At 73.1% G+C, this 57061-nt stretch carries 52 protein-coding genes (2 of these 52 only partly in view); 28 read left to right on the forward strand and 24 right to left on the reverse strand.

Annotated features, from left to right (window positions below; all coding sequences use genetic code 11):
• Positions 1-60: the beginning of an FKBP-type peptidyl-prolyl cis-trans isomerase gene (locus ABZ898_RS06230; protein WP_361653346.1), read on the reverse strand. The gene continues 345 nt to the left of window position 1, outside the view; only the first 60 of its 405 coding nucleotides appear in the window; it begins with the start codon at positions 58-60; its stop codon lies off the left edge, out of view.
• A gap of 370 nt (positions 61-430) precedes the next feature.
• Between ABZ898_RS06230 and ABZ898_RS06235 the strand changes: the two genes are divergently transcribed.
• From ABZ898_RS06235 to ABZ898_RS06250, 4 genes are all read left to right on the forward strand, one after another.
• The gene (locus ABZ898_RS06235) at positions 431-1186 is read left to right on the forward strand and encodes a (5-formylfuran-3-yl)methyl phosphate synthase (protein WP_361653348.1); all 756 of its coding nucleotides are present in this window, start codon (positions 431-433) and stop codon (positions 1184-1186) included.
• Positions 1187-1194: 8 nt separating this feature from the next.
• On the forward strand, positions 1195-2604 hold the full coding sequence (locus ABZ898_RS06240) for an aldehyde dehydrogenase family protein (RefSeq protein ID WP_361653350.1): 1410 nt from the start codon (positions 1195-1197) through the stop codon (positions 2602-2604).
• Positions 2601-3707, forward strand: coding sequence for an NAD(P)-dependent alcohol dehydrogenase (locus ABZ898_RS06245; protein WP_361653352.1), 1107 nt, complete (start codon positions 2601-2603; stop codon positions 3705-3707). Before ABZ898_RS06240 ends, ABZ898_RS06245 begins: the two co-directional genes overlap by 4 nt.
• Positions 3708-3787: 80 nt before the next feature.
• Positions 3788-4693 (forward strand): class I SAM-dependent methyltransferase, encoded by a 906-nt coding sequence (locus ABZ898_RS06250; RefSeq protein WP_361653354.1) that lies wholly within the window; start codon positions 3788-3790, stop codon positions 4691-4693.
• 54 nt (positions 4694-4747) lie between these two features.
• Here ABZ898_RS06250 and ABZ898_RS06255 read toward each other — a convergent pair whose 3' ends face one another.
• Complete coding sequence (locus tag ABZ898_RS06255; protein WP_361653356.1) at positions 4748-5812, reverse strand: methyltransferase domain-containing protein; 1065 nt, start codon at positions 5810-5812, stop codon at positions 4748-4750.
• Positions 5813-5935: 123 nt separating this feature from the next.
• A complete protein-coding gene (locus ABZ898_RS06260) occupies positions 5936-6835 on the reverse strand; it encodes a DMT family transporter (protein WP_361653358.1) in 900 nt (299 codons plus the stop codon).
• A 345-nt stretch (positions 6836-7180) separates the two neighbouring features.
• Here ABZ898_RS06260 and ABZ898_RS06265 point away from each other — a divergent pair, with 345 nt between their 5' ends.
• Positions 7181-7966 carry an SDR family oxidoreductase gene (locus ABZ898_RS06265; RefSeq protein WP_361653360.1) on the forward strand — a complete coding sequence of 262 codons (786 nt, stop codon included), beginning with the start codon at positions 7181-7183 and terminating at the stop codon, positions 7964-7966.
• A 54-nt stretch (positions 7967-8020) separates the two neighbouring features.
• On the opposite strand, the gene ABZ898_RS06270 is transcribed toward ABZ898_RS06265, so the two are convergent.
• Positions 8021-9097 (reverse strand): NADH:flavin oxidoreductase/NADH oxidase, encoded by a 1077-nt coding sequence (locus tag ABZ898_RS06270; RefSeq protein ID WP_361653843.1) that lies wholly within the window; start codon positions 9095-9097, stop codon positions 8021-8023.
• Positions 9098-9410: 313 nt separating this feature from the next.
• On the opposite strand from ABZ898_RS06270, the gene panD reads away from it, so the two are divergent.
• Positions 9411-9833 carry an aspartate 1-decarboxylase gene (panD, locus tag ABZ898_RS06275; protein WP_361653362.1) on the forward strand — a complete coding sequence of 141 codons (423 nt, stop codon included), beginning with the start codon at positions 9411-9413 and terminating at the stop codon, positions 9831-9833.
• A gap of 488 nt (positions 9834-10321) precedes the next feature.
• Here panD and gndA read toward each other — a convergent pair whose 3' ends face one another.
• Complete coding sequence (gndA, locus tag ABZ898_RS06280) at positions 10322-11761, reverse strand: NADP-dependent phosphogluconate dehydrogenase (protein ID WP_361653364.1); 1440 nt, start codon at positions 11759-11761, stop codon at positions 10322-10324.
• 285 nt (positions 11762-12046) lie between these two features.
• On the opposite strand from gndA, the gene ABZ898_RS06285 reads away from it, so the two are divergent.
• The gene (locus ABZ898_RS06285; RefSeq protein WP_361653366.1) at positions 12047-13297 is read left to right on the forward strand and encodes a transglycosylase family protein; all 1251 of its coding nucleotides are present in this window, start codon (positions 12047-12049) and stop codon (positions 13295-13297) included.
• A gap of 4 nt (positions 13298-13301) precedes the next feature.
• Here ABZ898_RS06285 and ABZ898_RS06290 read toward each other — a convergent pair whose 3' ends face one another.
• Complete coding sequence (locus ABZ898_RS06290; RefSeq protein WP_361653368.1) at positions 13302-14384, reverse strand: DMT family transporter; 1083 nt, start codon at positions 14382-14384, stop codon at positions 13302-13304.
• Between the two features lie 213 nt (positions 14385-14597).
• On the opposite strand from ABZ898_RS06290, the gene ABZ898_RS06295 reads away from it, so the two are divergent.
• From ABZ898_RS06295 to ABZ898_RS06330, 8 genes are all read left to right on the forward strand, one after another.
• Positions 14598-15338, forward strand: coding sequence for a (2Fe-2S)-binding protein (locus tag ABZ898_RS06295; RefSeq protein WP_361653370.1), 741 nt, complete (start codon positions 14598-14600; stop codon positions 15336-15338).
• 40 nt (positions 15339-15378) lie between these two features.
• On the forward strand, positions 15379-16530 hold the full coding sequence (gene glgA / locus ABZ898_RS06300; RefSeq protein WP_361653372.1) for a glycogen synthase: 1152 nt from the start codon (positions 15379-15381) through the stop codon (positions 16528-16530).
• 54 nt (positions 16531-16584) lie between these two features.
• Entirely contained in the window at positions 16585-17805 is a 1221-nt protein-coding gene (gene glgC, locus ABZ898_RS06305; protein WP_361653374.1) for a glucose-1-phosphate adenylyltransferase, read from the forward strand.
• Between the two features lie 123 nt (positions 17806-17928).
• A complete protein-coding gene (locus ABZ898_RS06310; protein WP_361653376.1) occupies positions 17929-20247 on the forward strand; it encodes a GH92 family glycosyl hydrolase in 2319 nt (772 codons plus the stop codon).
• 166 nt (positions 20248-20413) lie between these two features.
• Positions 20414-21745, forward strand: a complete 1332-nt coding sequence (locus ABZ898_RS06315) for a wax ester/triacylglycerol synthase family O-acyltransferase (protein ID WP_361653378.1) — start codon at positions 20414-20416, stop codon at positions 21743-21745.
• 137 nt (positions 21746-21882) lie between these two features.
• Positions 21883-23376, forward strand: a complete 1494-nt coding sequence (locus tag ABZ898_RS06320; protein WP_361653380.1) for an SDR family NAD(P)-dependent oxidoreductase — start codon at positions 21883-21885, stop codon at positions 23374-23376.
• A 298-nt stretch (positions 23377-23674) separates the two neighbouring features.
• The gene (locus tag ABZ898_RS06325; protein ID WP_361653382.1) at positions 23675-23848 is read left to right on the forward strand and encodes a hypothetical protein; all 174 of its coding nucleotides are present in this window, start codon (positions 23675-23677) and stop codon (positions 23846-23848) included.
• Between the two features lie 54 nt (positions 23849-23902).
• Positions 23903-24385, forward strand: a complete 483-nt coding sequence (locus ABZ898_RS06330) for a GNAT family N-acetyltransferase (protein ID WP_361653384.1) — start codon at positions 23903-23905, stop codon at positions 24383-24385.
• Positions 24386-24409: 24 nt separating this feature from the next.
• Here ABZ898_RS06330 and ABZ898_RS06335 read toward each other — a convergent pair whose 3' ends face one another.
• Positions 24410-25762, reverse strand: coding sequence for an amidase family protein (locus ABZ898_RS06335; protein WP_361653386.1), 1353 nt, complete (start codon positions 25760-25762; stop codon positions 24410-24412).
• Between the two features lie 93 nt (positions 25763-25855).
• Positions 25856-27268: a lipase maturation factor family protein gene (locus ABZ898_RS06340; RefSeq protein WP_361653388.1), complete on the reverse strand. Its 1413-nt coding sequence runs from the start codon at positions 27266-27268 to the stop codon at positions 25856-25858.
• Between the two features lie 179 nt (positions 27269-27447).
• On the opposite strand from ABZ898_RS06340, the gene ABZ898_RS06345 reads away from it, so the two are divergent.
• Positions 27448-29523, forward strand: a complete 2076-nt coding sequence (locus ABZ898_RS06345; protein ID WP_361653390.1) for a SpoIIE family protein phosphatase — start codon at positions 27448-27450, stop codon at positions 29521-29523.
• Positions 29524-29590: 67 nt separating this feature from the next.
• Positions 29591-30454 (forward strand): DNA-formamidopyrimidine glycosylase family protein, encoded by an 864-nt coding sequence (locus ABZ898_RS06350; protein ID WP_361653392.1) that lies wholly within the window; start codon positions 29591-29593, stop codon positions 30452-30454.
• Between the two features lie 42 nt (positions 30455-30496).
• Here the strand turns inward: ABZ898_RS06350 and ABZ898_RS06355 are convergent, their stop codons facing one another.
• The 3 genes from ABZ898_RS06355 to ABZ898_RS06365 form a co-directional block, all read right to left on the reverse strand.
• Entirely contained in the window at positions 30497-31150 is a 654-nt protein-coding gene (locus tag ABZ898_RS06355) for a zf-HC2 domain-containing protein (protein WP_361653394.1), read from the reverse strand.
• Positions 31151-31334: 184 nt separating this feature from the next.
• Positions 31335-31850 carry a hypothetical protein gene (locus tag ABZ898_RS06360; protein WP_361653396.1) on the reverse strand — a complete coding sequence of 172 codons (516 nt, stop codon included), beginning with the start codon at positions 31848-31850 and terminating at the stop codon, positions 31335-31337.
• A gap of 136 nt (positions 31851-31986) precedes the next feature.
• Positions 31987-32532, reverse strand: coding sequence for a sigma-70 family RNA polymerase sigma factor (locus ABZ898_RS06365; protein ID WP_361653397.1), 546 nt, complete (start codon positions 32530-32532; stop codon positions 31987-31989).
• A 214-nt stretch (positions 32533-32746) separates the two neighbouring features.
• Here ABZ898_RS06365 and ABZ898_RS06370 point away from each other — a divergent pair, with 214 nt between their 5' ends.
• Positions 32747-33850: a CapA family protein gene (locus ABZ898_RS06370; RefSeq protein ID WP_361653399.1), complete on the forward strand. Its 1104-nt coding sequence runs from the start codon at positions 32747-32749 to the stop codon at positions 33848-33850.
• On the opposite strand, the gene ABZ898_RS06375 is transcribed toward ABZ898_RS06370, so the two are convergent.
• A complete protein-coding gene (locus tag ABZ898_RS06375; RefSeq protein ID WP_361653401.1) occupies positions 33851-35272 on the reverse strand; it encodes an amino acid permease in 1422 nt (473 codons plus the stop codon).
• 90 nt (positions 35273-35362) lie between these two features.
• The gene (locus tag ABZ898_RS06380; protein WP_361653403.1) at positions 35363-36295 is read right to left on the reverse strand and encodes a LysR family transcriptional regulator; all 933 of its coding nucleotides are present in this window, start codon (positions 36293-36295) and stop codon (positions 35363-35365) included.
• A gap of 103 nt (positions 36296-36398) precedes the next feature.
• Here ABZ898_RS06380 and ABZ898_RS06385 point away from each other — a divergent pair, with 103 nt between their 5' ends.
• Positions 36399-37655, forward strand: coding sequence for an MFS transporter (locus tag ABZ898_RS06385; protein WP_361653405.1), 1257 nt, complete (start codon positions 36399-36401; stop codon positions 37653-37655).
• Here the strand turns inward: ABZ898_RS06385 and ABZ898_RS06390 are convergent.
• On the reverse strand, positions 37591-38064 hold the full coding sequence (locus ABZ898_RS06390) for a universal stress protein (RefSeq protein WP_361653407.1): 474 nt from the start codon (positions 38062-38064) through the stop codon (positions 37591-37593). The genes ABZ898_RS06385 and ABZ898_RS06390 overlap by 65 nt on opposite strands.
• Positions 38065-38216: 152 nt before the next feature.
• Between ABZ898_RS06390 and ABZ898_RS06395 the strand changes: the two genes are divergently transcribed.
• A complete protein-coding gene (locus ABZ898_RS06395; protein WP_361653409.1) occupies positions 38217-39053 on the forward strand; it encodes a polysaccharide deacetylase family protein in 837 nt (278 codons plus the stop codon).
• A gap of 34 nt (positions 39054-39087) precedes the next feature.
• Here the strand turns inward: ABZ898_RS06395 and ABZ898_RS06400 are convergent, their stop codons facing one another.
• Positions 39088-39768 (reverse strand): class F sortase, encoded by a 681-nt coding sequence (locus ABZ898_RS06400; RefSeq protein ID WP_361653410.1) that lies wholly within the window; start codon positions 39766-39768, stop codon positions 39088-39090.
• A 333-nt stretch (positions 39769-40101) separates the two neighbouring features.
• Here ABZ898_RS06400 and ABZ898_RS06405 point away from each other — a divergent pair, with 333 nt between their 5' ends.
• On the forward strand, positions 40102-40974 hold the full coding sequence (locus ABZ898_RS06405; protein ID WP_361653412.1) for a hypothetical protein: 873 nt from the start codon (positions 40102-40104) through the stop codon (positions 40972-40974).
• Between the two features lie 92 nt (positions 40975-41066).
• Here ABZ898_RS06405 and ABZ898_RS06410 read toward each other — a convergent pair whose 3' ends face one another.
• Both ABZ898_RS06410 and ABZ898_RS06415 read right to left on the reverse strand, forming a co-directional pair.
• Positions 41067-41825: a DUF4239 domain-containing protein gene (locus tag ABZ898_RS06410; RefSeq protein WP_361653414.1), complete on the reverse strand. Its 759-nt coding sequence runs from the start codon at positions 41823-41825 to the stop codon at positions 41067-41069.
• Positions 41826-41855: 30 nt separating this feature from the next.
• Entirely contained in the window at positions 41856-41984 is a 129-nt protein-coding gene (locus ABZ898_RS06415) for a hypothetical protein (protein ID WP_361653416.1), read from the reverse strand.
• 799 nt (positions 41985-42783) lie between these two features.
• Here ABZ898_RS06415 and ABZ898_RS06420 point away from each other — a divergent pair.
• The 3 genes from ABZ898_RS06420 to ABZ898_RS06430 all read left to right on the forward strand — a co-directional run bounded on the left by ABZ898_RS06420 (position 42784) and on the right by ABZ898_RS06430 (position 46913).
• The gene (locus ABZ898_RS06420) at positions 42784-43734 is read left to right on the forward strand and encodes an SCO0930 family lipoprotein (protein ID WP_361653418.1); all 951 of its coding nucleotides are present in this window, start codon (positions 42784-42786) and stop codon (positions 43732-43734) included.
• A 228-nt stretch (positions 43735-43962) separates the two neighbouring features.
• Positions 43963-44775: an SAM-dependent methyltransferase gene (locus ABZ898_RS06425; protein WP_361653420.1), complete on the forward strand. Its 813-nt coding sequence runs from the start codon at positions 43963-43965 to the stop codon at positions 44773-44775.
• Positions 44772-46913, forward strand: coding sequence for an EAL domain-containing protein (locus ABZ898_RS06430; RefSeq protein WP_361653422.1), 2142 nt, complete (start codon positions 44772-44774; stop codon positions 46911-46913). Before ABZ898_RS06425 ends, ABZ898_RS06430 begins: the two co-directional genes overlap by 4 nt.
• A gap of 100 nt (positions 46914-47013) precedes the next feature.
• Here ABZ898_RS06430 and ABZ898_RS06435 read toward each other — a convergent pair whose 3' ends face one another.
• Positions 47014-47898, reverse strand: coding sequence for a LysR substrate-binding domain-containing protein (locus tag ABZ898_RS06435; protein ID WP_361653424.1), 885 nt, complete (start codon positions 47896-47898; stop codon positions 47014-47016).
• Between the two features lie 118 nt (positions 47899-48016).
• On the opposite strand from ABZ898_RS06435, the gene ABZ898_RS06440 reads away from it, so the two are divergent.
• The 3 genes from ABZ898_RS06440 to ABZ898_RS06450 are packed head-to-tail and all read left to right on the forward strand — an operon-like array spanning position 48017 to position 51383.
• A complete protein-coding gene (locus tag ABZ898_RS06440) occupies positions 48017-48688 on the forward strand; it encodes a succinate dehydrogenase (protein WP_361653845.1) in 672 nt (223 codons plus the stop codon).
• A 2-nt stretch (positions 48689-48690) separates the two neighbouring features.
• Positions 48691-50637, forward strand: a complete 1947-nt coding sequence (locus ABZ898_RS06445) for a fumarate reductase/succinate dehydrogenase flavoprotein subunit (protein WP_361653426.1) — start codon at positions 48691-48693, stop codon at positions 50635-50637.
• The gene (locus ABZ898_RS06450; protein ID WP_361653428.1) at positions 50634-51383 is read left to right on the forward strand and encodes a succinate dehydrogenase/fumarate reductase iron-sulfur subunit; all 750 of its coding nucleotides are present in this window, start codon (positions 50634-50636) and stop codon (positions 51381-51383) included. The genes ABZ898_RS06445 and ABZ898_RS06450 overlap by 4 nt, the downstream gene beginning before the upstream one ends.
• 88 nt (positions 51384-51471) lie before the next feature.
• On the opposite strand, the gene ABZ898_RS06455 is transcribed toward ABZ898_RS06450, so the two are convergent.
• On the reverse strand, positions 51472-51666 hold the full coding sequence (locus ABZ898_RS06455; protein WP_361653430.1) for an antitoxin: 195 nt from the start codon (positions 51664-51666) through the stop codon (positions 51472-51474).
• A gap of 109 nt (positions 51667-51775) precedes the next feature.
• Between ABZ898_RS06455 and ABZ898_RS06460 the strand changes: the two genes are divergently transcribed.
• Positions 51776-52267: a hypothetical protein gene (locus ABZ898_RS06460; RefSeq protein ID WP_361653432.1), complete on the forward strand. Its 492-nt coding sequence runs from the start codon at positions 51776-51778 to the stop codon at positions 52265-52267.
• A 24-nt stretch (positions 52268-52291) separates the two neighbouring features.
• On the opposite strand, the gene ABZ898_RS06465 is transcribed toward ABZ898_RS06460, so the two are convergent.
• The 5 genes from ABZ898_RS06465 to egtA all read right to left on the reverse strand — a co-directional run.
• The gene (locus ABZ898_RS06465) at positions 52292-52504 is read right to left on the reverse strand and encodes a dodecin (RefSeq protein ID WP_361653434.1); all 213 of its coding nucleotides are present in this window, start codon (positions 52502-52504) and stop codon (positions 52292-52294) included.
• 169 nt (positions 52505-52673) lie between these two features.
• The gene (egtD, locus tag ABZ898_RS06470) at positions 52674-53633 is read right to left on the reverse strand and encodes an L-histidine N(alpha)-methyltransferase (protein ID WP_361653436.1); all 960 of its coding nucleotides are present in this window, start codon (positions 53631-53633) and stop codon (positions 52674-52676) included.
• Positions 53630-54409, reverse strand: a complete 780-nt coding sequence (gene egtC, locus ABZ898_RS06475) for an ergothioneine biosynthesis protein EgtC (RefSeq protein ID WP_361653438.1) — start codon at positions 54407-54409, stop codon at positions 53630-53632. Before egtC ends, egtD begins: the two co-directional genes overlap by 4 nt.
• Complete coding sequence (gene egtB, locus ABZ898_RS06480) at positions 54409-55740, reverse strand: ergothioneine biosynthesis protein EgtB (RefSeq protein ID WP_361653440.1); 1332 nt, start codon at positions 55738-55740, stop codon at positions 54409-54411. The genes egtC and egtB overlap by 1 nt, the downstream gene beginning before the upstream one ends.
• On the reverse strand, positions 55737-57061 hold the 3' portion of the coding sequence (egtA, locus tag ABZ898_RS06485; protein WP_361653442.1) for an ergothioneine biosynthesis glutamate--cysteine ligase EgtA. Its footprint extends 13 nt past the window's final position; only the last 1325 of its 1338 coding nucleotides appear in the window; its start codon lies beyond the right edge, outside the window; the stop codon is at positions 55737-55739. Before egtA ends, egtB begins: the two co-directional genes overlap by 4 nt.

Consider the following 57061-nt stretch of genomic DNA (forward strand, 5'->3'; position numbering starts at 1 on the left):
CAGCTCCGCGGGAGCGGCCCCCTCCGGGACGTGCACCTCGGGCTTGCTCGGCTCACTCATCGCACTCATCACTCTCCGCCGGACGCCGTCGCGGGGACGGGGCCGGACGCCTCGACACACGGATGCAGGGACGCACGGACACGCTCCGTGCGGCGGACGATCACGCTACCGGCCCCTCCCGCGCCCGACCGGACGCGGAGGGCCCGCCCCGGCCGTGGCGTGACCGTGCACATGCGGCGGACGCGGTCAACGGGGCGCGTGACCGGACGCCGTGCACGGCGCGCCAGAAGTCGCCTCGAGCACCCAATGGGCACTCAGTGCGCCCTCCCGGTTTCCGTGAGTGACGGAAATGATGAGTGCACCGCACATCGACCAAGTGATCCGCGGTCCCCCGTGTCCCGGCGTGGGCCGGCGGCGGAAGGAGTTCACGGTGTTGCTTCTCATCTCCCCGGACGGTGTCGAGGAGGCTCTCGACTGCGCGAAGGCGGCGGAGCATCTCGACATCGTCGACGTCAAGAAGCCCGACGAGGGCTCACTCGGCGCGAACTTCCCCTGGGTCATCCGGGAGATCCGCGACGCGGTACCGGCGGACAAGCCGGTCTCGGCGACAGTGGGAGACGTCCCGTACAAGCCCGGCACGGTGGCCCAGGCCGCGCTCGGCGCGGTCGTCTCGGGGGCCACGTACATCAAGGTCGGCCTGTACGGCTGCACGACGCCCGATCAGGGCATCGCGGTCATGCGCGCCGTCGTCCGGGCCGTGAAGGACCACCGTCCCGAAGCGCTCGTCGTCGCCTCCGGCTACGCCGACGCCCACCGGATCGGCTGCGTGAACCCGCTCGCCCTGCCCGACATCGCCGCCCGCTCCGGTGCCGACGCCGCCATGCTCGACACCGCGATCAAGGACGGGACGCGGTTGTTCGACCACGTACCGCCCGACGCCTGCGCCGAGTTCGTGCGGCGCGCCCACGAATCCGGGCTGCTCGCGGCCCTCGCGGGCAGCGTCGGGCAGGCCGACCTCGGCCCGCTGACCCGCATCGGCACGGACATCGTCGGGGTGCGCGGAGCGGTCTGCGAGGGCGGCGACCGCAACGCCGGGCGGATCAGGCCGCACCTGGTGGCCGCCTTCCGGGCGGAGATGGACCGGTGGGCACGGGAGTACGCGGCCGACGCCACCGCCGTCGGCTGACCGCCGGTATGCCGACCTCCGAGCTCGCCCCCCTCGCCGGGCGCCGGGCCTCGCGGCTCCCCGTCGTCGACCCGGCCACGGGCGAAGTCTTCGACGACGCCCCCCAGCTGGAACCGGACGCGCTGGACGCCGTCGTCGACCGGTCCCGCCGGGCCTGGCACGGCTGGCGCTCCGATCCCGCCGCCCGCACCACCGCGCTGCGCGCGGCCGCCGACGCCGTCGAGGCCGCCGGCGACAGCCTCGCCCGGCTGCTCACCCGGGAACAGGGCAAGCCCCTGGCCGAGTCGCACGCGGAGGTCGCCCGCACGGCGGCCAGGCTGCGCTGGTTCGCCGAACTGGCCCCCAGAACCCGGCGGATCACCGACGGCCGGCCCGTGCACAGCGAGATCCGCTGGAGGTCCCTCGGGCCCGTCGCCGCGATCGTGCCGTGGAACTTCCCCCTCCAGCTCGCGGCGGCGAAGTTCGCGCCCGCGCTCGCGGCGGGAAACACCGTGGTCCTCAAGCCGTCCCCCTACACCCCGCTCGCCACCGGGCTGCTCGGCTCCGTCCTCTCCACCGTTCTGCCCGAGGACGTGCTGACCGTCGTCACCGGGCGCGAACCGCTCGGTGCCCGACTCGCCTCCCACCCCGGCATCCGCCACGTCACCTTCACCGGCTCCGTGCCCACCGGACGTGCCGTCGCCGGAGCGGCCACGGCCTCACTGGCCCGGGTCACCCTGGAACTGGGCGGCAACGACGCCGCCGTCCTGCTGGAGGACGCCGACGTCGGCCGGATCGCGGACCGGCTGTTCTGGGCCGCCTTCCGCAACTGCGGACAGGTCTGCATGGCGGTCAAGCGCGTCTACGCCCCGGCCCGGCTGCACGCCCAGGTCGTCGAGGCCCTCGCCGAGCGCGCCAGGACCGTCGCCGTCGGCCCCGGCCTCGACCCCGACACCCGGATCGGCCCCGTCAACAACGCCGCCCAGCTGGCGCGCGTCGAGCAGATCACGCGGCGCGCCCTGGCCGACGGCGCCCGGGCGGCGGCCGGCGGCCACCGCCCGGACGGGCCGGGCTACTTCTTCGCCCCCACCGTCCTCACTGACGTCCCGCCCGACAGCCCGGTGGTGACCGAGGAGCAGTTCGGGCCGGTCCTGCCCGTACTGCCGTACCGCACCCTCGACGAAGCCGTCGACGCCGCCAACGGCACCGGCTTCGGACTGGGCGGCTCCGTCTGGGGCACCGACCTCGACCGGGCCGAGGCGGTCGCCGACCGGCTCGAGTGCGGCACCGCCTGGATCAACCACCATGCCGAACTGTCCCTCGCCCAGCCCTTCGCGGGCGTCAAGGACAGCGGCGTGGGCGTGGCCGGCGGACCCTGGGGCCTGTACGGAAACCTGCGGCCGTTCGTCGTCCACCGCCCCCGGGAGGAGCGAGGTTGAGGTTCCAGGCGGCCGTACTGCGCGCGTACGACGATCCGTTCGAGGTCGAGGAGGTGGCCCTGGGGGCGGAACTCGCCCCCGGCGAGATCCTGGTGGAGATCGCCGGCTGCGGGATGTGCCGGACCGACCTCGCGGTCCGGCGATCGGCGGGCAGCAGCCCGCTGCCCGCCGTGCTCGGCCACGAAGGGGCCGGGGTCGTGGTGCGGACGGGCGGCGGCCCGGACACCTCGATCGTCGCGGGAGACCATGTGGTGCTGAGCTTCGACTCCTGCGGGCACTGCCACAACTGCCGTGGCGGGGCGCCCGCTTACTGCGATTCCTTCGCCTCCCTCAACCTCTTCGGGGGACGCGAGGAGGACACGCCGCGATTCACCGACGCTGCCGGGGGAGCACTGGCCCCCCGGTGGTTCGGCCAGTCCTCCTTCGCCGAGTACGCGCTCGTCCCGGCCCGCAACGCCGTCCGGGTCGACCCCGCGCTGCCCGTCGAGTTGCTGGGACCGCTCGGCTGCGGCTTCCTCACCGGCGCCGGGGCCGTGCTGAACACCTTCGCCGCCGGTCCGGGCGACCCCCTGGTCGTCCTCGGCGCGGGAGCCGTGGGCCTGGCGGCGGTGATGGCGGCCACCGCCTCCGGCGTGCCGACCGTGGCCGTCGACCGGTACTCCGGACGGCTGGCCCTGGCCGAACGGTTCGGCGCGGTCGCGGTGCCCGCCGGAGAGCCGGGACTGACCGCGCGCATCGAACGGCTCACGGGCGGCGGCGCCCAGTACGCGCTCGACACCACGGCCTGCGCCCCGCTCATCAACGACGCGCTCCGGGCACTGCGCCCCACCGGCAGCCTCGGTCTGGTGGCGCGACTGCGGACCGCGCTGCCGCTGGAGCCGGGCACCCTCGACCGCGGCCGCGGCATCCGCCACATCTGCGAAGGGGACGCCGTGCCCGGACTGCTGATACCGCTGCTGACCCGCCTCTGGCAAGCCGGACGCTTCCCCTTCGACCAGCTCATCCGCACCTACCCGCTGACCGACATCAACGAGGCCGAGCGCGACTGCGACGCCGGCCGCGTGGTCAAACCCGTCCTGCTCCCGGCCGGGAAGAGCCGGTGAGCGCGACGCGCCGCACCACGGACCCGAATCGGCCGACGAGCGGGAAGCTCGCGGTCCCCGCACTCGCCGACGGAGAAGACATGACCAGCACGGCGCCGCAGCACACCGACGTGGAAGGCGTGGACGGAGGCGTCGGGCTCACCTCCCTCCTGGTCGCCGCGGCACGGGCCATCGAGACCCGCCGCGACGACAGCCTCGCCCAGGACACCTACGCGGAACACTTCGTGCTCGCCGCCCCGGCGTGCGCGGACTGGCCGGTGCGCATCCAGCAGGTCCCGGACGGGGACGGCAACCCGCTGTGGGGACGGTTCGCCCGCTACTTCGGCCTGCGCACCAGGGTCCTCGACGACTTCCTGCTCCAGGCGGTCCGCACGGGCACCCGGCAGGTGGTCCTGCTCGGCGCGGGGCTGGACACGCGTGCCTTCCGGCTGGACTGGCCGTCCGGCTGCGCGGTGTTCGAGATCGACCGGGCGGGCGTGCTGGAGTTCAAGCGCCGGGTGCTCACGGACCTGGCGGCCGTCCCGAAGACGGCGCGCGTCCCCGTACCGTTCGACCTGCGGGCGGACTGGTCCGGCACGCTGACCGACGTCGGCTTCGACCCGGCCGCACCGAGCGTCTGGCTGGCCGAGGGACTTCTCTTCTACCTGCCGGGCCCCGCCGAGACGAACCTCATCGACACGGTGGACAGGCTGGCCTCGGGAGGCAGCGCGCTGGCCTTCGAGGCCAAGCTGGAAAAGGACCTGCTGGCGTACCGCGACAGCCCGATCTACACGGCGACGCGAGAACAGATCGGCATCGACCTGCTCCACCTCTTCGACAAGGGGCCGCGGCCCGACTCCGCCGGAGCCCTGGCGGCCAGGGGCTGGTCCACCTCGACGCACACGCCCTTCGAGTTCACCCGCCGGTACTGCCGGGGCCCCCTCCCCGAGCCGAACGACGCGCTGGAGGGCAACCGGTGGGTGTTCGCGCACAAGCCCCGGCCATGAGTCACACGGCGTCCCATGTGTCCCCGGCGTCGGCGGATCACCGCCGTGGTGCCCTCAGACCCCGACCTCATAGACGATGTTGAACGGAGTCTCCGCCGCCCGGCGGAAGCGGTTCAGGCCGGCCTCCGCGGCGACCTCGCGGGTGCGCTCCTCGCCCGCCTGGGCGCCCAGGGCGCGGCCGACCTCCTGGGACTGCGAGGCCGGGGTGCAGATCAGGGCGGAGGCGCTGTAGAACGTACGGCCGACCGGGTGGAGGTTCTCCTCCAGCCGGTCGCCCGCGAACGGCTCCACGAGCATGATGGTGCCGCCCTCGGCCAACTGCTCCCTGCTGTGCGCCAGGGCGCCGACCGGGTCGCCCATGTCGTGCAGGCAGTCGAAGAACGTGATCAGGTCGTACGGGCCGCCGTCGAAGTCCTTGGCGCCGGCCAGCTCGAACGAGACGCGGCCCCCGACCCCCGCGTCCGCGGCGAGCCCGCGCGCCGCCTCGACGGACGGCTCGTGGTTGTCGAAGCCGGTGACCCGCGCGCCCGGGAACGCCTCGCCGATCATCACGGTGGAGTGTCCCAGTCCGCAGCCCACGTCGGCCGCCCTGCCGCCGTCGCGCAGTCTCTCCGCCGTGCCGGTCAGCGCGGGCAGCCACTCGTCCACCAGGTGTGCGGCGTAGCCCGGCCGGAAGAAGCGGCCCGTCCCCGCGAACAGGTCCGCGTGATGCTCGTGCCAGCCGACGCCCCGGCCGTCGCGGAAGGCGCGCTCCAGCCGGTCCTGTTCCTCTGCCGAGCCGCAGGACAGGAACGCCTGGTAGCCGCCCAGTGCGAAGAACGGGCTGTTCTCGTCGGCGAAGACCGCACTCTGCTCCGGCGTCATACGGAAGACGTCGTCACCCTCGTAGGCCAGATACCCGCTGGCCGCCATCGCGGCCAGCCATTCGCGCACGTTGCGCTCGGCGGTCCCGGTGCGCTCCGCGAGCTGCCGGGCGGTGACGGCCTCACCGTCCGCGAGAGCCCGGAAGAGTCCGAGCCTCTCGCCCAGCAGAGCCAGGGGCGCCGCCGCGACCGCCCCCATGTCGGTCACGACCTTCCCGAGCAGTTCGTGCAGCTTCGCTTCGTTCACTGTGCCCATGAGACGACGCTACTCGGACATGTGGGGTAAAGCATTGCAAAGCGTCTTGGGGGGCCTTGAGGGACGGGGTCGCCTCGATACGGCGCGCGGCCGCACGCGGGCGTCATACGTACCCATACGTCCTCAAACAGCCTCCGCCGCGGACCGCCCGTGCCGGGATGCGCATCGTTCCTCCTCCGCGGGGTTGACGCACTTGGTGAGGCAGCGGGTCCGGGAGAGCGCGAACACCCCGTAGACCACCAGGGCGGTTCCCGCGAGCGCAGGCACGAGCCACCAGCCGCCGCGGGGCGACTCGGCGTAGAGCGTGACCCCGAGGGCGAAGCTGACCGCGGCGTCACCGAGTGTCAGCGCGGGCTGGGAGCCGATGATGGGGCCGCCCTGCATCGCGTACCCCAGCAGAAGGATGGACACCGAGCCGGCGATCGCGAACGCGTAGGTCTGCCAGGCCAGGAAGAAGCCCGCAGCTCCCTCCTGGGACAGGACGTACATCGAGGACTTCACCAGGGCGGCCGTGAGGGCGTTGCCGATCGCCGCCGCGAGCGCCAAGTAGGCGGCCCGCGCCAGCCCTTGAGGGCGCCGCAGGCCGACGGCGACGAACGCCGCCCCGAGTCCGCCGAGGACGAGGAGCGTCGGTACCCACGCCATGCCGGGCACCTGGGGCCGTCCCCCGGAGGGAGCGGCGGAGAACAGGGCGACGGCCAGGCCGACGAAGATGCAGATCACGCACCCCCATGCCTTCAGGGACACGCCGACCCGGAACACCACGCTGCCGAAGATCAGGGCCAGGGGCAGTTCGAGGATGAAGATGGGCTGCACCGTGGCCAGCGAGCCCGACAGGAGGGCCAGGGCCTGGAACAGCGCGGCGAGAACGGTGCCCAGAATCCCCACGAACCAGGCCGGATTGTGCAGCAGATCGCGTACGAGACGGAGCCCGCGCCCGCTGGAGTCGGGCACGTGGACCACCGCTCGCCGTTGCAACACCGTGCCGAGGGCGTTGCTGGCAGCGGCCAGGATGGCGAACATGACCGCGAGGATCATTCCGGTCGCACCGCCTCCGCGTCGGCCCGGTTGTCCTGTGCGAGCGCCCGGGCCGCGTCATGGGGATTTCGAGCATTTCCTCGGCCGCCAGTCAAGCTAACGCGGCCGGAGAGCGTGAGCAACTCGCGCGAAGCGGTCGCCGTCCCGGTGCGGTGAACAAGGCGCGGTCGTCCGACAATCCGGCGTATCTGGCGCCCCCATTCCATTTCGCGACCCGACGAATTCGCGGCTGCTTGAATTCGTGCCGAGAATGAAGCGGGTGCCACACTGGACGTGGTGGTGCCGGAAATGCGCAGCGCTGAATTACCGCCGCAAGCCGGAAGGGGTCCCATGAGTAATCCATCCGTCATGCCCGACCAGTCCTTGAACGGTCGCGTCGCGGTCATCACCGGAGCGTCCAGCGGAATCGGCGAGGCCACCGCCGAACGCCTTGCGGCGATGGGCGCTCACGTCGCGGTCCTCGCGCGTCGTGCCGAGCGGCTCGACAGTCTCGTCGACCGCATCGAGAAGACGGGCGGGCGCGCCCTGGCGCTCGCGGTGGACGTGACCGACGCCGCCGCCGTCCAGGCGGCCGCGGACCGCGTGGCCGCCGAGCTCGGCGACGCCGACCTGCTCGTCAACAACGCGGGCATCATGCTTCCCGCTCCCATCGAAGAGCGTGCGGCCGACCAGTGGCAGCAGCAGGTCGACCTCAACATCACCGGGCTGATGAACGTCATCGGCGCCTTCACCCCCCAGCTCGTCCGGGCCGCCGAGGAGCGGGGCGTCGCCGATCTCGTCAACATGTCCTCGATCGCCGCCCAGAACATCTTCCCGAACTTCGCGGTGTACTCGGGCACCAAGGCGTTCGTCACGCACCTGTCCCGGCATCTGCGCGTCGAGCTGGGGCCCAAGAACGTACGCGTGTCCGCTCTGGAACCCGGGATCGTCGGCACCGAGTTGCAGAATCACGTGACCGACGCGGGCACATTGCAGTGGCTCGCCGACTCCAAGGAGAGCGGCATCACGTGGCTCACCGCGGAGGACATCGCCGAAGTCGTCGGCTTCCTCGCCGCACTTCCCCCGCGCGTCAATCTCCAGCAGGTCACCATCATGCCCACCGCGCAGACGAGCTGACCGCACCCCGCCCGACGAACGTCCCCGTACGCCGGGCGGCATCGGACGACGGTGTCAGGCGCGGTGGTACTGGACGGGCGTGGCGACCTCACCGCCCAGATCGGCCGCGGCGCGCCGGGCCCAGTACGGGTCGCGCAGCAGCTCGCGGCCGAGCAGCACCGCGTCCGCCTTGCCGGAGGTGACGATCTCCTGGGCCTGGGCCGGATCCGTGATCATGCCGACCGCGGCCGTGGGCATGCCCGCCTCGCGGACCCGCTCGGCGAAGGGCACCTGGTAGCCGGGGCCGGCGGTGATCTTCGCGTCCGGGACGTTGCCGCCGGTGGAGACGTCCACCAGGTCCACGCCGCGCGCCCCGAGATCCTTGGCCAGGCGGACGGTGTCCTCGGAGGTCCAGCCGGTGCGCCCGTCGTCAGGGTTCTCGTCGACCCAGTCGGTGGCGGAGACACGGAAGAACACCGGCAGTTCCTCGGGCCAGACGGCGCGGACCGCGTCGACGACCTCCAGGGCGAAGCGGGTCCGGTTCTCGAACGAGCCGCCGTACTCGTCGGTGCGGTGGTTGCTGAGCGGGGACAGGAACTGGTGGATCAGGTAACCGTGCGCGCCGTGGATCTCCGCGACCTCGAACCCGGCCTCCAGCGCCCGCCCGGCGGCCGCGGCGAACTGCCGCACGATCCCGGCGATCTCCTCCCGGCTCAGCTCGTGCGGGGTGGTGGAGGTCTCGGCGAAGGGGAGGGCGCTGGGGCCGACCGGCTGCCAGCCGTACGGCTCGTCCGGCGTGAGGGAGCGCCCGCGGTCGACCCAGGTCCGCTCGGTCGACGCCTTGCGGCCGGCGTGCGCCAGCTGGATGCCCGCGACCGTGCCCTGCGACTTCAGGAAGGCGGTGACGCGCTTGAACGCCTCGGTCTGGACGTCGTTCCAGATCCCGAGGTCGTACGGGCTGATCCGGCCCTCGGGGCTCACCGCGGTGGCCTCGGTGATGATCAGGCCGATGCCTCCGGCCGCGCGGGCGGCGAGGTGGGTGAAGTGCCAGTCCGTGGGAGCACCGACCGTCTCGCCCTCCGGCGCGGCACTGTACTGGCACATGGCCGGCATCCAGATACGGTTCGGAACGGTCAGCGACCGGAGGGTCATGGGGGTGAAGAGGGTGCTACTGGTGCTCAAGTCCGGCTCCTTCTGCATGACGGCCGTGGTGGTACACGTACACGCTGGTCAAGTGCACACGCCTTATTTCTATTCCCGCCGTATACCCGCGTGTGCAATCACGTGCCCGGAGTGGCGCTCCACGCCCTCCGGGTGACGGTGATCACGGACGCCGTCCGGAGGGTGCTGCGTAGGCTTGGGCCGTCACCACGGCGGGGCGGCGCACGCGCGCCGCTGTAGGGTGTCGAAACAGCCCTTGACCTGCAAGAACGCAGGCAGGGAGCCTATCTGTGGGAGTTTCCCGATGCTGCGCACCATGTTCAAGTCCAAGATCCACCGAGCCACCGTCACCCAGGCCGACCTGCACTACGTGGGATCGGTGACCATCGACGCCGATCTGCTCGACGCCGCCGACCTGCTGCCCGGCGAGCTGGTGCACATTGTGGACATCACCAACGGGGCCCGGCTGGAGACGTACGTCATCGAGGGGGAGCGCGGGTCCGGGGTGATCGGGATCAACGGGGCCGCCGCGCATCTCGTGCACCCCGGTGATCTGGTGATCCTCATCAGCTACGCCCAGGTCTCCGACGCCGAGGCGCGGGCGCTGGTGGAGCCCAAGGTCGTGCATGTCGACGGGGACAACCGGATCGTGGCCCGCGGGGCCGACCCGTCCGAGCCCGTGCCCGGTTCCGGGCAGCGGCGCAGTCCGCAGGCCGTACGGGGCTGACGGTGCGGGGGAGTGGGGTGGGGCGCGCAGGGTAGTCGGGAGGTGGTCACCACGAAGTCCGGCGACCGCACGGAGGCAGTCATGACCCAGCCGCAACCCGACCCGGTTCCCCCGGCACCTGGCCCTGGCCCCGGTCCCACCCCGCCGGACCCGTACCCGAGCCCGGTGCCGCCTCCCGAGCCCGGCCCGGAGCCGACACCACCGGCCCCCGGCCCGCCTCCGCCCCCGCCTCAGCCGGGCCCCGTACCCCCCGGCCCCGCCCCCTCGCCCATCCCGCCGGGCCCCGACCCGGTACCGGCTCCGGAACCGGGTCCCCCATTGACCCATTGACCCGCTGAGCGGCCGGACGGTCCCCACCCGGCAGGGCGGACCCCCTCCGGCCGGACGGTCCCCGCCCAGCCGGCAAGGCGCACCCCGCCCCCCGCACGCGCGCGGCGCGGCTCCCGACCCGGAGCCGCGCCGCGCCCTTTCGGCAGCAGGGTGCCGTGCTACGCCCGGACCTCCGCCCGGTCCCCGCCCCACAGCGTGTGGAAGGCCCCGTCCTTGTCCACGCGCCGGTAGGTGTGCGCACCGAAGTAGTCGCGCTGGCCCTGGGTGAGGGCCGCGGGCAGGCGGTCCGCGCGCAGGGCGTCGTAGTAGGCCAGGGCGGCGGAGAAGCCGGGGGCCGGGACGCCCTGGCGGGTCGCGGCGACGAGGACCTCGCGCCAGTCGTCCTGCGCGTCGGCGATCTCACGGGCGAAGGTCTCGTCCGAGAGCAGGCTCGGGAGGTCGGCGCGGGCGTCGTACGCGGCGCGGATGCGGTCCAGGAAGGCCGCGCGGATGATGCAGCCGCCCCGCCAGATGGCCGCGACCTCACCGAGGTCGATGTCCCAGTCGTACTCCGCGCTGCCCGCCGCGATCTCGTGGAAGCCCTGGGTGTACGAGACGATCTTGGAGGCGTACAGCGCCTGCTCCACCCGGTCGGCGAAGGCGGCGGCCTCCTCCTTGCTCATCGGCGTCGGCTTCGGCCCCGCCAGGTCCCGCGAGGCGTCCCGCAGCGCCGCGTGCCCGGACAGGGAGCGGGCGAAGACCGCCTCCGCGATGCCCGACACCGGTACGCCCAGGTCGAGCGCGATCTGCACCGTCCAGCGCCCGGTGCCCTTCTGCTCGGCCTGGTCGACCACCACGTCCACGAACGGCTTGCCGGTCTCCGCGTCCACGTGGGACAGCACCTCGGCGGTGATCTCGATCAGGTAGGAGTCCAGCCGGCCCTGGTTCCAGGTGCGGAAGATGTCGGCGATCTCGGCAGGCGAGTACCCGGCGACGTCGCGGAGCAACTGGTACGCCTCGCCGATGAGTTGCATGTCGGCGTACTCGATGCCGTTGTGCACCATCTTCACGAAGTGCCCGGCGCCGTCGGGACCCACGTGGGTCACGCAGGGAGCGCCGTCGTCGGCCTTGGCGGAGATCTTCTCCAGCATGGGGCCCAGCGAGTCGTAGGACTCCACCGAGCCGCCCGGCATGATGCTCGGCCCGTGCAGCGCGCCCTCCTCGCCGCCCGAGATGCCGGTGCCGACGAAGTGGATGCCCTGCTCACGCAGCTCCCGCTCGCGGCGCCGGGTGTCCGCGAAGTGCGCGTTTCCCCCGTCGATGATCATGTCGCCGGGCTCCAGCAGCGGCGCGAACTCCTCGATCACCGCGTCCGTCGGGTCACCCGCCTTGACCATGATCACCAGTCGGCGCGGGCGCTCCAGCGCCTCCACGAACTCCTTCGCGGTCTCGGCCGGGACGAAATCGCCCTCGCTGCCGAACTCCTCGACCAGCTCGCGCGTCTTCGACGCCGTGCGGTTGTGGACGGCGACCGTATAGCCGTTGCGCGCGAAGTTCCGGGCGAGGTTGCGGCCCATGACCGCCAGGCCCGTGACGCCGATCTGCGCGTGTGTGCTCATACCGCCTGCTCCCTAGCTGCGTCGTTGCTGCGGCCCTGTCGGAACCGGACCCTGCGGCCCATCCTGTCGCGCCGCCCCGGCGAGCGCACATCCGGCTCGCCAGGCATCAGTACGGACGGGGGACCGGTCCCGGCTCAGTTCGCCGGGCCCCGAAAACCGCTGACCTCAACCGCAGCCCGATACTGGCCACTTGAACCGGTGACAGGCCGGATTCCGCTCTTGTCCTGGCCTGTTCCCGGCGCTTACTTTTGCCCCTCCTGACGCATGTCGAGGGGATTTCGGACCATGGCCGCACGCGGCCGGCATCGCCGGTACCAGCCGAGCAGGATCAACCGCGCCTCACTCACCGTCACCGCCGGCGGCGCCGGACTCGCCATTCCGCTGGTCGCGGCGGGTACCGCCGACGCGGCGGACGCCTCCACCTGGAACAAGGTCGCGGCCTGTGAGTCCAGCGGCAACTGGAGCATCAACACCGGCAACGGCTACTTCGGCGGCCTCCAGTTCACCCGCTCCACCTGGGAGGCGTACGGCGGCACCCGGTACGCGCCCCGCGCCGACCAGGCCACGCGGGAGCAGCAGATCGCCGTGGCCGAGAGGGTCCTCGACGGCCAGGGGCCCGGAGCCTGGCCCGCCTGCGGGCCGCGCGCCGGACTCGCCCGGGGCGGGGAGGCCCCGCGGGCCGAGAGCGCGCCGAGCCGTCCCGCCAGGAGCCTGGCGAGACCCGCGGCCGCCCAGGACGTACGGCCGCAGACCACCCCGCAGTCCCGCGCCGGACGCGCCGAGATGTACACCGTGGTGCACGGCGACACGCTCTCCGGCATCGCCGGTGAGCACCGGGTGCGCGAGGGCTGGCGCGGTCTCTACGAGGGGAACAGGTCGGTCATCGGGGACGACCCCGACCTGATCATGCCCGGTCAGCGGCTCAGCCTGCGCGGGAGTGCCCCGGCGCCGGGCACCGCGGCCAAGCAGAAGAAGGCGGCCACCGCCGCACCGCAGCACAAGGCCGCACCGAAGCCCAAGCCCGCGCCGGAGCGCCGGGTCGAGCCCGAGCGGGCCGAGCGGAAGGCGGCGCCGAAGGCCCCGCAGCGCAAGGCCACCACCGAGCACAAGACCTCTTCCCGCCACTCGGGCCACACCGCCGTCGCCCCCGTGCGGGCCGCCATCGGCACCAGCTACCGCACGGCCGGACCGCACTGGTCGAAGGGCTACCACACCGGCGTCGACTTCCTGGTGCCCACCGGCACCTCCGTCCACTCCGTCGCGGGCGGCCTCGTCGTCTCGGCGGGCTGGGGCGGTTCCTACGGCTACCAGGTCGTGGTGCGGCACAACGACGGCCGCTACTCGCAGTACGCCCACCTGTCCGCGATCTCCGTACGCTCGGGACAGAGCGTGAGCGTCGGCCAGCGCATCGGGCGATCCGGCTCGACCGGGAACGTCACCGGACCGCACCTGCACTTCGAGGTGCGCACCGGCCCCGGCTTCGGCACCGACCTCGACCCGGTCGCCTACCTCAGGGCCCACGGCGCCCGGCTCTGAGCCCTCAGGCGCACAGCGGGACGTCGGGCAGCGGCAGGGCGCGTGGCGCGGGGGGTGTCTCCCCGTCGCCCTCGCCCTGCCCTCTTCCCGCCTCCCCGGGCCCGCGCACGGCGTCCACCGGCGTGAGGACGGGCTTCGCCGAGGGGGCCCGGTCCGCCGGCCGCCCCGCGTCCGGGACACCGGCTCCGCCTACGCCGTCCACCGGGGCCCCCGCCGCCCGTGCCGCCACCGGACGCGGGCCGGCGTCCGTACGGGCCGGGTCGCCCAGCCGCTCCGTCGTCAGCAGGATCAGCCCGCCGCCCGTCACCACCGCGCAGCCCAGCGCCAGGACCGTGCCCGTGGTGCCGTGCCGGAAGGTCTCGCCGAACATGGCGATGCCGACCACGGCCGCCAGCACCGGGTTGGCCACGGTCAGCGTGGCCAGGGGCGCGGCGAGCCCGCCGTCCCGGTAGGCCGCCTGGGACAGGAACACCCCGGCGGCCGACAGCACGGCGATGACCCCGAGCGAGGGCAGCGCGCCCGGCTCGACGCCCGCGCTCCAGTCGACGGCGACCGTCTTGGTGAACACCGACGACATGCCGAACGCCGTACCCGCGCCGGTGGCCAGCAGCACGCTGCGTACCGCCGGATGCCGGTGCGCGGCCCGCGCCGCCGCCATGAGCGCGACGAGCGCCCCGCCGGTCACCAGCGCCAGCGCCGTCCGCTCGGCAGGACCCAGCGAGTGCGACTCGGCCGAGCCGACCAGGGAGAGCAGTCCGGCGAGTCCCGCCGTGGCCATCACGGCCCCGCGCCAGGCCGCCGCCCCCGCCTTCCGGCCGACGAACAGCGCGGCCATGGGCAGCGCGAAGACGATGGTCAGCGCGCCCAGCGGCTGGACCAGGCTCAGCGGCCCGAGGGCCAGCGCCACGACATGGAGCACCCCGCCGAGGCCGTTGAGCCCCAGCGCCGCCCACCAGCCCGGCCTGCGCAGCGCCGCGAGCCCCTCACCGGGACAGGACACCGCGACCCGCTCCTGCACGACGGCACCGCCCGCGTAGGCGACGGCGGAGACGAACGACAGCAGCACGGAGGACGCGAGGGCGTTCATCTCGGGCCCCCCGGAGTGTCTCCCGGGGACAGGCGGGCCCGGTTCGGGGCGCGGTCGGCTTCCATGCCGGACACTCTGCCCGCTCACGCCCGGTCAGTCGTCGTCCCTGAGCACCCGATGCGTCCTACTGCCGATGGAGTACGACGGCGCACCGGTCATCCCCAAGGCGGGTGACCGCGCCCGCGCACCCGGGGCCTGATACAAGTGGCGACCGTGGAACTCGACCCCGGCCTGACCGCGTTGCGCCCGCTCGGCGGCTTCTTCGTGCTGCGCACCGGCGTCGGCCCCGCGGGCCCGACGGCACCTCCTCTCGACCGGACATACGCGGGAGAGCTGACAGGCGTTCAGACCGACGCCCTCGCGGACAGGATCGGGGTCGTCGCGGACCGGCTGCGCGTGCGCGAGCCCCGTGTCTGCGCCTCCCTGGCCCAGCAGGGGCTCGCCGCCCGTCTCTGGTCGGCCGCGCTCGGCTGCGCCGCGCTGTACGGCCGGGTGCCCGATCTCGCCCCGCGCCTGCTGCGCTGGGACGCCGCCGCCACCGCCCCCGACGACCTGTGGCTGGCCGAGGTCCGCCCGCTGCCCGGCGACGCGGACACCCTCGCCGACACCGTCCTGCACAGTCATCTCCAGCCCCTGGGCCAGGCCCTGACCCGCCGCTACGGGGTCGCGCCCGGCCTGCTGCGGGGCAACGCCGCGTCCGCGCTCGCGGGCGCCGCCCGCCAGCTCGACCACTGGGCGCGCGGCAACGCCCGCGCGGACGTGGCCGAAAGGGCGGCCGCGCTCACCGACTCCCTCTTCGCACACCCCCTGTTGAGCGGCACCGGTGCCCGTTCGGGCACGAGGTTCCGCCGCCGCAGCTGCTGCCTGTACTACCGGGTCCCCGGCGGCGGAGTCTGCGGGGACTGCTGCTTCACCCGCCCCCCGGGCTCTTCCCCGCGCGCCGCTTCTGAGTGACCATGAAGAGGACCTGCCGCCGAGTCCAGGGGGTTTTCGGGTGCGAGTGGGACTGCTGACACGTGAGTTCCCCCCGGACGTGTACGGCGGTGCCGGCGTCCATGTGGAGTTCCTGGCCCGCGAGCTGGCCGGGCTGGTGGACCTGGAGGTGCACTGCTGGGGCGAGGGCCGAGGTGTCGGGGTCGCGCGGCACCGCCCCTGGCCCGTCCTCGACGGCTCCAACGACGCCCTGCGCACCTTCTCCGTGGACCTCTCCATGGCCGCCGCCCTCCAGGGCAGCGACCTCGTGCACTCCCACACCTGGTACGCGGGTCTCGCCGGCCACCTCGCCAAGCTGCTGTACGGCATCCCGCACGTGGCGACCGCGCACTCGCTGGAGCCGCTGCGCCCCTGGAAGGCCGAGCAACTGGGCGGCGGATACGCCCTGTCGAGCTGGGCCGAGCGCACCGCGATCGAGTCGGCGGACGCCGTGATCGCCGTGTCCGGCGCCATGCGCGACGACATCCTCGCCTGCTACCCGGCGCTCGACCCGGACCGGGTGCACGTCGTGCACAACGGCATCGACACCCGCCTGTACCGCCCGGACACCGGAACCGACGCCCTGCGCAGGCACGGCATCGACCCGGAGCGGCCCTACGTGCTGTTCGTCGGACGGATCACACGCCAGAAGGGCGTGCCCCAACTGCTGCGCGCGGTCAGGGACATCGACCCCGGCGTCCAGGTGGTCCTCTGCGCCGGGGCCCCCGACACCCCCGAGATCGACCGGGAGTTCCGGGACCGCTTCCGCGAACTGAGCGCCGTCCGCTCGGACGTGTTCTGGATACCGCAGATGCTGCCGCGCACCGAGGTCGTCCAACTCCTCACGCACGCGGCGGTGTTCGTCTGCCCCTCGGTCTACGAGCCGCTCGGCATCGTCAACCTGGAGGCCATGGCCTGCGGCACCCCGGTCGTCGCCTCCCGCGTGGGCGGCATCCCGGAGGTCGTCGACGACGGCCGCACCGGACTCCTCGTCGACACCGGCGACGGCTTCGAGACGAACCTCGCCCGCGCGCTGGACACCGTGCTCGCCGACCCGGCCGCCGCCCGGCGGATGGGCGAGGCCGGACGGGTGCGCGCGGTGGGGGAGTTCGGCTGGGACGCGGTGGCCCGGCGCACCGCGGGACTGTACGAGGAGATCCGCAAGCAGGCTTAGCCGGGCGAGTGCCAGGGCAGCCATGGGGTTCAACCAAGGGTGAGGGGAGGCGCCATGCGCCGAGGAGGTCCTTCGGTTCTCGGGATCGTGCTGGCCGGCGGTGAGGGCAAGCGGCTGATGCCGCTCACCACGGACCGGGCCAAACCCGCCGTCACGTTCGGCGGCACCTACCGGCTGGTCGACTTCGTCCTGTCCAACCTGGTCAACGCCGACGTGCTGCGCATCTGCGTGCTCACCCAGTACAAGTCCCACTCGCTGGACCGGCACGTCACCACCACCTGGCGGATGTCCAGCCTGCTCGGCAACTACGTCACACCGGTGCCCGCCCAGCAGCGCCTGGGCCCGCGCTGGTACCTCGGCAGCGCCGACGCCATCCTGCAGTCGCTCAACCTGGTCCACGACGAACAGCCCGAGTACGTCGCGGTGTTCGGTGCCGATCACGTGTACCGCATGGACCCCCGCCAGATGCTGCGCCGGCACATCGAGGGCGGCGCGGGCGTCACCGTCGCCGGAATCCGGGTGCCGCGCTCGGAGTCCGCGTCCTTCGGCGTGATCACCCCGGGCTCGGACGGACACACGGTGCAGCGCTTCCTGGAGAAGCCCGCCGATCCGCCCGGCCTGCGCGACGACCCGGCCAGCGTCTTCGCCTCCATGGGCAACTACATCTTCAGCACCAAGGTCCTGGTCGAGGCACTCCAGCGGGACGCGGAGGACGAGCAGTCGGCCCACGACATGGGCGGCTCGATCCTGCCCCAGCTCACCGGCCGCGGCGAGGCCCAGCTCTACGACTTCCAGGACAACCACGTCCCCGGCGAGACCACCCGCGACCAGGGCTACTGGCGGGACGTGGGCACGCTCGACGCCTACTACGAGTCCCACATGGACCTGATAGCCGAGCGGCCCGCCTTCAACCTGTACAACCGGCAGTGGCCCATCTACACCCACTCGGGCCAGCTCTCGCCCGCCCGGTTCAGCGCGGGCGGCATCGCCAGCGAGTCCATCATCAGCGCCGGCTGCCTGATCCGGGGCCAGGTCTCCCGCTCGGTGCTCTCGCCGGGCGTCCGGGTCGACCCCGGCGCGGTCGTCCAGGGCTCGGTGCTGCACGACAACGTGCGGATCGGCCGGGGCGCGGTGGTGCGCGGCGCCGTACTGGACAAGAACGTGGAGGTGCCGCCCGGCGCGACCATCGGCGTCAACCCCGACCGCGACGCCGAGCTGTACACCGTCTCCCGGGGCGGGGTGATCGCCCTGGGCAAGGGCCAGCTCGTCACCTGACCGGCCCCCGGCCGGGCACGCGCCCGCGACGCGCCGCCCCCGAACCGTCCCGGATGCCCCGGTTCACGCCGTCCGCCCCGCACGATGCAGGCAACGACGTCGAACCAGCGGAGGTCATCCGACATGAGAGGGACCCGGCGCACCCGGCTGTGCCTGGCCGGGATGATGGCAGCGTCCGCGCTGACCGTCACCCCCGCCCGCGCGGCCGATCCGTCCGACGGCCACCTCACCGATCTGGTCAACCCGTTCATCGGGACCCAGAACGAGGGCAACACCTTCCCCGGCGCCGCCGTGCCGTTCGGCATGGTGCAGCTCTCCCCGGACACCGGGCACAGAACGGGCTACGACCACACCCACGACCACATCCGCGGCTTCTCCCTGCTCCATGTCTCCGGCGTCGGCTGCCGGATCGGCGGCGACCTGCCCGTCCTGCCCACCACCGGCGACATCACCGCCACCGACAACGCCCGCTACGCCGCGGCCTTCTCCCACGACGACGAGAAGGCGAGCCCCGGCTACTACCGGGTCGGCCTCGGCACCGGCATCCGCGCCGAACTCACCGCCACCGCCCGCACCGGCGTGCAGCGCTACACCTTCCCGGCCACGGACAAGGCCAACGTCCTGCTCAACGCCGCCCAGTCGCTGCACAAGCCGGGCGGCGCCGAGGTGGAGATCCTCGACGACCGCACCGTACGCACCAAGATCTCCGGCCACGGCTTCTGCCGGGACACCGGCCCCTACACCGTCTACACCGTCACCCGCTTCAGCCGCCCCTTCACCGCCTACGGCGCCTGGGACTCCGGCGCGGTCACGGCCGGGGCGCGGACCGGGACGGGCGGGGCGTACGTCCGGTTCGACACCACCGAGGACCGCACGGTGGAGGCGACCACCGCCCTGTCGTACGTCGACGCGCGCGGCGCCGCCGCCAACCTGCGCGCCGAGGGCGGCCCGTCCTTCGACACCGTGCGCCGGCGGGCCCGCGAGGCGTGGGAGAAGCGGCTCTCCACCGTCCGCGTGAGCGGCGGCGACCCGGCGCTGCGCCGCACCTTCTACTCCTCGCTCTACCGCTCGTTCCTCGCGCCCAACATCGGCGGCGACGCCGACGGCCGCTACCTCGGCTGGGACCAGAAGCCGCACCGCGCGCGGGGCTTCACCTACTACCAGAACTGGTCGCTCTGGGACACCTACCGGACCCAGGCCCAGCTCCTCGCCCTGCTCGCCCCGCGCGAGGCCCGCGACATGGCACGCTCGGTGGTCCGGGTCGACGAGGACGGCGGCTGGCTGCCCAAGTGGGGGTACGGCCCGGTCGAGACCAACATCATGACCGGCGACCCGGTGACCCCCTTCCTCACCACCGCCTTCCACATGGGCCTGCTGAAGGGCTTCGAGGACCGGGCCTACCGGGCCTTGCGGAAGAACGCCGACGGAGTGCCGCCCACCGCCTTCCCCGGCGTCGGCCGCGAGGCCAACACCGAGTACCTGACGCATGGTTGGGCGCCCTACATCAAGGGCCGCCCCTACGCCAAGGTCGGCGACTCCGACTACCACTTCGGCGCCTCCGCCACCCTGGAGTACGCCCTCTCCGACGCCATGCTCGCCCAGATGGCCCGCGCCCTCGGCCACCGGGACGACGCCGCGCGCTTCGCCGCGCGCTCCCGGAACTACCGCAACCTCTTCGACCCCGCCACCGGCTTCTTCCGCGCCCGCGACGCCTCCGGCGCCTTCACCGGCTCCGCCGACCCGGCCCGGGGCACCGGCTTCCACGAGGGCACCGCCTGGCAGTACCAGTGGCTGGTGCCCCAGGACCTGCCCGGCCTGATCGGCCTGATCGGCGGCAGGGCCGCGGCCGAACGGCGCCTGGACACCTTCTTCGCCTACGACAGACTGCTCGCCGACCCCGAGCTGACCGCCCGCCAGGTGTGGGTGCACGGAGACCCGTACGACTACTACAACGCCGACAAGTACAACCCGCAGAACGAGCCCGACCTGATCGCCCCCTACACCTACCTCGCCACCGGCCAGCCCTGGAAGACCACCGACGTGGTGCACGCCGCGCTGACCCTGTTCACCGACACCCCCACCGGCATGACCGGCAACGACGACCTCGGCACCATGTCCGCCTGGAACGTGCTGACCTCCATCGGCGTCTTCCCGGTCCAGCCCGGCTACGACACCTGGGGCCTGTCCACCCCCGTCTTCGACCGCGTCGACCTCAGCCTGGACCGCCGCTACTGGCCCCTGGGCGCCCTCACCGTCACCGCCCCCGGCACCTCGGCCGCCGACCGGTACATCCAGAGCGTCCGCACCGACCGCCGGGCGCACGAGCGGACCTACCTGACGACCCCCGCACTGCGCTCGCTGCGGACACTGGCGTTCACGGTCGGCCCGCGCCCGTCCGGGTGGGGCACGGCACCCGACGCGGCACCCCCGGCACTGAAGTGACCTCAGGGTCTGCCGAGTCCCGCCCTCTCTCCGGGGCGGGACTTTATCTGCTGTTAACTGAGCGTAACGTGATCGCACTTGACCGTGATCGCGGTTCGGGGCTTGACTCGGGGACAGACAGCAGACCCACTCCCGGACCCACCCGTCGACGACGCGAGGCACTCCCTTGACTTCCGATCTGCTCGCCCCTCTCGACCTCGCCTTCTGGAACATGGAGTCCGTCCGGCACCCCATGCACCTTGGCGCGCTCGGCGTCTTCGCCACGCACTCGCCCACCGCCGGCGCGCACGCCGCCGACCTGCTGGCCTCCCGCGCCGCCGCCGTCCCCGGCCTGCGCATGCGCATCCGCGACGTCTGGCAGCCCCTCGCCTTCGGCGGCGCCGTCCGCGAGCCCGTACCGGACTTCGACCCGCTGGACCACGTACGGCTGCACGCCCCCACCGACGACTTCCACGGCATGGCGGGCCGGCTCATGCAGCGCTCCCTCCGGCGCGGCCGGCCGCCGTGGGAGGCCCATGTGCTGCCCGGCGCGGACGGGGTGTCCTTCGCCGTGCTGTTCAAGTTCCACCACGCCCTCGCCGACGGCCTGCGCGCCCTGAAGCTGGCCGCCTCCCTGCTCGACCCCGTCGACCTGCCCGAGCGCGGGCCGCGCCCCGCCGTGCCGCGGCCCGACCTGCTCTCCGAGGTGCGCGCGCTGCCCGGACGCGTCCCCGGCCTGCTCCGGGGTGCCGTCTCCGACATGGGCCGGGCCCTGGACATCGGCGCCTCCCTCGCCCGCTCCACCCTCGGCATGCGCCCCGCCCCCGCGCTCACCTCGGCGCCCAGCGGCACCCGCCGCACCGCCGGGGCCGTGCTCGACATCGACGACGTGCACCGGGTCCGCAAGAGCGCGGGCGGCACCGTCAACGACGTACTGATCGCCGTGGTCGCAGGCGCCCTGCGCCGCTGGCTGGACGGGCGCGGCGACGGCAGCGAGGGCGTCGCCCCGCGGGCCCTCATCCCGGTCTCCCGCCGCCGCCCGCGCACCGCCCAGCCGCAGGGCAACCGGCTCTCCGGCTACCTGATGCGGCTCCCGGTCGCCGACCCCGACCCGCTGGCCCGGCTGGAGAGCGTGCGCACGGCGATGCTCCGCAACAAGGACGCGGGCGCCGACCGGGGCGCGGGCGCGGTCGCCCTGCTCGCCGACCACGTCCCGGCGCTCGGGCACCGGCTCGGCGGACCACTGGTGGGGCAGGCGGCGCGGCTCTGGTTCGACATCCTCGTCACCAGCGTCCCGCTGCCCGGCATCGGGCTGAAGCTCGGCGGCCACGAGCTGGCCGAGGTCTTCCCGCTGGCCCCGCTCGCCCCCGGCCAGTCGCTGGCCGTGGCGATCTCCACCTACCGCGGGCGCGTGCACTACGGGCTCGTCGCGGACGCCCGCGCGGTGCCCGACCTCGACGTGCTGGCCCGCGCGCTCACCGAGGAGATGGAGACGCTGCTCACAGCCTGCGAGGTCTGACCCCGTCCGTTCCCGGCCCCCGGACCGCCCGCCACCTGAGCGGGTTTGGTCCAGGGGCCGGGCGCTCCGTAAAATTCCCCGTTCGACAGCGGGCGCGCCCATGCCCCCGCGCGGGTGATCAGGGAAGCGGCAGCGCGATGACGGTGACAGAGGACGGCGCGACGTCCACGGACGCGATGGTTTACGGCCCCGGCATCGACCCGGAGCGCCTGGCCGTCTGCCTCAGCGTGCTGGAGGAGCTCGACCGGATCGACGTCGACCACCCCGACGCCATCCAGGTCCGCCGGGCCACCTCGCACATCTACCGCACGGTGAAGCAGCGCCGCCGCCAGGAGCGCCGGGCCGCCAAGACCGCGCACGACCGCACCGTCACCGAGGCCACCGCCACCGGCTCCGCCGAGCGCATCGACGACGAGACCGAGGGCATCCTGCCCACCTCCAAGATCGAGGCCGGCCGGATCGCGGGCATACTCCAGCGCCCCCGCTCCTGCTACGTCTGCAAGCAGCGGTACACCGAGGTCGACTACTTCTACCACCAGCTCTGCCAGGACTGCGCCGCCGAGAACCGCACCCGCCGCGAGGCCCGCGCCGACCTCACCGGCAAGCGCGCGCTGCTCACCGGCGGCCGCGCCAAGATCGGCATGTACATCGCGCTCCGGCTGCTGCGCGACGGCGCCCACACCACGATCACCACCCGGTTCCCCAAGGACGCCATCCGCCGCTTCAAGGCGATGGAGGACTCCGCGGACTGGATGCACCGCCTGGAGGTCGTCGGCATCGACCTGCGCGACCCGGCCCAGGCGGTCGCCCTCGCGGACCAGGTGAGCGAGGCGGGCCCGCTCGACATCCTCATCAACAACGCGACGCAGACCGTACGCCGGGTGCCCTCGGCCTACGCGGCCCTGGTCGACGGCGAGAGCGCGCCGCTGCCCGCCGGTGAGCTGCCCGCCCACCACGTCATCGGCGCCTTCAACTCCGGCGCGGTGGACGGCCTGGCCGCGCTGCCCGTCGGCACCAGCGGCCTGGAGGCCCAGAAGGTCGCCGACCTGGCCCTGGTCGCGGGCAACGCCAGCGTCGCCCGGCACCTGGACGGCACCGCCATCGACGCGGGCGGCCTGCTGCCCGACGTCGTCGACTCCAACACCTGGGTGCAGTCCATCGAGCAGATCTCCCCGGTGGAGCTGCTGGAGACCCAGCTCTGCAACTACACGGCGCCGTTCATCCTGATCAGCAAGCTCCGCCCGGCCATGGCCGCCGCCGCGAAGCAGGCCGGCAAGGGGCGCGCGTACATCGTGAACGTCTCCGCGATGGAGGGCGTCTTCGCCCGCGGCTACAAGGGCGCGGGGCACCCCAACACCAACGCCGCCAAGGCCGCGATGAACATGGTGACCCGGACCAGCGGCCAGGAGATGTTCGACACCGACCGCATCCTGATGACCTCGGTCGACACCGGCTGGATCACCGACGAGCGCCCGCACTACGACAAGCTGCGCCTGGCCGAGGCCGGCTTCCACGCCCCGCTGGACCTGGTCGACGGCGCGGCCCGCGTCTACGACCCGATCGTGCGCGGCGAGCAGGGCGAGGACCTGTACGGCGTCTTCATGAAGGACTACGCGCCCGGCAAGTGGTGACACCCGGAGCTCCGCGCGGACGACGGCGCGGCACCGGACCCCGGTCCGGTGCCGCGCCGTCGTCTTGACGGGGCGTCCACGGGGCAGACGAGTGACTGGGCCGTGTGGGTGAACCGGCGGCCCCCGCAGCGGATGCGCATTGCGGTAAACGGCCCCATATTGAGGGGGATTGAGGGGGTGGGAGGCGGGCGGAAGTTACGTCTTGTTTGCATTCCCTATCGAGCGTGGGTCCGCTCATTTGGTTAATCTGAAGCTCCGGGACGCCCCCCAGGGTGATCCGACACATAAGGAGTGCGCGGTGACACCGGACAAGACGAACGTCGAACAGGGCCCCGACGAACGCACGGAGCGTTCCCGCCGCAGGCCCGGAGAACTCGGCAGCCTGGACGTGTGGGCTCGCTCCGCCCCGATCCGCCTCGCGGGCTACGAGGAAGACCTCGCCGAGCCCCACATCCTGCCCAGCGTGGACTGACCCTCCCGTAAGCCCTCGACAGCCGCCCCGCATGGGCGTGACAGACTCACGCCCATGCTGATCAGGGAAGCCGAGGCCGGGGACTGGGCCCGTATCTGGCCCGTCTGGCACCGCGTCGTCGCCGCCGGTGACACCTACACCTGGGACCCCGGCACCCCCGAGGAAGCGGCCCGCGCCCTCTGGATGAGCCCCGCCAAACGGGTGTACGTGGCCGAGGACGCCGACGGGGCCCTGCTCGGCACCGCCTATCTCACCCCGAACTACGGCGGCGCCGCCGCCCAGGTGGCCAACGCCGGCTTCATGGTCGACCCCGACCGGGCCGGACGCGGCGTCGGCCGGGCGCTCGCCGAGCACATCCTCGGCGAGGCCAAGGCCCGGGGATACCGCGCGATGGTCTTCAACGCCGTCGTCGAGACCAACCCCGCCGTCCGCCTCTGGACCTCCCTCGGCTTCAGCGTCCTCGGCACCGTCCCGGACGCCTTCGACCACCCCCGCGACGGCAGGGTCGGACTGCACATCATGCACAAGACGCTCTAGCGCGCCCGCCCGCGCGAAAGCCCGTCAGCGCAGCCGGTCCGGTGGGGCCGTGCGCGTCCAGGGGCGCAGCCGCTCCAAGTCCTCGGCTACCGCCAGCAGATCCGCCTCCGTGCCCGGCCGGCCCACCAGCTGCACCGCCGCGGGCGCGCCGCCCGGGAGGCTGCCGAAGGGCACCGACATCGCGGGCCAGCCCGTCAGGTTCCACACCGGGGTGAAGGGCGAACTGGCCGTGTTCACCGCCACGTTGGCGAGCCAGCTCCGCTCGTGCCAGGGCGCGGCGGCGGGGGAGCGGCGGGCCAGCGCCGGGGTGAGCAGCACGTCGTACTCGGTGAAGAACGGCAACAGGCGGGCCCGCAGCCGGTCCCGGGCGTCGCCGGCGCGCACCGAGCGGACGAAGCGGCGGCCGGCGGCCGCGTGTGTGCGGGTGCGCCGGGCGAGCCGGGCCGGGTCCAGTCCGGCCGAGTCCACCGCGGTACCGGCCGTCCAGTGCCGCAGCGCGGTCAGGCCCAGGTCGAGCGGGTAGGGCGGCTCCGCGCGCCGTACCGTGTGCCCGGCCCCGTTCAGCAGCCCGGCCGCCTCCCGGACCGCCGAGCGGAACGGCTCGCTCACGCTCACCCCGGCCAGCGGGCTGCGCACCGCCGCGGCGATCCGCCTCGGTGTCCGCTCCCCGGGCGCCGGGTACGCGCCGTCCGCCAGGACGCCCAGCATCAGCCGCAGGTCCTCGACCGTGGTGGCCAGCGGGCCGTTCTCCGACATGCCGAACCAGTCGCCGTGCCCGATGCCCGCCGGGACCACACCGTGGCCCGGCTTCACCGTCACCAGACCGCAGGCCGCCGCAGGGATGCGCAGCGAGCCCATGCCGTCGTTGCCGAGCGCCAGCGGCACCATGCCCGCCGCGACCGCCGCCGCGCTGCCCCCGGACGAGCCGCCCGCCGTGCGGGTCAGGTCCCAGGGGCTGCGGGCCGTGCCGTACACGCCCTCGGTGGTGCCGAACACGCACAGCTCGGGCACGTTCGTCAGACCCACGACCACCGCGCCCGCCGCGCGGAGCCGGGCCACGGTCTCATGGTCCTCGGCGGCCGGGGTGTCCGGCGTCGCGGCCGAGCCGTTGCGGGTGGACTCGCCGCGCACGCCGAGGTTGTCCTTCACCGCCACCGGCACGCCCGCCAGCGGGAGTCCGGCCAGATCGGGACGGGCGCCGACCTCGTCCGCCTCCGCCAGGGCCGCCGCGTCGCGCACGGTACGGAACGCGCCGACCCGCCCGTCCAGTTCCGCGATCCGCGCGAGATGCTCCGCCACCACCTCCCGCGGGGTGACCCGCTTCTCACGGACGGCGGCGGCGATCCCGGCGGCCGTACGGCCGGCCCAGCTGCTCACGTGCACTCCTCTTCGCTCCCGGCGCGCGGACCGCGCGCACGGCAGCACTGTGCCCGCTCGCGCGTCCCGCGTCGAGAGGGTGCCCGGCACCGCTCACGGGGTGGTGCCGAGCCGGGTCGGCCGCAGGAAGTCGCGTACGTAGGTCCGCTCCCAGCAGGCGCCCGTCTGACGCAGTTCACGCCAGGTGGTGAAGCGGTAGCGGAAGAGGCGGGCGCGGATGTAGCGGGGCGGGGCGCCGGGCGGGAAGGGGGAGGAGCGCAGCAGGCGCAGGGTGTCGCGGTCGTCCTCCAGCAGCCGTTCCACCAGCTTGCCGAACCAGTCCCCGGCGTACGCGGGGGAGAGCGCGGCGAACCACATCAGCCAGTCCAGGCGCAGGTGGTAGGGCGCGAACTGGCGTGGCCAGCGGCGCGGATCACCCGGTTTGCCGTGGAACTCGTACTCCCGCCAGTCACCGTCCGCACGCGGCCGCTCGTCGCCGGTGCCCTCGATCACCACCTCGTAGCGGACCCGGCTGACGCTGCCGAAGGCGCCGTAGGTGTTCACCAGGCGCAGCGGGTCGAAGGAGCGGTTCATCACCTGGCGCCGGGAGACCATGTTCCGCACCGGGTGCCGGCCGAGCACCAGCAGGACCGCCCCGACCGCGAGCACCAGCACCTCGTACCAGAGCGGCGCGGCGGGCACCGCGGGCGGATCGGCCGGGAGCCGCAGCGCGGACAGGGCGAGCACGACGGTGATCCAGTTCAGCCAGGAGAAGTTCCCCGACAGCACCAGCCAGAGCTGGGTCACGATCATCAGCGCGGCGGCCGCCGACGCGATCGGCTGCGGGGTGAACAGCAGCACGGGCACGACGAGTTGGGTCACATGATTGGCGGCCGTCTCCACCCGGTGCAGGGGCCGGGGCAGGTGGTGGAAGAACCAGCTCAGCGGGCCCGGCATCGGCTGCGTCTCATGGTGGTAGTCCAGACAGGTCAGCTTCCGCCAGCACGCGTCCCCGCGCAGCTTGATCAGCCCCGCGCCGAACTCCACCCGGAACAGCACCCAGCGCAGCAGGAACAGCACCACCACGGGCGGCGCCACCTTCTCGTTGCCGAGGAACGCCGCCAGGAACCCCACCTCCAGCAGCAGCGTCTCCCAGCCGAAGGCGTACCAGGTCTGCCCCACGTTGACGACCGACAGGTACAGCGCCCACGGCACCAGCCACAGCACCACCGAGGCCCACAGCGGCAGCAGCGAATCCGCGCCCGCCAGCAGCGCCGCCGACACCGCGCACCCCGCCCAGGCGCACCCGGCGAAGAAACGGTCCGAGTAGTACGCGTGGAACAGGCTCGGCGACTGTCTGAACGGCACCCGGGCGGTGTAGCGCGGCACCGGCAGCATCCCGCGCTCGCCCAGCAGCGGCCGGAACTGGCGCGCCGCCGCCAGGAAGGCCACCAGGTAGACCGCGGCCAGCCCGCGCTGGAACACCAGACGGCTCAGCCAGTAGTCGGGGGCGGTGAACCACTCCATCGCGCTCGCGCTCCTGCCTCTGCGGCGACCGCCCGGCAGGGGCCGTTCCCCGCCCGTCGCGCCCGCCCGTCACTGCCGTGTACCGCGCCGCCCGGCCCGCGTAACCCCTGCCGGCCCGCGCGGCCACACCCTGCCACGCCCCACTCGAAGATTCGGACATTTGCTGGCAAGGTGGCCCCATGGCTGATCGGGGAGCGAGTGCCCTGTCACTCCCGGAGGACCGGCCCGCCGCCCCGGACACGATCCTGGCGCTCAACCACATGGGCAGCTTCGACTGGGACCTGGACGCGGGCCTGTTCCACATGGACGCGCGGGCCCACGAGATCTTCGACCTGCTCCCCGAGGAGTACGACGGCAGGGTCGAGACCCTGGCCCTGCGGGTGCCCCCGCCGGACGCCTCCCGGGTGGACGCGGCGGTCGCCCGGGCCATCAAGGACGGCAGCGAGACCTACGGCGCCTACTTCCGCGTCCGCCGCCGCGACGGCTCCGTCCGCTGGGCCCACAGCCAGGGCGCCATCCGCCGCGACGGCACCGGCCGCCCGCGCCGGGTCGTCGGGCTCGTCCGGGACGCCACCCGGGAACTGGCCGACAGCCCCGCCCGCGCCCCGCGCACCGCCCGCGAGGAGGCGTTCCGCCAGCAGACCAGCGTCGTGGAGGCCATCTCCGCGGCCCTCGCCCACGCGCGCAGCGTCCAGGACGTCATCGACGTCCTCAAGGACACCCACGGAATCCGCCACCTCGGCGCGGCCAGCGTCGTCATCGGCCTGGTGGAGGCCGGCCGCATCCGGCTGGTCGCCGAGGGCCCGGCCGAGAGCTTCGTGCCCGGCACCCGCGTCACCCGGATCGACGAGCCCTACCCGATGAGCGAGGTCGTCCGCACGCTCGTCCCCCACTTCATCGAGTCGCCCGAGGAGTTCGCGCGGCGGTACCCGATCCTCTGGCCGCACATCACCGAGCTGCGCATCACCTCCGCCGCCTACCTCCCGCTGATCGCCCAGGCCCGCCCGCTCGGCGCCATGGGGCTGCTCTACAACGACCGGCGCGGCTTCTCCGCCGAGGAGCGCGCCGTCCTGGTCGCCCTCGGCAGCAGCATCGCGCAGAGCCTGCAGCGCGCCATGCTCTACGAGCAGGAGAAGGACCTCGCCCAGGGCCTCCAGCAGGCGATGCTGCCCCGCACCATCCCCAGCGTCCGGGGCGCCGACGTGGCCGTGCGCTACCGCGCCGCCGCCCTCGGCCGGGACATCGGCGGCGACTGGTACGACCTGATCCCGCTGCCCGGCGGGCGGGTCGGCGCCGTCATCGGGGACGTGCAGGGCCACGACACCCACGCGGCGGCCGTCATGGGCCAGTTGCGGATCGTGCTGCGCGCCTACGCCGCCGAGGGGCACAACCCGGCCACCGTCATGGCCCGCGCCTCCGTCTTCCTCGACGAACTGGACACCGACCGCTTCGCCACCTGCCTGTACGCCCAGGCCGACCTGACCACCGGAGTCGTCCAGTTCGTCCGCGCCGGGCACCTCGACCCGCTGGTCCGCGACACCCGGGGCGTCACCCGTCGCCTCGCCGTGGAGGGCGGGCTGCCGCTCGGCCTCTCCGCCGAGTTCGGCCGGCTGGAGTACCCCGTCGCCACCCTGGAGCTGGACCCCGGACACACCCTCCTGCTGTGCACCGACGGCCTGGTCGAGCGGCCCGGCGCCGACCTGGACGACGGCATGCGGGAGCTCGCGCAGGTCTTCGCCGAAGGCCCGGACGACGTGCGCGAACTCGCCGCACGCCTGATCACCATGGCCGAGGAGCGCGGCGGCGAGGACGACGTCGCGCTGCTCCTGCTGCGCCGACGGGAGCCCGAGGAGCCGCGGGCGCACGGCCGGCTCCGGCAGCACGTCGCCCCCGGCGACCCCGACGCCCTCACCCGCGCCCGGCACCTCATCGGCGCCGAGGTGCGGGCGTGGGGCGCCGGTGACCGGGCCGACGAGGTCGAACTCGTCGCCGACGAGCTGATCACCAACGCGCTGATGCACACCGAGGGCTCGGCGACCGTCACCCTGCGTCTGCTCTCCGGCGGCACCCGGCGTCTGCGCGTCGAGGTGGAGGACTCCTCCAGCGCCCTGCCCCGCCGCCGCGAACCGCGCGACGACGGCGTCTCCGGGCGCGGACTGCTCCTGGTGGACATGCTGGCCGACGCCTGGGGCGTGGAGGCGCGCGGCGGCGGCAAGGCCGTCTGGTGCGAGTTCCGGGCGGACCCGGACGGCTGAGACCGGTACGGACCCGGACGGCTGAGCGCCGCCTGGCACCTCCGCCCGCCGGTGGCACCCTGGACACATGCCGGAACTGCCCGAGGTAGAAGCGCTCAAGGACTTCCTCACCGAGCACCTGGCCGGACGCCGGGTGACCCGGGTGCTGCCGCTCGCCATCAGCGTGCTCAAGACCTACGACCCCCCGGTCACCGCCCTGGAGGGCACCGAGATCACCGCCGTACGCCGGTACGGCAAGTTCCTGGACCTGGAGACCGGCGGCGGCCCGCATCTCGTCACCCACCTGGCCCGCGCGGGGTGGCTGCACTGGCGCGACACCCTGCCGGACATTCCGCCCCGCCCCGGCAAGGGCCCCCTCGCGCTGCGGGTGGCGCTGGAGGGCGGGGCCGGCTTCGACCTGACCGAGGCGGGCACGCAGAAACGGCTCGCGGTGTACGTCGTGGGGGACCCGGCCGAGGTGCCGGGCATCGCCCGGCTGGGCCCCGATCCGCTCGCCGGCGACTTCGACGAGGAGCGTTTCGCGGCCCTGATGGGCGCCGAGCGGCGGCAGCTCAAGGGCGCGCTGCGCGACCAGTCGCTGATCGCCGGGGTGGGGAACGCCTACAGCGACGAGATCCTGCACGCCGCGAAGATGTCCCCGTTCAAACTCGCCGCCTCCCTCACCGCCGAGGAGACCGGCCGTCTGTACACCGCGCTGCGCACCACCCTCACCGAGGCGGTCGAGAGGTCGAGGGGGATCGCGGCGGGACGGCTGAAGGCGGAGAAGAAGAGCGGGCTGCGCGTCCACGGCCGCACCGGCGAACCGTGCCCGGTGTGCGGGGACACCATCCGCGAGGTCTCCTTCAGCGACTCCTCGCTCCAGTACTGCCCCACCTGCCAGACCGGCGGCAAGCCGCTCGCCGACCGCAGGCTCTCCCGCCTGCTGAAGTGAGCGCGCCCCGCCCGGCCCGGCCCGGTCAGTGCGCGGGCAGGGTCAGTGCGCCGGAAGGGTCACCAGCCGCCGGCCCTCGGCCGTGCGCACCTCGTAGTGGTCGATGTCGTCCGGGCTGAGCGAGGAGCCCGCCGTGGTCGAGGTGGTGCCCTCGTCGTGCGCCCCGACGCTCCAGCCGCCCGCCACCTGCTCCGAGCCGTCCCGGCCGATCACGATCAGCCGGCAGGAGCGCGGCCCGGTGCTGTCCCGCACCTCCAGGCGCAGTCCGCTGCCCCACCGCTCACCCTCGGTGGTGACCCTGGCCCACACCCCGGTGCCCGGATCGGTGGCGGCCGTGACATGGGCCGCGGGCTCCCCGTGCCCGGCGAAGGCCATCACCGAGGGCCCGGCCACCGCCAGCACCACCGAGGCCGCGAGCCCGTACAGCATCCGGCGGCGCCGGGCCCGATGGCGTACGGTGATCTCGCCGAGCAGCCGGTCCAGCAGCCGCGGGCCGGGCTGGGCGAGCGCGGGGACGAAGGCGGGCGTGGCCTGCCGGTACAGCATCAACTGCCGTGCGGTGGGGCCGAATTCGGCCACGTCGGTCGCGCACCGGGGGCACTCGGCGAGGTGGTCCTCGAAGCGGAAGGACTCCGCCTCGTCCAGCACGCCGAGCGTGTACGCGCCGACGGCGCGATGCCTTTCCAGGGACCTCATGCCGAATCCTCGTGCCTATGGGTGCGGGTGGGGTTACGCGGTGCACCCATTGGTACGCACCGGAGGTCCGAATGACTCAAGCCGCGCGCAGAAACCCGATGGGGATTCGGAGCGGCCGGGGCCCCGGATTGGTCCGAGTTCCAACTGGCCGGAAAAAGTGCCTGGTTCGCCGTCGGCGGCCGGATCAGAACAGATGGATGGCCAGGTGTCCGAGGGGCAGGCCGAGCCGCCACGCCGGGGTCCACACCTTCGGCCCGTCGTCCTCGCCGAAGGCTGCCCCGCCGCCCGGCACCGCGTCCAGGTCGGGTGCGAGCAGCTCGGTCTCCTCCAGCCAGCGCCAGGCGGCCCGCGCCAGGGCCAGATCGGGGTCGGGGGTGGTGGACACGGCCGCCCCGGCGGTGAGTTCGGCCATCCGGCCGCCGACCCAGTCCCGCCAGGGCTGGTCGTACGCCGTCAGCGACAGCCAGGTCTCCAGCTGCGAGATGACCCGCACGCCGGAGAGTTCGCCCTCGGTGTCGGACAGGAAGACGGTGAGCGCCAGCGCGTCCCGGCCCGCACGGAACTCGAAGGACGTCGGTGGCATCAGATCGCCGGTGCGCAGCAGCTCGTCGGCGATGTACTCGGCGTAGAACCAGGCCATGGGGACGGTGAGTTCACCGCCGCCGGCGCCGCTCGTGCTCTCGTGGCCTCTGTGGAGCATCCCTGCCTGCCTTCCTCCGGTGCGTGCAAAGTCGCCCGAACCCGGCCCCCCGCCCGGAACACGGATGAGGACAGCTCATGACTCCGACGGGGGTCACGGCAAGGCGCTTTACCGAGGCTTGACCAGGCTCCCGGTTTCATCGCAGGTCGGTCGCGTATCCCGGGAGAACCTGGCGCAGGGCGCGCAGCGCGTAGTACGCGCGGGACTTCACGGTACCGGGTGGAATGCCCAGGATCTCGGCGGCCTCCGCCACGCTGGCCCCGCGGAAGTACACGAGTACCAGCACGTCACGGTGGTGCGGAGTGAGGGTCTTCACAGCCTCGCGCACATCGAGCGCGGCGGCGGCCCGCTCGGCGTGGTCGGCGGTGACGCGCGCGGTCTCCGGCACCTCGTCCACCACCTCCGGAGGCCGGGCCCGCCGCGCCCGCCGGGCGTCTATGGCGAGCCGCCGGGCCACCGTCAGCAGCCAGGGGCGGGCCGAGGCGAAGTTCTCGGCGCGCAGCGCCTCGGGATGCTGCCAGGCCCGTACGAGCGTCTCCTGCACCAGATCCTCGGCGCGCTGCCGGTCGCCGTCGCTCAGCCGCAGCAGCAGCGCGAAGAGGGGCCGCCCGTGCTCCCGCTGCAGCGCGGCGAGTTCATGCTCGGCGGTCGTCGTCCCTGGGGAAGTGGTTCCGGCCGTCATGGCCGTATGGCAGCGCAGGCCGTGCCCCGGCGACACCCCGCGCGCACGCCGGTGCGACGGACGGTCGCCAGGGCGCGGTGAACGGTCGGACGAGCGGTCACGCCGGGGGCGGAGAGCACCGGATGGGCTAGGCACTGTTTGCGCGGGAGGCGAGCTTCATACCCATATGCCCGTCAGGGCTTGTCTGTCAATACGACAATTCTGGGGTGAGTTGATGATCGGACGCAGGCATCCGGTGGCCCTCGTGCTGACCGCCGTGCTCGCGGCGGTGGCCGCCTGCCAGAACCAGGACCGGGCCGAGCCCGGCGCCTCCGGGCAGCCCGCGCCGGGCACCGGCCGGGGCTTCACGCTCGTCGCCGCCGGAGGCATCCAGCCCTCCGCGTCCGCCGCCGAGCGGGCGGGCTTCGACGCGGGCGGCGCCGGACCCGACTTCCGCCCCATGCTCGCGGGGGCCCGGCCGGCGGTGTCCGGCGCCGACCTGGCGCTGTGTCACCTCGAACCGGTCCAGGCCGCCGACGGCGACCCGGTCGCCGCCTCCCTGCCCCAGCTCGCCCAGGGCCTCGCCGCGACCGGCTTCGACAGTTGCTCCACCGCCTCCCCGCAGGCCGAGGGAACCGGTGTCACCCGCACCCTCGCCGCCCTCGACCAGGCGGGCGTGCGGCACGCGGGCACCTCGCGCACCGACACCGAGGCCCGGACCGTCACCCTGCTGCGCGCGGGCACCGCGAAGGTCGCCCATCTGTCGTACTCCTACGACACCACCGGGCAGTCCGGGGCGGTCGACCCGGCCGACGCCGGCCGGATCGCCGAGGCCGCCCGGGCCGCCCGCAAGGCCGGGGCCGACGTGGTCGTGCTGTCCGTCAACTGGGGCACCGCCTGGCAGGACGCCCCCGACGCCGGGCAGCTCACCCTGGCCAAGCAGCTCACCGCCGCGAAGACGAGCGGCCGCCCCGACATCGACCTCGTCCTCGGCACCCACGCCCACGTCCCCCAGCCGTACGAGAAGGTCAACGGCACCTGGGTGGTCTACGGCATGGGCGACCAGATCGCCGAGGGCGGCGCGGGCGCGGGGGAGTGGCGCGGCAACGAGTCCACCCTCGCCCGCTTCACCTTCGCGCCGCCCGCGAAGCCGGGCGGCCGCTGGGACGTCCGCAGCGCCGAGTTCCTGCCGCAGGTGTACGACCTCGACGCCGGACGCGCCGTCGACGTGGGCTCGGCCATCGCGGCCGGCGCCGACCTCGCCGCCACCCGCGACCGGGTACGGAACACCGTACTGAGCCGGAACGCGACGAAGGCCGGGCTCACCATGGCCCAGTGATCACTCGGCGGGCGCCCGCCGGGCCATCGCCGAGTGCCGGTAGGAGTAGCCGAAGTAGATCACGCAGCCGAGCAGGAACCAGATGGCGAACCGCACCCAGGTCTGCCATTCCAGGAAGGTGACGAGCCAGAGCGAGAACAGCGCGCCGAGCGCCGGCACGAACGGCATCAGCGGGGTGCGGAAGGCGCGCGGCAGGTCCGGCTGCCGGTAACGCAGCACGATCACGGCCGCGCACACCACCACGAACGCCAGCAGGATGCCGATGTTGGTCAGCTCGGCCGCCTCGCCGATCGGCACGAACCCGGCGATGCAGGCCGCCCCGACCCCCACGATCCAGGTGACCCTGGTCGGCACGTGCCGGGTGGGGTGCGTCTTGGCGAACCAGCGCGGCAGCAGGCCGTCGCGGGCCATGGAGAACCAGACGCGGGTCACGCCCAGCATGAACGTGAACATCACGGTGAGGATGCCGATGATCGCCCCGACCGCGATGACGTCGGCGAGACCGCCCAGCCCCACCGACTTGAAGGCCGAGGAGAACCCGCTCTCCGGGTCGATGTCCTTGTAGTTCTGCATGCCGGTCAGCACCAGACAGGCCAGCACGTACAGCACCATCGAGATGATCAGCGAGTAGATGATCGCCTTCGGCATGTGCCGCTGGGCGTCCTTGGACTCCTCGGCCGCCGTGGACATCGCGTCGTAGCCGAACACCGCGAAGAACACCGTGGCCGCGCCGGTGAAGGCGCCGCTGATGCCGAAGGGGAAGAAGGGGTGGTAGTTCGCGGTGTTGATGTGGAAGAAGCCCACGACGATCACCAGCAGCACCACCAGCACCTTCAGCGCCACCACGAACGTCTCGAACCGGGCCGCGCTCTTCATGCCCAGGTTCAGCAGCCAGGCGATCAGCAGGCACAGGATCGCCGCGAACAGGTCGACCCGGTGCCCCGATCCGGTGCCGGGTGCGCCCAGCATCCACGAGGGGAGGTCCGCGCCCATCTCCTCGACCAGGAAGCTGAAGTAGCCGGAGATGCCGATGGCGACCACCGCCACGATCGCGGTGTACTCCAGCAGCAGGTCCCAGCCGATGAACCAGCCCACGAACTCGCCCAGCACCGCGTACCCGTAGGTGTACGCCGAGCCGGCCTTCGGGATCATCCCCGCGAACTCGGCGTACGACAGCGCCGCGCAGGCGCTCGCCACACCGGCGATCAGGAACGACACCAGCACCGCGGGCCCGGCCTTGCCGTTGGCGACGGTGCCCGCGAGCGTGAAGATGCCCGCGCCGATGATGCCGCCCACCCCGATCGCGGTGAGCTGCCACAGGCCGAGCGAGCGGTCCAGACCGCCCTCGCCCGCCTCGGTCTCCTCGATGTGTTCGATGGGTTTGCGACGGAGAATTCCCTCACCCGAACGGATCTTGGCCACACGCCTCACCTCTTCCCCGACGGCAAACGGCTGACGGCGGATCATGATGGCTCAGCCGCGGCCTCTTCGGAAGGCGCCACGCACGGCGGCTCAGGTCACGGCCCAGTCCGGCACCCAGGTGCCCGGGGCGCGCGGGCCCGCCGAAGTGCCGGTCAGATGCGCGCGCAGGGCGGCCAGGGCCGGGTGGGCGTTGGCCCCGTCCCAGATCAGGGAGTGCGGATAGACCGGTGTCGGACCGGTGACCGGAATCCGCCGCAGACCGTGCCCGGCCGGCCCGGCGAGCCGGGGATGCTCACCCATGAAGGTCGCCAGCTCCGGTGACCCGGCGATCCGGTCCAGCATCGCCGCGCTGCCGAAGTTGGGGCCGGCCGAGTCGATGGTGAGCCCGAACTCCGCCGCCAGCGAGGCGTAGTACGCGCCCCACTCGACGCCCTCCACGATGCTCGGCATCCAGATCCGGTGCCCGGCCAGCTCGGCAGGGGTCACCGAGGGGGCCTCGGCCAGCGCGTGTCCCGGACCGGTGAGCAGATGCAGGGGCTCGTCCAGCACCCGGGCGCTCGCCAGGCCCTCGGGCAGCCTTGTGCCCGGCATGCCGACCGCGCGGAAGGTCGCGTCCACCCGGCCCGCCCGCACGGCGGCGACGGCCGTGTCCGCGTCGAACAGGGTGACCACCTCAAGCTCCACCCCCGGATGCGCCTCGTGGAAGCCGCGCAGCAGGACGGCCGGGGCGACCCGGGGGCCGATCACGTCCACCCGCAGCGCCCGCCGGCCCGGCCGGACCGACGCGGCGGCCCTCTCCTCGGCGAGCAGCAGCGCCCGCGCGTGCGGCAGGAACGCCCGCCCGTCCAGGGTCGGCTCGGCGCCCCGCGCGCCACGGGTGAACAGCCGCACCCCGAGGTCCCGCTCCAGCGCCGCGATCCGTTTGGAGACGGCCTGCTGGGTGATGGCGAGCACGGCGGCCGCCTCCTGGAACTGCCCCGCGTCCGCCACGGCGACGAAGGTGCGTACGGCCTTGAGGTCCATGCCCGCCAGAGTACAACCGTCGGTTGTGAGAGGGGGTGCTTCGGTTGTTTGATCCCAGGGCGGTCCCGCCGATTTCATGGCCTCGGTCAACGGGAGGTTGTGGATGAAGCTCGGGTCGCGGTTCGGGTGGCTGTGGGCCGCGTACGCCGTGAGCGCCGCCGGGACCTGGCTGGCGTTCGACGCCTTCGCGCTGACCGCGCTCCTCGTGCTGCACGCCGGCCCCGCCCAGGTGGCACTGCTGGCGTCCGCCGGACCGGCCGTCGGCGCGCTGCTCGCGGTGCCGCTCGGGCCGTGGATCGAGTTCCGGCGCAAACGCCCCGTCATGATCGCCGCTGACCTGGTCCGGTGCGCCGCCCTGCTCGCCGTCCCGGCGGCCCACTTCCTCGGGGTGCTCGGCTTCGGCCCGCTGCTCGTGGTGTCCATGGTCGTGGCCGCCGCCGACCTCACCTTCACCGCGGCCTCCGGCGCCCACCTCAAGAGCCTCGTCCCGCGTGCCGGACTGCTCACCGCCACCAGCCGGTTCGAGTCCACCACCTGGACGGCCACCGTGCTCGGCCCCCCGCTCGGCGGGGCCGCCACCGGTCTGCTCGGGCCGGTGGCGACGGTGGCCGCCAACGCCCTGAGCTTCCTGCTGTCCGCCCTCGGCATCCGGGCCGTCGGGGGCACCGAGCCCGTCCCCGCGCGGCCGCCCCGCGACGCCTCCCGGCCGCGCGCCGCCGGCCTCCTCGACGGCTGGCGGCACCTGCTCACCAGCCCCCGGCTGCGCCCGCTGTTCCTCAACACGGTCCTGGTCAACGGCCTGATCATGGCCCAGGCGCCGCCGCTCGCCGTGCTCATGCTCGGCCCGCTCGGCTTCGCCCCCTGGCAGTACGGGCTCGCCTTCGCCGTGCCCTGCCTCGGCGGACTGCTCGGCTCCCGGCTCGCCCGGCCGCTCGCCGCCCGCTTCGGCAGGCGCCGGGTCCTGCTCGCCTCGGGCGTGCTGCGCGCCTGCTGGCCGGCCGGTCTGGCCCTCGTCCGGCCCGGCCCGGCCGGACTGGCCCTCGTCATGGCGGTCGAGCTGTGCCTGATCACCTGCGCGGGCGTGTTCAACCCGGTGCTCGCCGCCGAGCGGCTGGAGCGCACCCCGGACGACCGGGTGGCCCGTACGCTCTCCGCCTGGTCCGTCACCGGCAAGGCCGCCACCGCCGCGCTCACCGCGCTCTGGGGCCTGCTGGCCGCCCTCACCGGCCCGCGCACCGCCATCGCCGCGGCCGGGGTGCTGCTCCTGGCGACCGCGCCGATGCTGCGCGGGCTCGCTACGGGACGACCGTCACCGGCCAGCGCCCCGCCTTCACCAGCCGGACCGCCACCGACCCGATGATCCGGTGCCCGGCCTGCTCCGACGCGCCCACCACCACCGCGTCCGCCGTCAGTTCGGTGGCCGCCTGCACCAGGCCGTTGAAGGGGTCGCCGCGGAAGGTGTGGAACTCCCAGCGCACCTCGAATATCCCCTTCACCCGCTCCGCCGCCTCCCTGATCTGCGCGATCAGGTCCTCGGCGATCTCGTCCGTGGCCTGCGCCACCGGCACCCCGAGCGCCGCCCCGGCCGCCATGACCGGCTGCACGTACACCACCGCCAGGAGCGCGCCCTGACGTCTGGCCAGGCCGCCCGCGTACGCCGCCGCCCGCAGCGAGGAGTCGGAGCCGTCCACACCGACGACGATGACCTTGGGACCGTCCGTACCCCGCTCGAACCGGTGCCGCTCGTGCTCTGCCCGCTGTTCCGTCACGGCCGTGAGGTTATCGGAAGCGGGGGTTCCGTCCAGCGGACGGGGAGCGGCACGGGCGGGTTCGCGCCGCCGCTCGGCCGACGGAGTGGATCGGACCCGCCGCACCGGTGTCGGTGCGGTGCGGCACAGGCCCGACGGGCGACTGATGGTTCATGGAGAAGGATCAACTGTTCACACGGCGCCGGATGCTGCTCGGCTCGGCCGCCGTCCTCGGCGCCGCGGGCGCCGGGGGAGTCCTCATGGCGGGCGGCGGCGACCAGGCCGCCCGCACCACCGCCGGCCTCGCCGGGCCACAGGCCCGGCAGGCCCTCAAGCCCTCCGCCTTCCGCCTCCAGCCGCTGCTCGGCCCCGGCACCCCGCCCACCGCCCCCGGCAAGCTGAAGGTGCGTCACCAGCCCGTCCTGCGCCTCGCCGGCAAGGGCAGGAACATGATGCTCACCTTCGACGACGGCCCCCACCCCGACTACACCCCGCACATCCTGGACACCCTCGCCAAGTACGACGTACGCGCGATGTTCTTCGTGTGCGGCGAGATGGCGGTCGACAACAAGGAACTCCTGGCCCGGATGGCCGAGGACGGGCATGTGGTCGGCAACCACACCTGGACCCATCCGCTGCTGACCGAGCTGGCACGCGGGGACATCCGCGACGAGATCGAGCGCACCAGCGACGTCATCGAGGACGCCTACGGGGACCGGCCGCAGTGGTTCCGCGCCCCCTACGGCGCCTGGAACCGGGCCACCTTCCAGCTCGGCGCCGCCATGGGCATGGAGCCGATGGCCTGGACCGTCGACACCACCGACTGGATGACCCCCGGCACCCGCACGGTCGTCGACCGGGTGGAGGACGGCGCCGCCCCCGGCGTGGTGATCCTCTCCCACGACGCCGGGGGCGACCGGACACAGAGCGTCCGCGCGATCCGCGAGTACCTGCCCTATCTGCTCGACCAGGGCTACCACCTGACCGTCCCGCCCCGCCGCACGGCCTGAGAAAGGGCACCGCGCCCGCCCGGTCGCGGCGGCCTCAGGCCCCCGTGACCAGGCGGGCGAAGACGACCACGTTGCCGTCGTAGCCGTTCTGCTTGGAGAAACCGCCGCCGCAGGTGATCACCCGCAGTTCCGGCGTGCCCTTGGAGCCGTAGACCCGGTCGCCGGGGAACTTGCTCTTCTCGAAGACCTCGACCCCGTACACCTCGAACACGGCCGTCCTGCCGTCCTGCCGCCGCACCTCGACCCGGCTGCCCTTCTTCAGCGCGCCGAGCCCGTAGAAGACGGCCGGCCCCTTGGTGTTGTCGACATGGCCGACGATCACGGAGGTGCCCTTCTCGCCCGGGGAGACCGCGCCCGTGAACCAGCCCGCCAGATTGGGGTCCTCCGGCGGGGGCGCGCCCACCCAGCCGTCGGCGTCCAGACCCACCGGGGTGACGGGGGCGTCGACCTGGATGGCCGGGATACGGACCCGCTCCGCCGCCGAGAACGGCAGCCCGGCCGGAGCCGTCGCCGGGGCGGCGCTCGGCGGGGTGCGCACGTCGGCGGCCGGGGCGGCGGCCGAGGCGGGCTGGGGCGGGCCCACGTCGAACTCGCCGGAGCCGTTCCGGATCAGCGCCACACCGGTCAGCAGGACGAGCGCCAGCACCCCCCAGGGGGCGCGTCTCCTGCGGCGCTCCTCCCGGTCGCTCCACTCCGCCAGCTCGGACGCAGACATTCGCCATCCCCTCTCGACGTGGATGCCGCCACGTCCGTCGCGCATGGGAAAACGCTAAGTCCCGCGCCGGTGACCTGCGACGGGGCGGCGGGCGAACGGGTGGCGGTACGGGTCGCCGGTGCGCCATCCGAGTTGCAGGGCGGAGATATTTTCTGACGGGCCGTGACCTGCGGCGATATCCGATTGTGTGGTTGTCGGGTGGTGGGTGTGATCACCAGGACGGACCATTCTCGACATGCGGGCGTGTTCTGGGCCCCTGAGTGTTTGGTCGGGAGGTGCTTTCTCGCCGATCGACCGGGGACCGGCCCCGGCGTGCCTCTCGCGGAGGAACACATGCGTAACCAGCGTGCCTTGGCGGCCACGTGCGCCGCGATCGCCGTGCTCGGTCTCGCCGCCCCCGTCGCCGTCGCGGACGGCATGGGCAACGGGAACGGCACCGGCACCGGTGGCACCGTCACGGGCGTCATCCCGAACACCGGTGGTGTCATCCCGAACACCGGCGTCATCAACGGGAACGGCAACTTCAACAACAACTTCAACGGCAACGGGCACGGCAACGGCAACGGGAACTTCAACGGGAACGGCAACTTCAACAACAACGGCAACTTCGGGAACGGCAACGGCAACGGTAACCGGGGCAACGACAACTTCGGGAACGGCAACGGCTTCGGCAACGGCAACGGCAACTTCAACAACAACGGGAACTTCGGCAACGGGAACGGCAACTTCGGCCACGGCAACGGGAACGGGAACGACAACGGGAACTTCGGCAACGGCAACGGCGGTCACGGAGGGGGCGGGTTCGGCGACGGCAACCTCCGCAACATCGTCGTCACCCCCAGCGTGCTCCCCGCCGGCGGCCGGCTGACCATCACCGTCGAGGGCTGCCGCGGCGGCACCGTCTCCTCGCGCGCCTTCCGCACCGCCCGGCTGAACTCGAACGGCAACAACGACTCCCGCGCCGTGGTCACCATCGACCGTGACGCCCGCCCCGGCCGCTACGACATCACCGTCGACTGCGGCGGCCGCTCCCTCACCCGGCCGAACGCCTTCACCGTGCTCGGCGGTGTCAACGGCGGCCTCGGCGGCAGCACCACCTCCGGTGCCACCCGCGCCGACATGGCCATCGGCGGCGGACTCGTCGCCTCGGCCGCGCTCGGCGGCGCCGCCTTCTGGCTGCGCCGTCGCCACGAGAAGCGCGCCTGAGCCCCGCCCGCGCCCTCGCCGGCGCGGGTCACGCCACACGCGGGCCCTCGTCCCACCCCTCGCCGGGCCGGGACGGGGGCCCGCGGCACGTGCTACACGTGTGGGAAGAGGGTGAGGAACGGCTCCGCGGTCACCGCGATGCCCCGGCTGAAGGGGGCGTCGAAGTCCCAGATCAGGAACAGCATGAACGCGATGGTGGCCGAGAACAGCCCGGCCAGGACCAGTTCACGGGCCGTACGCCGGATCTGGAGCGCGAACACCATGCCCACGGTGATCACCGCCCCGCACAGCAGACCCCACCACACCACGGGCGGCATGGTCGCGCCGGTGGAGTCGGCGCGCGCGTTGCGCGCCTGGTCGGCCGCGGCCACCTGGTCCACCAGCGGCTGGTACGCCTGCGCCTCGAAATCGCTGCGCGGCTGGTAGTCCGTCACGTCCTGGCGCACCCGGTCCAGCAGCCGCGCCCCCTGCTCGGTGACCTCTCCGCGCTGGGTCATCGACTTCCACTCGGTGTCCACGACGTAGGAGACGTAGGCGTCGACGTCCGCGCGCACCCGGTCACGCACGTCCTCGGGGTAGACGCGGACCCGCTCGGAGACCTCGTGCAGCGCCTGCGCCTCGGCCTGGACGGTGTCCCCGGCCGCGCTGCGCGCCTCCCAGACACCCGCGATGGCGAGGCCCAGCACGATGGCGTACACCACCCCGATCCACATCGTCATGTACTCGATGACGTCCGGGGTCTCGCTGGGGTCCTCGTCCTCCGGGGCCCGGCGGTGCCGGACGAGGGTGATGAGCACCACCACGGCGCAGGCTCCCAGCATGGCCAGGACGAGAACGAGCCAATCCGACAACGGATACCTCCAGGTGTGGGTGCGGCCGCGTCACCGCGGGCGCAGCGCCGCGACGGCGACGATCGCGGGGATGGTGACGAGCAGGACGTAGCGGACCGGCGACGTGTGGGAGGGAGCCGTGCGCCGGACGGGACGGACGTGGTAGGCGGGATAGCTCACCGGGGTCACGGTGGGCCGGGGGGTGGGCTCGGGCGGCGGAGTCGGCTTCGGCACCGGTCGCGGGGCCGCCGGCTCGGGAGCCGGGGCGGGCGGCGGTGGAGGCGGCGGAGTGGGCTTCGGTGCCGGTGGGGGCGGCGTCGGACGGACGGGCGGCTTCGGCTCGGGCGGCGTCGGACGCGGCTGGGGCTTCGGCGGCGGAGGGGGAGGAGGCGGCGGGGCCGGGGTGGGCGTCGGAGTCGGTGGGGGGGTCGGCGTCGGAGTCGGGGTGGGCGTCGGGGTGGGCGTGGGCGTGGGAGTCGGCGGGCAGGGCGGCGGGGGCGGTGGCGGGCAGGGCGGGTGGCCGTGATGGTGGCCTCCGGCCACCGCGACGGCCACCGTCCCGTCCGGGCCGGCGGAGGCGTAGGCGCAGGCGTCGGCGGACGCCGAGCCGACCGGGCAGCCGACCACGCTCCACACCACCGCGAACAGCGCCAACACCCTGCCGGCGACCGCGCGTCGGGTTGCTTGGGGACCTTGCACGAGCGTGAGCATGAGGGCAGCGCGCGCCCGGGGGGCCGAACAATGTGCTGATTGGCCCGAAGGAGGGACAACGCGCCCTTGCCGGTTTGACGTGCGGCGCGGTCCCGGCGGCCCGATGGGTACACGCGTACGCCCGGCCACCCCCTGAGCCGCACCCCGTCGGATTCAGCCGAAAGATTTTCCCGGTCCGTTGAACGCTCCACCCCCCACGCCGCGTACCCATGGCCGTGCGGTGACTCAGTGGAGGCCGCAACAAACTGGCGAAAATGGGGAGTTGAGGATGAAGACCTCCTGGCGGACCGCCGCACTGGTGGCCACAGCCGCTTCGGTGCTGGCGCTGACGACGGCGTGCGGTCAGGACAACGTCACGCCCCCGGCGTCGGCGGCCCAGAACGTGGGAGCGTCGGCGAGCGCCGCGGGCATCGGCACCGGCCTCGGCTCGGGCAACGGCTACGGCGCCGACGGCGCCCAGGCCAGCGCCTCCCCGACCCCCGCCGCCCCCGCGGGCAAGCTGACCGTGGCCACGAACCCGCAGCTCGGCAACGTGCTGACCGACGGGTCCGGCCTCACCCTGTACCGCTTCGACAAGGACACGGCCGAGCCGCCGAAGACCAACTGCGAGGGCGACTGCGCCACCACCTGGCCCCCGGTCCCCGCCGACGACGCCAACGCCGGCGCCGGCATCGACAAGGCCATGCTCGGCGAGGTCACGCGCCCCGACGGCACCAAGCAGCTCACCATCGGCGGCTGGCCCGCCTACCGTTACGCCAAGGACCTCAACTCCGGCGACGTCAACGGCCAGGGTGTGGGCGGCAAGTGGTTCGCGCTGGCCCCCAACGGCAAGAAGGCGTCCCTGTCCTCCCTGCCCGGCCTCTCCGTCCGCAAGGACCCCAAGCTCGGTGACATCGTCGTCGACAAGAACGGCCGCACGGTCTACCGCTTCCTCAAGGACAAGGCGTGGCCCAAGTCCGTCTCCAACTGCACCGGGGCCTGCCTGGAGAAGTGGCCCGCGGTCGCGCCGGTGAGCGCCGACGACACCCAGGGTGTGAAGAAGAAGGGCCTGATGCCCTTCACCCGGCCCGACGGCGTCAAGCAGATGTCCGTCAACTGCTGGCCCATCTACACCTTCTCCGGGGACAAGAAGCCCGGTGACACCAACGGCCAGGGTGTGGGCGGCACTTGGTACGCCGTCTCGCCCGAGGGCAAGCCGATCGGCGCGCCCGCCGAGTAGCGGTCACCGCCCGCGCCGGGGCCCGTTCCGTCCGCTCACGCGGAGGGGACGGGCCCCGCGGCGTGCCCCAGGGTCGTCACCCAGCGGGTTCGGACGGGTACTTCCCGCAGGCGGTGACCGGGAACGGATGGTCAATTTCCGTTTCCGGTCGCCCGTTTGGCGGGCGATCAGTAGCCTCAGCTCGAACACCGGCTCACCCGTCCCCGTCGCCTACGCCAGGAGTGATACATGGAGCGCCCCGCCTGGGCCCCCCGGAGCATCGACATCTCGGTGCCGAGCGTCTCGCGCATGTACGACTACTACCTGGGCGGTTCGCACAACTTCGAGGTCGACCGGGAAGCGGCCCGCAAGGCGATGGAGTTCCTCCCCGGCCTGCCCAAGATCATGCAGGCCAACCGGGCGTTCCTGCGCCGGGCCGTGCGCTTCGCGGCCGAGCAGGCGATCGACCAGTTCCTGGACATCGGCTCCGGCATCCCCACCTACGGCAACGTCCACGAGACGGCCCAGGCCGCCCGGCCGGGCGCCCGTGTCGTGTACGTCGACCACGACCCCGTCGCCGTCGCGCACAGCAGGGCGGTGCTCGCGGGCAACACGGACGCGGACGTCGTCGCCGCCGATCTGCGCAAGCCGCAGGAGATCCTCACCAGCCCCGAGGTGGCCCGGCTGATCGACCTCGGCCGGCCGGTGGCCCTGCTGCTCGTGGCCGTCCTGCACTTCCTGGAGGACTCCGACGACCCCCACCGCGCGGTGGCGGAACTGCGGGCCGCGCTGGCCCCCGGCAGCCTGCTGATCCTCACCCACGCCTCCTACGAGGGCATCCCGCTGCCCGAGGAGCGCGCCGAGGGCGCGGTGGACGTCTACCGGGACATCCGCAACCCGCTGGTCATGCGCTCGCGGGACGAGATCGCCCGCTTCTTCGAGGGCTTCGAACTGGTCGAACCGGGACTGGTCCATCCGCCGCGATGGCGCCCGGAGTCGGCACCGGAGGACGAGGACGACTTCGCGTTCTCCGGTTTCGCCGGCGTGGGGCGTACGGCGTGAGCGCGGAGCCGGACGGTCCCGAGGGCAGAGTGCGGCGGCTGACGACGATATGGAGCCGGGCGGTCTACCCCGTCACCTCCACCTCGCTCACCCGCGCCGAGTTCGAGGAGCGGCTGCTCCCGCTCGCCCACCGCCTCAGCCGCGCCCTGCGGGCCCACAGCTTCGACGCCGGAGAGGCGAAGGCGGTCGGCGCGGCCCTGATCGACGCGCACGGCACCGACCCCGAGGTGCTCGCCCGCACCCTGGACTGCGTCGACGCCTACCTCGTCCTGTACTGCGGTGACGACAGCCCGCAGGACCGGCTGCGGATGCGGTCCTCCCGGCTCCAGCACGCGATGGCCGCCGGTTACGCGCAGGCGCTGCGGGAGCGCACCCTCGCCGAGCAGGAGGCCGTGGCCCAGGCCGCGCTGCGCGCCCAAGGGGTGGTCGCCGAGGCCCTGCACGCCAGCGAGGCCCGCTTCCGCGCGGTGTTCGAGGGCGCCGCGATCGGCATCGGCATCGCCGACCTCGACGGCAACGTCCTCCAGGTCAACGGCGCCCTCCAGCGCATGTTCGGCGTCTCCGAGACCGCGATACGCGGCCGGAAGGTCCGGGACTGGACGCATCCCGAGGACGCCCCGCAGACCTGGCGGCTCTACGAGGAGCTGGTACGCGGCGAGCGCGACCATTACCACGTGGAGAAGGCGTTCAACCGCCCCGACGGCACCGCGCTGTGGACCAACCTCACGGTCTCCCTGCTCCGCGACGCCGACGGCACCCCGCAGTACCAGCTGGCCCTGATGGAGGACACCACCGAGCGCCGCCTGCTCCATCTCCGGCTGCGCTACGAGGCCACCCACGACGCCCTCACCGGCCTGCCCAACCGCACCCTGTTCTTCGAGCGGCTGGAGAAGGCGCTCGCGGCGGGCGAGGGGCAGCGCTTCGGCCTGTGCTACCTCGACCTCGACGGCTTCAAGGCCATCAATGACAGCCTCGGCCACGCGGCCGGCGACCGGCTGCTGGTGGAGGTCGCCGACCGGCTGCAGTCCTGCACCACCGCGTCCGGCGAGATGGTGGCCCGCCTCGGCGGCGACGAGTTCGTGGCCCTCACCACCGGCCGCGACACCGAGCGCGGGGTGGAGGAACTGGCCGAGCGCATCACGCACGCGCTGCTCACCCCGGTCGGCATCGACGGCCGCGACCTCCTGGTGCGCGGCAGCCTCGGCATCGTCGAGGGCCCGGCGGGGGAGCGTACGGCCGCGGAGGTGCTGCGCAGCGCCGACATCACGATGTACCGGGCCAAGTCGGCGGGCGGCAACCGGGCCGAGCTGGCCGATCCGGAGGCGGACGCCCGCGCGATCACCCGGCACGGTCTCACCACCGCGCTGCCGAGCGCGCTGGAACGCGGCGAGTTCTTCATCGAGTACCAGCCCCTGGTGCACCTCGGCGACGGCACCGTGAGCGGCGCGGAGGCCCTGGTCCGCTGGCTGCACCCGCAGCACGGCGTGCTCGGCCCGGATCGCTTCATCCCGCTCGCCGAGCACACCGGGCTGATCGTCCCGCTGGGCCGGTGGGTGCTTGAGGAATCGATCCGGCAGGCGCGGACCTGGCGTGACAAGCAGGGCGAGGACGCGGTGGGCCCGCTGCGGATCAACGTCAACCTGTCCCCGTGCCAGCTCACCCACCCCGGTCTGGTGCAGGACACCGTGGAGATCCTGGAGCGCGCGGGGGTCGCCCCGGACGCGCTGTGCCTGGAGGTCACCGAGTCCGCGCTGATCGGCGCCGACGACGGCCTGCTCAAGCCCCTGCGCCGGCTGGCCGAGATGGGCGTCGACATAGCCCTGGACGACTTCGGCACCGGCTACTCCAACCTGGCCAACCTGCGGCGCCTGCCGGTCAGCGTCCTCAAGCTGGACCGCTCCTTCACCCAGGGCATGCAGCAGTTCCCGGCCGACCCGGTCGACCTGAAGATCGTGGAGGGCATCGTCTCCCTGGCCCACAGCCTGGACCTGGCGGTGACCGTGGAGGGCGTGGAGACCAGCGCCCAGGCGGAACAGCTCCGCCTCCTCGGCTGCGACACCGCCCAGGGCTGGTACTACGCGAGGCCGGGCCCCCCGGAGAAGCTCCACACCCTGGTGCTGGCGGACGCGACGAGCTGACGGGGACGGGGGCGCGGCCGCGAAGCGGGCCGCACCCCCGCCAGGGGCGCGGGGCACTGCGCGACCAGCCACAACGCACCCGCGAAAGAACAGGCGCCCGCTACCGCTCCAGCAGCATCCGCTGAAGCTCCCGCGCCCCCCGAGGCGGAGCCACATCACTCCGGTGAGCCAGCGCGATGGTCCGCGACAGCCCGGGCCGGGCCAGCGGAGTGACCCTCAGTCCCCGCCCGGCCCGGCCGGCGACCATGCGGGGCACGACGGCGACGCCGAGTCCGGCCCGCACGAACCCGAGAACCGCGTCCATCTCACCCCCCTCGACGGCGAACTCGGGCTCGAACCCGGCGGAGCGACACGCGGCGACGGTCAGCTCCCGCAGGTCGTACCCGTACCGGAACATCACCAGCCGCTCGTTCTCGAGATCGGCGATCTCCACGTTCCGGCGCCCGCCGCCGGGGGCCGGCGCCTCCGGTGAGGACACCACGACCAGGTCCTCCCGCAGCAGCTCCACGGTGGTCAGCGCGGGCGCCGGCGCCGGCAGCGGCAGCACGATCAGCGCCAGGTCGAGCTCCCCCCGGCCCAGTTCCCGCACCAGGTCGCGCGAACCGCTCTCCTGGACCAGCAGCTGGATGCCCGGATAGCGGTCGTGGAAGGCCCGCAGCACGTCCGGCAGCAGCCCGGTGCACAGGCTCGGTGTCGCGCCGAGCCGCACCCGCCCCCGGCGCAGCTGGACCAGTTCCTGTACCTCCATCCGGGCGGTGTCCGCGTCCGCGAGGATGCGCCGGGCCAGCGGCAGCAGCGCCTCGCCCGCGTCGGTCAGCGCGATGTTGCCCCGCGCCCGGACGAACAGATCCGCGCCCAGCTCCCGCTCCAGCGCCCGGATCTGCTGGGACAGCGAGGGCTGCGCGACATGGACCCGCTCGGCGGCACGGGTGAAGTGCCGGGTCTCGGCCACGGCCACGAAGTACTGGAGCTGCTGGAACTGCACACCTCCAGGATAGCGAGCGCCTATGGAAACGAGCTGAACCATGTCTTGGACCGATCGGGAGCACCGTCGTAGCGTCCTGTCCATGGCTCTGGCAACGCGGACGGACCGACGGCCGTCGATGGCGCGCTCGGTCTGGGACAGTTCCGTCGGCAAGAAGACCGTGATGGCCGTCAGCGGCATCGTGATGCTGCTGTACCTGGTCGCGCACGTGATCGGAAACCTGAAGATCTTCTTCGGGGCCGGCGAGTTCAACCACTACGCCCACTGGCTGCGCACGGTCGGCGAGCCGTTCATGCACTACGAGTGGACGCTCTGGCTCGTCCGCGTCGTCCTGGTCGTCGCCGTCGTCGCCCACGCCACCGCCGCGTACCAGCTCAGCCGCCGCGACATCAAGGCCCGGCCCAGCAAGTACGTGCACAAGAAGGCCCGGACGAGCTACGCCACCCGGACCATGCGCTGGGGCGGGATCATCCTCGGCCTGTTCATCGTCTGGCACATCCTGGACCTCACCACCGGCACCGTGCACTCCGGCGGCTTCCAGGAGGGCCACCCCTACCAGAACGTGGTGGACACCTTCTCCACCTGGTACGGCAACGTCATCTACATCGTGGCGATGCTCGCCCTCGGCCTGCACATCCGGCACGGCTTCTGGAGCGCCGCCCAGACCCTCGGCGCCGGCGGCCGTACCCGTGACCGGGTCCTGAAGGGCGCCGCCGATGTCCTCGCGCTGCTGCTCACGGCCGGATTCATCGCCGTACCCGTGGGCGTCATGACCGGAGTGGTGAGCTGACCATGTCCTACACCGACTACGCGACCGGCGACCCGGTCACCGACACCAAGACCCCCGCCGGGCCGGTGAACGAGCGCTGGGACACCCGCCGCTTCGAGGCCAGGCTGGTCAACCCGGCCAACCGGCGCAAGCACACCGTCATCGTCGTCGGCACCGGCCTCGCGGGCGGCTCCGCGGGCGCCACGCTCGCCGAACAGGGCTACCACGTCGTCCAGTTCTGCTACCAGGACTCCCCGCGCCGGGCGCACTCGATCGCCGCGCAGGGCGGCATCAACGCCGCGAAGAACTACCGCAACGACGGCGACTCGGTGCACCGGCTGTTCTACGACACCGTCAAGGGCGGCGACTTCCGCGCCCGCGAGTCCAACGTCCACCGGCTCGCCCAGGTCTCGGTGGAGATCATCGACCAGTGCGTGGCGCAGGGCGTGCCCTTCGCCCGCGAGTACGGCGGCCTGCTCGACACCCGCTCCTTCGGCGGCGTCCAGGTCTCCCGCACGTTCTACGCCCGCGGCCAGACCGGCCAGCAGCTCCTGCTCGGCGCCTACCAGGCGCTGTCCCGGCAGATCGCGGCCGGGAACGTGGAGATGCACCCGCGCACCGAGATGCTCGACCTGATCGTGGTCGACGGCCGGGCGCGCGGCATCGTCGCCCGCGACCTGATCACCGGGAAGATCGAGACCTACTTCGCTGACGCGGTGGTCCTGGCGAGCGGCGGCTACGGCAACGTCTTCTACCTGTCGACCAACGCCATGAACTCCAACGCCACCGCCGTCTGGCGGGCGCACCGGCGCGGCGCGCTGTTCGCCAACCCCTGCTTCACCCAGATCCACCCCACCTGCATCCCGCGCACCGGCGACCACCAGTCCAAGCTGACCCTGATGAGCGAGTCGCTGCGCAACGACGGACGCATCTGGGTGCCGAAGGCGCAGGGCGACACCCGTCCGGCCAAGGAGATCCCCGAGGACGAGCGGGACTACTACCTGGAACGGATCTACCCCTCCTTCGGCAACCTGGTCCCGCGCGACATCGCCTCCCGCGCCGCCAAGAACGTCTGCGACGAGGGACGCGGTGTCGGACCCGGCGGCCAGGGCGTCTACCTGGACTTCGCCGACGCCATCGCGCGGATGGGCCGCAAGGCGGTGGAGGCCAAGTACGGCAACCTCTTCGACATGTACCAGCGGATCACCGACGAGGACCCCTACGAGGTCCCGATGCGGATCTACCCCGCGGTGCACTACACGATGGGCGGTCTCTGGGTCGACTACGACCTCCAGACCACCGTGCCCGGCCTCTTCGCCATCGGGGAGGCCAACTTCTCCGACCACGGCGCCAACCGGCTCGGCGCCTCCGCGCTGATGCAGGGACTGGCCGACGGGTACTTCGTGCTGCCCGCCACCCTCAACGACTACCTGGCCCGCCATCCGCACCAGGAGCCGCTGAGCGGCCAACACCCCGAGGTGCAGGAGGTGCTGGCCGAGACCGAGGACCGCGTCAACCTGCTCCTCGCCGTCGACGGCGACCGCACCCCCGACTCCTTCCACCGCGAACTCGGCGAACTGATGTGGGAGTTCTGCGGCATGGCCCGCAACGCCGAGGGCCTGCGCAAGGCGCTCACCGAGATCCCGCGCATCCGCGAGGAGTTCTGGCGCCGCATCAAGGTCCCCGGCACCGGCGAGGAGTTCAACCAGTCGCTGGAGAAGGCCAACCGCATCGTCGACTACCTCGAACTGGCCGAGCTGATGTGCCTCGACGCGCTGCACCGCGCCGAGTCCTGCGGCGGCCACTTCCGCGAGGAGTCCCAGACCCCGGACGGCGAGGCGGCCCGCCGGGACGAGGAGTTCTCCTACGCCGCCGCCTGGGAGTTCACCGCCACCGGCGAGGCCCCCGTCCTGCACAAGGAAGACCTCGTCTTCGAGTACGTCCACCCCACCCAGCGGAGCTACGCATGAGGCTCACCCTGCGCGTCTGGCGCCAGCGGAACGCCGACACCGACGGCGCCATGTCCACCTACGAGGTGGACGGCATCTCGCCCGACATGTCCTTCCTGGAGATGCTGGACGTCCTGAACGAACGGCTCATCCTTCAGGGTGAGGACCCGGTCGCCTTCGACCACGACTGCCGCGAGGGCATCTGCGGCGCGTGCAGCCTCGTCATCAACGGCGACGCGCACGGCCCGGAGCGCACCACCACGTGCCAGCTCCACATGCGCTCGTTCCGGGACGGCGACACCATCGACGTCGAGCCCTGGCGCGCCGCCGCCTTCCCGGTCGTCAAGGACCTGGTGGTGGACCGCTCGGCCTTCGACCGGATCATCCAGGCCGGCGGCTACGTCACCGCGCCCACGGGCGCCGCCCCGGAGGCCCACGCGACACCGGTGCCCAAGCCCGACGCCGACTTCGCCTTCGAGCACGCGGAGTGCATCGGCTGCGGGGCCTGCGTGGCCGCCTGCCCCAACGGCGCGGCGATGCTGTTCACCGCCGCCAAGGTCAACCACCTGAACGTGCTCCCGCAGGGCGCGCCCGAGCGGGAGACCCGGGTGCTGGACATGGTGGCCCAGATGGATGCCGAGGGCTTCGGCGGCTGCACGCTGGCCGGCGAGTGCGCCACGGCCTGCCCCAAGGGCATCCCGCTGTTCTCGATCACCGGAATGAACAAGGAGTGGCTGCGCGCGACCCGTAAGGCGGGCAAGCGGTAGGACTCAGCGGACGTTCGCCGAGCGGGCGGACGGGCGGGGCCGGGAGTGGTGCTCATCCCCGGCCCCGTCTGCTGTGACACCGCGGTGATCAGGTGTGCGGCGGGTTGTCCCGGTGCTGCTGGGAGCCGAACTGGTCCCGCAGCTTCTCCTGCGCGGTGTCGACCTGGGACTGGTGCTTGTTTCCGGTCCGCTGGTCGAGGTAGTCGCCACCCCTGTCGATGCCCTTGTCGGCCATGTCTTCGTGGCCCTTGAGCATTCCCTTGATCTTGTCCATAAAGGACATGGCAGCCCTCCTCGTCGCTTTGAGGCTTCCCTTCCCAGGGTCACCGTCCCGGCCCGGCTTCGCATCTCGAACGGACGACCGCCTCGGACGGGCGCCCTAGAGTGGGCCCGTGGCAGACAGCAGCGAGCGTCCGGTGACCGTCTTCGACGTCGACAACACCCTCGCCGGGACCGCGCACCGGCAGCACTTCCTTCAGCGCGCTCCGCGCGACTGGGACGGCTTCTTCGCCGCCGCCCCCTTCGACCCGCCGCTGGCGGAGGGTGTGGCGATGGCCCGTACCGCCGCCCGCACCTGCGACATCGTGTACCTGACCGGCCGGCCCGAGCGGTGCCGGCAGGACACGCTCGACTGGCTCGCCCGCCACCAACTGCCCGACGGCGAGCTGCACATGAGGCCGGAACGGGACCGCAGGCCCGCCCGGGCCACCAAGCTGGAGACCCTGCGCCGCCTCGCCCGCCGCCGCGAGGTGCTGGTCGTCGTGGACGACGACGAGCTGGTCTGCGACGCGGCCGAAAGCGCCGGGTTCGCCGTCGTACGGGCCCGCTGGGCCCAGTCCTCGGCCGCGCTGGAGGACGCCCAGGAGCGGGAGGGCCGGACCTGATCCGGCGCCGCCGGTCAGGGCCGGTCAGGCGTCCTCCAGGCGGAACCCCACCTTCATGCACACCTGGTACTTCTCGATCCGCCCGTTCTCGATCTGCCCCCTGACCTGCGTGACCTCGAACCAGTCCAGATTGCGCAGGGTCTGGTCGGCGCGGCCGATGGCGTTGCGGATGGCCTGGTCGACACCGTCGTTGGAGGTGCCGACGATCTCGGTGACCCGGTAGGTGTGGTTCGACATGGGAGGGTGCTCCTCTTCGCCGTGCGGCTGGGTGGCGGCGCCCGGTCCGCCCCGATCCGGCCGGTTTGTCGCGCCGTAATCCACCGTGCCGCATCCCCGCCCGGCGCGCGAGACGTCGTCCGCCGGGCGGGGGCCGGGCGGGCGGACCGGACCGGCCCGCCCGGGTGCCTCAGCGCGCGACGCTGAGCGAGAGCGCGAAGCGGTCCTCGGAGTCGGTCCACCAGTGGGTCAACTCCAGCCCCGACCGCTCCAGTTCCGCGGCGACGCCCGGCCGACGGAACTTCGCCGACACCTCGGTGCGCAGCTCCTCGCCGGCCGCGAAGTCCACGACCAGGCTCAGCGCGGGCACCTTCACCGTCTGCGCGGTGCGCGACCGCAGCCGCATCTCGATCCACTCCCGCTCGGGGTTCCAGCGCGCCACATGGTCGAAGGCGTCCGGGTCGAAGTCGGCGCCCAGCTCGCGGTCGATCACGCTGAGCACGTTCTTGTTGAACGCCGCCGTCACCCCGGACGCGTCGTCGTACGCCCGGACCAGTACCGACTCGTCCTTCACCAGGTCCGTGCCGAGCAGCAGCCCGTCACCCGGCGCGAGCAGGGAGCGCACGGTGGTCAGGAACTCCGCCCGCTCGCCGGGCAGCAGGTTGCCGATCGTGCCGCCGAGGAAGGCGACCAGCTTCGGGCCGGGCGTCGCGGGCAGCGTCATCGGCGCGGTGAAGTCGGCGATCAGCGCGTGCACCGCCAGCCCCGGCCGCTCCTCGGTGAGGGCCTGCCCGGCCCGCACCAGCGCGCTCTCACTGACGTCGACGGGGACGTACGCCTCCAGCGAGGTCAGCGCGTCGATGAGGTGCCGGGTCTTGCGCGAGGAGCCCGAACCCAGCTCGATCAGGGTGCGGGCGCCGCTGGCGGCGGCGATCTCACCGGAGCGGTTCTCCAGGATCTCCCGCTCGGCGCGGGTCGGGTAGTACTCCGGCAGCTCCGTGATCAGCTCGAACAGTTCGCTGCCGCGCGCGTCGTAGAACCACTTGGGCGGCAGGGTCTTCGGGTCGGCGCAGAGGCCGTCCAGGACGTCCGCGCGCAGCGCGGCGTCCGTGGCGTCCTCGGGGAGGGTGCGGGTGACGTGCAGGCTCACGTGCAGGGCTCCTTCGGTGGTACGGACGCGAGGTCCTCGACGGGGTCGAGCCGCACCTCGGCACGGCTCGCGGTGACCACGGTGCGGTCGGGGACCTCCCGCCACAGCGGGTCGTCGTCGTACGGCTCGGAGGCGACGACCACGGAGCGCCCCGGCTCCGCGCGGTACCAGAGGCTGTCGCCCCAGGTCGTCGCGGTGACGGTGGCGCCGTCGGTCAGCAGGAGGTTGAGACGGGAGGCGGGAGCGGCCTCGGCCAGCAGGCGTACCGTTTCGGCAAGAGCCTTCTCCGGCGCCTCGCCCGACCGCAGCCGGTGCAGGGCCAGGGCCCAGACGAACGCCGAGTCGGTACGGGCCTGGAGCGAGAGCACGTCGACCGGGGGCAGCAGCGAGACCAGCGGGGCGGCCGAGTCGGGCCAGCCGGCCACCGCCCCGTTGTGGCTGAACAGCCACCGCCCGGCGGCGAACGGGGCGGCCGCGGCCTCCGCGTCCGCGCCCGTGAGGGTGGCGTCCCGCACGGCGGCGAGCACCGCGCGCGAGCGCACCACGCGGGCCAGGTCCAGCAGCGACTGGTCCGCCCAGACCGGCCCCGCGCGCCGGTAGCGCGCCGGCACCGGATCGCCGTCCGCGTACCAGCCGACGCCGAAACCGTCGGCGTTCACCGTGCCGTTACGCTGCCGCCGGGGGGCCCACGACTGCCGGTACAGGCTGTGCGGCGGGTCCAGCAGCACGCGCCCCAGGGGCTGTTCGGGGCCCAGCCAGGCCAGGTGGCGGCACATCAGGCGGACTCCGAGCGGGCGGTGCGGAACCCGGAGAAGATCTGCCGCCGCACGGGATAGTCCCAGTTGCGGAACGTACCCCGGCAGGCCACCGCGTCCACGGCGAACGAACCGCCGCGCAGCACCTTGTACTCCGGCCCGAAGAACACCTCCGAGTACTCCCGGTACGGGAACGCGGCGAACCCGGGGTACGGCGCGAGGTCGCTCGACGTCCACTCCCACACGTCGCCGATCAACTGCCGTACGCCGAGCGGTGATCCACCGGCCGGGTAGCTGCCCACGGGGGCCGGGGACAGGTGCCGCTGGCCCAGGTTCGCGTGCTCCGGGCCCGGATCGGCGTCGCCCCACGGATAGCGGGTGGAGCGGCCGGTCGCCGGATCGTGCCGGGCCGCCTTCTCCCACTCCGCCTCGGCCGGCAGCCTGCGCCCGGCCCAGCGGGCGTAGGCGTCGGCCTCGTACCAGCACACGTGCAGCACCGGTTCCTCGGGCGGCACCACCTCTGTCACCCCGAACCGGCGGCGCAGCCACTGGTCCCCCTCGCGGTGCCAGTACAGCGGGGCCTTCAGGGAGTTGCCGCGCACATGGGCCCAGCCCTCCGGGATCCACCAGCGCTCGGTGTCGTAGCCGCCGTCCGCGATGAACGCCTGGTAGGCCGCGTTCGACACCGGCACCGTGTCGATCCAGAACGGCGCCACCTCCCGTACGTGCGCCGGGCGTTCGTTGTCCAGCGCCCACGGCTCGGTCGACGTGCCCATGGTGAACGGGCCGCCCGGCACCAGGATCTCGGCCGGCCCGGTGTGCGGCGGGGCCGGTTCATGGGCGGGCGCGGTGAGCGCCGCCGGGCCGGTGCGCAGCTGATGGGTGATCAGCATCGTCTCGTCGTGCTGCTGTTCGTGCTGCGCGATCATCCCGAAGGCGAACCCGGCCTCGGTCAGCCGGGCGCCGCCCTCGAACCGGGCGCCTTCGAGGAGGTCCAGCGCCCGGCCGCGCACCTCGTCCGCGTAACCACGCGCCTCGTCGGGCGGCAGCAGCGGCAGCGAGGGGCGGGCGGAGCGCGGATGCTCGAAGGCGTCGTACAGCCCGTCGATCTCGGGCCGCATCGGCTCCCGGCCGCCGACGTTCCGCAGCAGCCACAGCTCCTCCTGGTTGGCGATGTGCGCCAGGTCCCACACCAGGGGTGACATCAGCGGGGAGTGCTGTGCGGTGAGGTCAGGGTCCTCGACGCAGCTCGTCAGCAGCGTGGTGCGGGTGCGCGCGGTGACCAGCGAGGCGAGCAGCCGCTCGCGCAGCGTCTCGGTGCCGGCCGCCGTCCCGCTCTCCTGGGCGGTCATGTGCGGATGTCCTTCCTCGCGTGGACGCGGGGGTCCGTGGCGCCGGCGCCGGCCAGCAGGTCGTCGGCCGGGCAGCGGCCCCGCAGGACGTAACGGTCCAGGTACCCCGCAACCGCGTCCGACACCTCGGGCGTGGCACCGAGCCGGGGCAGCGCCGCCAGCGCCGCCGTGAAGCAGGCGACGGCGGCCTCCCGCAGCCCCGGATCGGCGAGCCCGAGCCGGGCCGCGTCCGACCAGAGCGGGTTGTGCGGGGCGGGCCGGTCCAGCGCGCGTTCCGTCAGCGGCTTCACCGCCCGGTGCGCCGCCTCGGCGGCCTCCGGGTCGTCGAACAGGGCCGCCGTCACCGCGAGCGGCACGATCCAGCCGTCGTCACCCGGCTGCGCGTCGATCATCCGCAGCTCCAGATGGCCGCGCGGCCTGACCGGCGGGAAGAGCGTGGTCAGGTGGTAGTCGAGGTCCGCCCGGCTGGGCGGGCGCGGGGTCCGCGCGCGGGTCCACTCGCGGAAGGTCAGCGCCTCGGGAACGTCCCAGGGGCCCTCGTCGCGGCGGACGCACATCACGGGGGAGTCCAGCACGTGCCGGGCCCAGTCGGACCGCGGTTCGCCGTCCGTCGGGGGTGCGCCGGCCCGGCCGGGGCCGATCTCCATCCAGTGCAGCTGCCGGGTGGAGCGCCAGCCGGTGGGCCGCCGCCCGGTCAGCGGGGAGTTCGCGAACGCCGCCACCAGGACGGCGCCCAGCTGGTGCGCCAGCCACCAGCGCCGCTCGTACCCGAGCGGGCCCGGCTCCTCGTACCCGGCGTCCACGCAGACCTGCACCGACGCCGACGCGCACATCATGTGCCGCCCGGCCCGGCCGGTGCGGTCCAGGCACGCCTCCATGGCGTCGTAGCGGGGTTCGCGGAGGAAGCGGCGAGGCTCCTGCCAGGGATCGTGGCCCACTCCGACGAGGGCCAGGCCGTGCCCGGCGAGGACCCCGCGGACGGCGGCGAGGTCGGCGGAGACGGAGGTGACGCACTCCGTCAGCGAGGCGGCGGGCAGGGAGCTGAGTTCGAGCTGGCCGCCGGGCTCGACCGTGAGCGGCGAGTCCAGGGGCAGGGTGCGCACGGCCGCGTAGGCCGCTTCGAGCCGTTCGGACGTCACGGGGAGCCACTGCCGCTCCGGGTCACGGACCAGCCACTCCACCTCCACCCCGAGGGTGCGGGGCGGGCCGGTCTTGAAGCAGATGCCCCGGACCAGGGCGTCCACCTCGGCCTCGGTGACCGCGGCGCGGTGCCGGGTGCAGTCGTGCCTGGTGCAGTGGTGCTCCGTACAGTCACCGCTCT

This window comes from Streptomyces sp. NPDC046860 (assembly GCF_040645115.1).
GTDB lineage: Bacteria > Actinomycetota > Actinomycetes > Streptomycetales > Streptomycetaceae > Streptomyces.

Coding starts and splice junctions, on each gene's coding strand:
- ABZ898_RS06240 (WP_361653350.1), top strand. CDS start 1,195: ATGCCGACCTCCGAGCTCGCCCCCCTCGCCGGGCGCCGGGCCTCGCGG.
- ABZ898_RS06250 (WP_361653354.1), top strand. CDS start 3,788: ATGACCAGCACGGCGCCGCAGCACACCGACGTGGAAGGCGTGGACGGA.
- ABZ898_RS06255 (WP_361653356.1), bottom strand. CDS start 5,812: ATGGGCACAGTGAACGAAGCGAAGCTGCACGAACTGCTCGGGAAGGTC.
- ABZ898_RS06260 (WP_361653358.1), bottom strand. CDS start 6,835: ATGTTCGCCATCCTGGCCGCTGCCAGCAACGCCCTCGGCACGGTGTTG.
- ABZ898_RS06265 (WP_361653360.1), top strand. CDS start 7,181: ATGAGTAATCCATCCGTCATGCCCGACCAGTCCTTGAACGGTCGCGTC.
- ABZ898_RS06270 (WP_361653843.1), bottom strand. CDS start 9,097: ATGACCCTCCGGTCGCTGACCGTTCCGAACCGTATCTGGATGCCGGCC.
- panD (WP_361653362.1), top strand. CDS start 9,411: ATGCTGCGCACCATGTTCAAGTCCAAGATCCACCGAGCCACCGTCACC.
- gndA (WP_361653364.1), bottom strand. CDS start 11,761: ATGAGCACACACGCGCAGATCGGCGTCACGGGCCTGGCGGTCATGGGC.
- ABZ898_RS06285 (WP_361653366.1), top strand. CDS start 12,047: ATGGCCGCACGCGGCCGGCATCGCCGGTACCAGCCGAGCAGGATCAAC.
- ABZ898_RS06290 (WP_361653368.1), bottom strand. CDS start 14,384: ATGAACGCCCTCGCGTCCTCCGTGCTGCTGTCGTTCGTCTCCGCCGTC.
- glgC (WP_361653374.1), top strand. CDS start 16,585: ATGCGCCGAGGAGGTCCTTCGGTTCTCGGGATCGTGCTGGCCGGCGGT.
- ABZ898_RS06310 (WP_361653376.1), top strand. CDS start 17,929: ATGAGAGGGACCCGGCGCACCCGGCTGTGCCTGGCCGGGATGATGGCA.
- ABZ898_RS06320 (WP_361653380.1), top strand. CDS start 21,883: ATGACGGTGACAGAGGACGGCGCGACGTCCACGGACGCGATGGTTTAC.
- ABZ898_RS06330 (WP_361653384.1), top strand. CDS start 23,903: ATGCTGATCAGGGAAGCCGAGGCCGGGGACTGGGCCCGTATCTGGCCC.
- ABZ898_RS06340 (WP_361653388.1), bottom strand. CDS start 27,268: ATGGAGTGGTTCACCGCCCCCGACTACTGGCTGAGCCGTCTGGTGTTC.
- ABZ898_RS06345 (WP_361653390.1), top strand. CDS start 27,448: ATGGCTGATCGGGGAGCGAGTGCCCTGTCACTCCCGGAGGACCGGCCC.
- ABZ898_RS06350 (WP_361653392.1), top strand. CDS start 29,591: ATGCCGGAACTGCCCGAGGTAGAAGCGCTCAAGGACTTCCTCACCGAG.
- ABZ898_RS06355 (WP_361653394.1), bottom strand. CDS start 31,150: ATGAGGTCCCTGGAAAGGCATCGCGCCGTCGGCGCGTACACGCTCGGC.
- ABZ898_RS06360 (WP_361653396.1), bottom strand. CDS start 31,850: ATGCTCCACAGAGGCCACGAGAGCACGAGCGGCGCCGGCGGCGGTGAA.
- ABZ898_RS06365 (WP_361653397.1), bottom strand. CDS start 32,532: ATGACGGCCGGAACCACTTCCCCAGGGACGACGACCGCCGAGCATGAA.
- ABZ898_RS06370 (WP_361653399.1), top strand. CDS start 32,747: ATGATCGGACGCAGGCATCCGGTGGCCCTCGTGCTGACCGCCGTGCTC.
- ABZ898_RS06380 (WP_361653403.1), bottom strand. CDS start 36,295: ATGGACCTCAAGGCCGTACGCACCTTCGTCGCCGTGGCGGACGCGGGG.
- ABZ898_RS06385 (WP_361653405.1), top strand. CDS start 36,399: ATGAAGCTCGGGTCGCGGTTCGGGTGGCTGTGGGCCGCGTACGCCGTG.
- ABZ898_RS06395 (WP_361653409.1), top strand. CDS start 38,217: ATGGAGAAGGATCAACTGTTCACACGGCGCCGGATGCTGCTCGGCTCG.
- ABZ898_RS06400 (WP_361653410.1), bottom strand. CDS start 39,768: ATGTCTGCGTCCGAGCTGGCGGAGTGGAGCGACCGGGAGGAGCGCCGC.
- ABZ898_RS06405 (WP_361653412.1), top strand. CDS start 40,102: ATGCGTAACCAGCGTGCCTTGGCGGCCACGTGCGCCGCGATCGCCGTG.
- ABZ898_RS06420 (WP_361653418.1), top strand. CDS start 42,784: ATGAAGACCTCCTGGCGGACCGCCGCACTGGTGGCCACAGCCGCTTCG.
- ABZ898_RS06425 (WP_361653420.1), top strand. CDS start 43,963: ATGGAGCGCCCCGCCTGGGCCCCCCGGAGCATCGACATCTCGGTGCCG.
- ABZ898_RS06440 (WP_361653845.1), top strand. CDS start 48,017: ATGGCGCGCTCGGTCTGGGACAGTTCCGTCGGCAAGAAGACCGTGATG.
- ABZ898_RS06445 (WP_361653426.1), top strand. CDS start 48,691: ATGTCCTACACCGACTACGCGACCGGCGACCCGGTCACCGACACCAAG.
- ABZ898_RS06450 (WP_361653428.1), top strand. CDS start 50,634: ATGAGGCTCACCCTGCGCGTCTGGCGCCAGCGGAACGCCGACACCGAC.
- ABZ898_RS06455 (WP_361653430.1), bottom strand. CDS start 51,666: ATGTCCTTTATGGACAAGATCAAGGGAATGCTCAAGGGCCACGAAGAC.
- ABZ898_RS06465 (WP_361653434.1), bottom strand. CDS start 52,504: ATGTCGAACCACACCTACCGGGTCACCGAGATCGTCGGCACCTCCAAC.
- egtC (WP_361653438.1), bottom strand. CDS start 54,409: ATGTGCCGCCACCTGGCCTGGCTGGGCCCCGAACAGCCCCTGGGGCGC.
- egtB (WP_361653440.1), bottom strand. CDS start 55,740: ATGACCGCCCAGGAGAGCGGGACGGCGGCCGGCACCGAGACGCTGCGC.